The organism is Kitasatospora sp. NPDC056327 (assembly GCF_042261735.1).
GTDB lineage: Bacteria > Actinomycetota > Actinomycetes > Streptomycetales > Streptomycetaceae > Kitasatospora.
The window spans coordinates 1-57671 of the sequence record NZ_JBHJRC010000006.1; the positions used below are offsets into that span (position 1 = coordinate 1).

General features: G+C 74.9%; 46 protein-coding genes, 1 tRNA gene and 1 other RNA gene (1 of these 48 running past the window's edge). 34 read left to right on the plus strand and 14 right to left on the minus strand.

Annotation, left to right across the window (positions count from 1 at the left end; genetic code table 11):
* Window positions 1–41: 41 nt before the first annotated feature.
* Complete coding sequence (locus ACFCX4_RS01740) at window positions 42–254, plus strand: KTSC domain-containing protein (RefSeq protein ID WP_376137995.1); 213 nt, start codon at window positions 42–44, stop codon at window positions 252–254.
* Window positions 255–345: 91 nt separating this feature from the next.
* On the opposite strand, the gene ACFCX4_RS01745 is transcribed toward ACFCX4_RS01740, so the two are convergent.
* The gene (locus ACFCX4_RS01745) at window positions 346–642 is read right to left on the minus strand and encodes a DUF2087 domain-containing protein (RefSeq protein WP_376137997.1); all 297 of its coding nucleotides are present in this window, start codon (window positions 640–642) and stop codon (window positions 346–348) included.
* 234 nt (window positions 643–876) lie between these two features.
* Here ACFCX4_RS01745 and ACFCX4_RS01750 point away from each other — a divergent pair, with 234 nt between their 5' ends.
* Complete coding sequence (locus ACFCX4_RS01750) at window positions 877–1215, plus strand: DoxX family protein (protein WP_376137999.1); 339 nt, start codon at window positions 877–879, stop codon at window positions 1213–1215.
* A 23-nt stretch (window positions 1216–1238) separates the two neighbouring features.
* Here ACFCX4_RS01750 and ACFCX4_RS01755 read toward each other — a convergent pair whose 3' ends face one another.
* Both ACFCX4_RS01755 and ACFCX4_RS01760 read right to left on the minus strand, forming a co-directional pair.
* Complete coding sequence (locus ACFCX4_RS01755) at window positions 1239–1859, minus strand: HhH-GPD-type base excision DNA repair protein (RefSeq protein WP_376138001.1); 621 nt, start codon at window positions 1857–1859, stop codon at window positions 1239–1241.
* A 270-nt stretch (window positions 1860–2129) separates the two neighbouring features.
* Entirely contained in the window at window positions 2130–2684 is a 555-nt protein-coding gene (locus ACFCX4_RS01760; RefSeq protein WP_376138003.1) for a class IV adenylate cyclase, read from the minus strand.
* Window positions 2685–3375: 691 nt separating this feature from the next.
* Here ACFCX4_RS01760 and ACFCX4_RS01765 point away from each other — a divergent pair.
* The 7 genes from ACFCX4_RS01765 to ACFCX4_RS01795 all read left to right on the plus strand — a co-directional run bounded on the left by ACFCX4_RS01765 (window position 3376) and on the right by ACFCX4_RS01795 (window position 13348).
* The gene (locus ACFCX4_RS01765; RefSeq protein WP_376138005.1) at window positions 3376–4728 is read left to right on the plus strand and encodes a helix-turn-helix domain-containing protein; all 1353 of its coding nucleotides are present in this window, start codon (window positions 3376–3378) and stop codon (window positions 4726–4728) included.
* 104 nt (window positions 4729–4832) lie between these two features.
* Complete coding sequence (locus ACFCX4_RS01770) at window positions 4833–5636, plus strand: TIR domain-containing protein (protein ID WP_376138007.1); 804 nt, start codon at window positions 4833–4835, stop codon at window positions 5634–5636.
* Window positions 5633–7570: a hypothetical protein gene (locus ACFCX4_RS01775; protein ID WP_376138009.1), complete on the plus strand. Its 1938-nt coding sequence runs from the start codon at window positions 5633–5635 to the stop codon at window positions 7568–7570. The genes ACFCX4_RS01770 and ACFCX4_RS01775 overlap by 4 nt, the downstream gene beginning before the upstream one ends.
* Window positions 7571–7575: 5 nt before the next feature.
* The gene (locus ACFCX4_RS01780) at window positions 7576–9048 is read left to right on the plus strand and encodes a hypothetical protein (protein WP_376138011.1); all 1473 of its coding nucleotides are present in this window, start codon (window positions 7576–7578) and stop codon (window positions 9046–9048) included.
* A 143-nt stretch (window positions 9049–9191) separates the two neighbouring features.
* Window positions 9192–11726: a germacradienol/geosmin synthase gene (locus ACFCX4_RS01785; protein WP_376138012.1), complete on the plus strand. Its 2535-nt coding sequence runs from the start codon at window positions 9192–9194 to the stop codon at window positions 11724–11726.
* 261 nt (window positions 11727–11987) lie between these two features.
* The gene (locus ACFCX4_RS01790) at window positions 11988–12797 is read left to right on the plus strand and encodes a VOC family protein (RefSeq protein ID WP_376138014.1); all 810 of its coding nucleotides are present in this window, start codon (window positions 11988–11990) and stop codon (window positions 12795–12797) included.
* On the plus strand, window positions 12794–13348 hold the full coding sequence (locus ACFCX4_RS01795; protein WP_376138016.1) for a DinB family protein: 555 nt from the start codon (window positions 12794–12796) through the stop codon (window positions 13346–13348). The genes ACFCX4_RS01790 and ACFCX4_RS01795 overlap by 4 nt, the downstream gene beginning before the upstream one ends.
* Before the next feature lie 27 nt (window positions 13349–13375).
* On the opposite strand, the gene ACFCX4_RS01800 is transcribed toward ACFCX4_RS01795, so the two are convergent.
* On the minus strand, window positions 13376–14083 hold the full coding sequence (locus tag ACFCX4_RS01800) for an ArsR/SmtB family transcription factor (protein ID WP_376138018.1): 708 nt from the start codon (window positions 14081–14083) through the stop codon (window positions 13376–13378).
* Window positions 14084–14253: 170 nt separating this feature from the next.
* On the opposite strand from ACFCX4_RS01800, the gene ACFCX4_RS01805 reads away from it, so the two are divergent.
* Entirely contained in the window at window positions 14254–15873 is a 1620-nt protein-coding gene (locus ACFCX4_RS01805; protein WP_376138020.1) for a hypothetical protein, read from the plus strand.
* Window positions 15870–16739 (plus strand): isocitrate lyase/phosphoenolpyruvate mutase family protein, encoded by an 870-nt coding sequence (locus ACFCX4_RS01810; RefSeq protein WP_376138022.1) that lies wholly within the window; start codon window positions 15870–15872, stop codon window positions 16737–16739. The genes ACFCX4_RS01805 and ACFCX4_RS01810 overlap by 4 nt, the downstream gene beginning before the upstream one ends.
* Before the next feature lie 235 nt (window positions 16740–16974).
* Here ACFCX4_RS01810 and ACFCX4_RS01815 read toward each other — a convergent pair whose 3' ends face one another.
* Window positions 16975–17892 (minus strand): alpha/beta fold hydrolase, encoded by a 918-nt coding sequence (locus ACFCX4_RS01815; protein WP_376138024.1) that lies wholly within the window; start codon window positions 17890–17892, stop codon window positions 16975–16977.
* A gap of 282 nt (window positions 17893–18174) precedes the next feature.
* Here ACFCX4_RS01815 and ACFCX4_RS01820 point away from each other — a divergent pair, with 282 nt between their 5' ends.
* Window positions 18175–20559: a BTAD domain-containing putative transcriptional regulator gene (locus tag ACFCX4_RS01820; RefSeq protein ID WP_376138026.1), complete on the plus strand. Its 2385-nt coding sequence runs from the start codon at window positions 18175–18177 to the stop codon at window positions 20557–20559.
* 32 nt (window positions 20560–20591) lie between these two features.
* Here ACFCX4_RS01820 and ACFCX4_RS01825 read toward each other — a convergent pair whose 3' ends face one another.
* Window positions 20592–21080 (minus strand): Lrp/AsnC family transcriptional regulator, encoded by a 489-nt coding sequence (locus tag ACFCX4_RS01825; protein ID WP_376138028.1) that lies wholly within the window; start codon window positions 21078–21080, stop codon window positions 20592–20594.
* Window positions 21081–21343: 263 nt separating this feature from the next.
* Between ACFCX4_RS01825 and ACFCX4_RS01830 the strand changes: the two genes are divergently transcribed.
* The 4 genes from ACFCX4_RS01830 (at window position 21344) to ACFCX4_RS01845 (ending at window position 25934) form a co-directional block, all read left to right on the plus strand.
* Entirely contained in the window at window positions 21344–23023 is a 1680-nt protein-coding gene (locus ACFCX4_RS01830; RefSeq protein ID WP_376138030.1) for a histidine decarboxylase, read from the plus strand.
* A 409-nt stretch (window positions 23024–23432) separates the two neighbouring features.
* Window positions 23433–23864 (plus strand): RNHCP domain-containing protein, encoded by a 432-nt coding sequence (locus tag ACFCX4_RS01835; protein ID WP_376138032.1) that lies wholly within the window; start codon window positions 23433–23435, stop codon window positions 23862–23864.
* Window positions 23865–23891: 27 nt separating this feature from the next.
* Complete coding sequence (locus ACFCX4_RS01840; RefSeq protein ID WP_376138034.1) at window positions 23892–24308, plus strand: RNHCP domain-containing protein; 417 nt, start codon at window positions 23892–23894, stop codon at window positions 24306–24308.
* Between the two features lie 501 nt (window positions 24309–24809).
* Window positions 24810–25934: a serine hydrolase domain-containing protein gene (locus tag ACFCX4_RS01845; protein ID WP_376138036.1), complete on the plus strand. Its 1125-nt coding sequence runs from the start codon at window positions 24810–24812 to the stop codon at window positions 25932–25934.
* 165 nt (window positions 25935–26099) lie between these two features.
* Here ACFCX4_RS01845 and ACFCX4_RS01850 read toward each other — a convergent pair whose 3' ends face one another.
* Complete coding sequence (locus ACFCX4_RS01850) at window positions 26100–26807, minus strand: response regulator (RefSeq protein ID WP_376138038.1); 708 nt, start codon at window positions 26805–26807, stop codon at window positions 26100–26102.
* Window positions 26804–28441: a sensor histidine kinase gene (locus tag ACFCX4_RS01855; RefSeq protein WP_376138040.1), complete on the minus strand. Its 1638-nt coding sequence runs from the start codon at window positions 28439–28441 to the stop codon at window positions 26804–26806. Before ACFCX4_RS01855 ends, ACFCX4_RS01850 begins: the two co-directional genes overlap by 4 nt.
* A gap of 261 nt (window positions 28442–28702) precedes the next feature.
* Here ACFCX4_RS01855 and ACFCX4_RS01860 point away from each other — a divergent pair, with 261 nt between their 5' ends.
* From ACFCX4_RS01860 to ACFCX4_RS01880, 5 genes are all read left to right on the plus strand, one after another.
* Window positions 28703–31108, plus strand: a complete 2406-nt coding sequence (locus tag ACFCX4_RS01860; protein WP_376138042.1) for an MMPL family transporter — start codon at window positions 28703–28705, stop codon at window positions 31106–31108.
* Between the two features lie 347 nt (window positions 31109–31455).
* Window positions 31456–34032: a CHAT domain-containing protein gene (locus ACFCX4_RS01865; RefSeq protein ID WP_376138044.1), complete on the plus strand. Its 2577-nt coding sequence runs from the start codon at window positions 31456–31458 to the stop codon at window positions 34030–34032.
* 8 nt (window positions 34033–34040) lie between these two features.
* The gene (locus tag ACFCX4_RS01870; RefSeq protein ID WP_376138045.1) at window positions 34041–34421 is read left to right on the plus strand and encodes a hypothetical protein; all 381 of its coding nucleotides are present in this window, start codon (window positions 34041–34043) and stop codon (window positions 34419–34421) included.
* A 128-nt stretch (window positions 34422–34549) separates the two neighbouring features.
* Window positions 34550–35245 carry a hypothetical protein gene (locus tag ACFCX4_RS01875; RefSeq protein WP_376138047.1) on the plus strand — a complete coding sequence of 232 codons (696 nt, stop codon included), beginning with the start codon at window positions 34550–34552 and terminating at the stop codon, window positions 35243–35245.
* Between the two features lie 212 nt (window positions 35246–35457).
* Window positions 35458–36906, plus strand: coding sequence for an amidase (locus ACFCX4_RS01880; protein ID WP_376138049.1), 1449 nt, complete (start codon window positions 35458–35460; stop codon window positions 36904–36906).
* A gap of 129 nt (window positions 36907–37035) precedes the next feature.
* Here the strand turns inward: ACFCX4_RS01880 and ACFCX4_RS01885 are convergent.
* A tRNA-Ser gene (locus ACFCX4_RS01885) sits at window positions 37036–37120 on the minus strand.
* 134 nt (window positions 37121–37254) lie between these two features.
* On the opposite strand from ACFCX4_RS01885, the gene ffs reads away from it, so the two are divergent.
* The 10 genes from ffs to ACFCX4_RS01935 all read left to right on the plus strand — a co-directional run bounded on the left by ffs (window position 37255) and on the right by ACFCX4_RS01935 (window position 47851).
* Window positions 37255–37345: signal recognition particle sRNA small type (gene ffs / locus ACFCX4_RS01890), an RNA gene on the plus strand.
* A gap of 69 nt (window positions 37346–37414) precedes the next feature.
* Window positions 37415–39625 carry a DNA polymerase III subunit gamma and tau gene (locus ACFCX4_RS01895; RefSeq protein ID WP_376138051.1) on the plus strand — a complete coding sequence of 737 codons (2211 nt, stop codon included), beginning with the start codon at window positions 37415–37417 and terminating at the stop codon, window positions 39623–39625.
* A gap of 119 nt (window positions 39626–39744) precedes the next feature.
* Window positions 39745–40086, plus strand: a complete 342-nt coding sequence (locus tag ACFCX4_RS01900; RefSeq protein WP_376138053.1) for a YbaB/EbfC family nucleoid-associated protein — start codon at window positions 39745–39747, stop codon at window positions 40084–40086.
* A 273-nt stretch (window positions 40087–40359) separates the two neighbouring features.
* On the plus strand, window positions 40360–40959 hold the full coding sequence (gene recR / locus ACFCX4_RS01905) for a recombination mediator RecR (RefSeq protein ID WP_030392621.1): 600 nt from the start codon (window positions 40360–40362) through the stop codon (window positions 40957–40959).
* The gene (locus ACFCX4_RS01910) at window positions 40952–41689 is read left to right on the plus strand and encodes a DUF5063 domain-containing protein (RefSeq protein ID WP_376138055.1); all 738 of its coding nucleotides are present in this window, start codon (window positions 40952–40954) and stop codon (window positions 41687–41689) included. Before recR ends, ACFCX4_RS01910 begins: the two co-directional genes overlap by 8 nt.
* Before the next feature lie 316 nt (window positions 41690–42005).
* A complete protein-coding gene (locus ACFCX4_RS01915; RefSeq protein WP_376138057.1) occupies window positions 42006–43286 on the plus strand; it encodes an aspartate kinase in 1281 nt (426 codons plus the stop codon).
* Entirely contained in the window at window positions 43283–44353 is a 1071-nt protein-coding gene (locus tag ACFCX4_RS01920) for an aspartate-semialdehyde dehydrogenase (RefSeq protein WP_376138058.1), read from the plus strand. The genes ACFCX4_RS01915 and ACFCX4_RS01920 overlap by 4 nt, the downstream gene beginning before the upstream one ends.
* A 375-nt stretch (window positions 44354–44728) precedes the next feature.
* Complete coding sequence (locus ACFCX4_RS01925) at window positions 44729–45283, plus strand: SigE family RNA polymerase sigma factor (RefSeq protein WP_376138060.1); 555 nt, start codon at window positions 44729–44731, stop codon at window positions 45281–45283.
* Window positions 45276–46838: a hypothetical protein gene (locus ACFCX4_RS01930; RefSeq protein ID WP_376138061.1), complete on the plus strand. Its 1563-nt coding sequence runs from the start codon at window positions 45276–45278 to the stop codon at window positions 46836–46838. Before ACFCX4_RS01925 ends, ACFCX4_RS01930 begins: the two co-directional genes overlap by 8 nt.
* A 224-nt stretch (window positions 46839–47062) precedes the next feature.
* Complete coding sequence (locus ACFCX4_RS01935; protein ID WP_376138063.1) at window positions 47063–47851, plus strand: SURF1 family protein; 789 nt, start codon at window positions 47063–47065, stop codon at window positions 47849–47851.
* Between the two features lie 25 nt (window positions 47852–47876).
* Here the strand turns inward: ACFCX4_RS01935 and ACFCX4_RS01940 are convergent, their stop codons facing one another.
* The 3 genes from ACFCX4_RS01940 to ACFCX4_RS01950 all read right to left on the minus strand — a co-directional run bounded on the left by ACFCX4_RS01940 (window position 47877) and on the right by ACFCX4_RS01950 (window position 51106).
* Complete coding sequence (locus ACFCX4_RS01940) at window positions 47877–48488, minus strand: hypothetical protein (protein ID WP_376138065.1); 612 nt, start codon at window positions 48486–48488, stop codon at window positions 47877–47879.
* A 25-nt stretch (window positions 48489–48513) separates the two neighbouring features.
* Complete coding sequence (locus ACFCX4_RS01945) at window positions 48514–50418, minus strand: prolyl oligopeptidase family serine peptidase (RefSeq protein WP_376138067.1); 1905 nt, start codon at window positions 50416–50418, stop codon at window positions 48514–48516.
* Between the two features lie 310 nt (window positions 50419–50728).
* Window positions 50729–51106 carry a nuclear transport factor 2 family protein gene (locus ACFCX4_RS01950; protein ID WP_376138069.1) on the minus strand — a complete coding sequence of 126 codons (378 nt, stop codon included), beginning with the start codon at window positions 51104–51106 and terminating at the stop codon, window positions 50729–50731.
* Between the two features lie 153 nt (window positions 51107–51259).
* Here ACFCX4_RS01950 and ACFCX4_RS01955 point away from each other — a divergent pair, with 153 nt between their 5' ends.
* Both ACFCX4_RS01955 and ACFCX4_RS01960 read left to right on the plus strand, forming a co-directional pair.
* A complete protein-coding gene (locus tag ACFCX4_RS01955) occupies window positions 51260–53992 on the plus strand; it encodes an AAA family ATPase (RefSeq protein WP_376138071.1) in 2733 nt (910 codons plus the stop codon).
* Between the two features lie 145 nt (window positions 53993–54137).
* Entirely contained in the window at window positions 54138–54464 is a 327-nt protein-coding gene (locus ACFCX4_RS01960) for a putative quinol monooxygenase (RefSeq protein WP_376138073.1), read from the plus strand.
* A gap of 54 nt (window positions 54465–54518) precedes the next feature.
* Here ACFCX4_RS01960 and ACFCX4_RS01965 read toward each other — a convergent pair whose 3' ends face one another.
* Window positions 54519–55301: a MarR family transcriptional regulator gene (locus ACFCX4_RS01965; protein WP_376138075.1), complete on the minus strand. Its 783-nt coding sequence runs from the start codon at window positions 55299–55301 to the stop codon at window positions 54519–54521.
* A 251-nt stretch (window positions 55302–55552) separates the two neighbouring features.
* Between ACFCX4_RS01965 and ACFCX4_RS01970 the strand changes: the two genes are divergently transcribed.
* Window positions 55553–56782, plus strand: a complete 1230-nt coding sequence (locus ACFCX4_RS01970; protein ID WP_376138077.1) for a serine hydrolase domain-containing protein — start codon at window positions 55553–55555, stop codon at window positions 56780–56782.
* A 73-nt stretch (window positions 56783–56855) separates the two neighbouring features.
* On the opposite strand, the gene ACFCX4_RS01975 is transcribed toward ACFCX4_RS01970, so the two are convergent.
* On the minus strand, window positions 56856–57671 hold the 3' portion of the coding sequence (locus ACFCX4_RS01975; protein ID WP_376138079.1) for an MFS transporter. Its footprint extends 486 nt past the window's final position; only the last 816 of its 1302 coding nucleotides appear in the window; its start codon lies beyond the right edge, outside the window; its stop codon occupies window positions 56856–56858.

The window sequence follows — 57671 nt, forward strand, 5'->3', positions numbered from 1 at the left end:
CGCGTGCGCGGCCGGGGCCCCGTGCGCACACTGGGAGGGCCATGAACCGTACGCCGGTGGACTCCTCGGCGCTGCGCTCCGTCGGGTACGACGCGGTGCGGCGGGTGCTGGAGCTGGAGTTCACCCGGGGCGGGGTGTACGTCTACCGGGCGGTGCCGGGGCGGGTGCACCGCGCGCTGATGGCGGCCGACAGCCACGGACGGTACTTCGTCCGGGAGATCCGTGACCGGTACGACTGCCGGCGGGTGCGGTGACCCGCGCCGGGGCGTTCGGGGCTTCCGGGGCGTTGGGGGCGTTCGGGAGCCTGCGGTTCCGGGGCCGACGTCACCCCGCCGGCGGGGACGCTCAGGCCGCCGTCGTACGCCGGTAGCAGCTGCCGTCCCCGGCACGGGTGAGGCGTCGCCCTTCGACCAGGTAGCGGCGCAGGGCGGGGAAGTCGTCGTGGACCGTCCGCAGAGCGTCGTTCACCTCGCGCTCGGTGTAGGAGCGGTCCGGGGCGAAGAGGGTGCGGGCGAGGTGGTCGAGCAGTTGCTCACGGCGGGCGGCCCGGCGGGGGACGGCGATCAGCCGGCCGTCGGGCGAGAAGAGCGCGGAGACGGAGCCGGAGGAGGCGGGTGTGGGGGTGGCGGTGTGGGCGGTCATCGCCCGAGCGTCGCGCGCGGGGTGGTGGCCGGGCAACGGGTTTTCGGGAGGCGCGGGCGCTTGCGAGGGCGTGGTGGCGGCGGGGCGCGGGGGAGGAGCGCGGGCGGCCGGGGGCCCGGGAAGGGCACCGCGGGAGCGCCGGGAGAATTCCTCCGGCCGGCTGTCACACCCGGGGGAAGCGGCGGGTCAGAGGAGCGAGAACGTCGTTGAAGCCCGCTGACCGAGGAGCCCCGGATGTCCACCAGCTACGTCGTCGTCACCGTTGTCGCCGCCGCCATGGCGGGTTTCTCGGGCGGGGCCGTCTTCGCCCGTGCCGCCTTCGTGGTGGAGCCGCTGGCCGCCTACGGCGTGCCGCGTCCGTGGTGGAACGCGCTCGGCGCGGTGAAGGCCGCCGGTGCGCTGGGACTGCTCGCGGGCCTGTTCCTGCCGGTGGTCGGGGTCCTGGCGGCGATCGGCCTGGTGCTCTACTTCACCGGTGCGGTGATCACCGTGCTGCGCGCCCGCGCGTACACCCACGCGCCCTTCCCGCTGATCTACCTGGCGCCGGCGGCCGCCTCGCTGATGCTGCTCTGAGCGGCCGCCGGGGGAGCGGACGCTCAGGCGCGGACCTTGGTCCGTGCCTGGGCGTCCTTCGCGGCCTTCTCCTCCTTGGCGACGCGCTTCGCCTCCTGCTTGTTGGCGCGCACCTGCTCCAGCGACTCCGGCCCGGTGATGTCCGCGACCGAACGGAAGGACTCCTCCTCGCCGTACAGACCGGCCGCCTCGCGCCAGCCCGCCGGCCGCACGCCGTACTGCTTGCCGAGCAGGGCGAGGAAGATCTGCGACTTCTGCTTCCCGAAGCCCGGAAGGGCGTTGAGCCGGCTGAGCAGTTCCCGCCCGGTCGCCACGTCCTTCCAGAGCGCGGCGGCGTCCCCGTCGTACTGCGCCACCAGGAACTGGCACAGCTGCTGCACCCGCTTGGCCATCGCCGCCGGGTAGCGGTGCACGGCGGGCTTCTCGCAGAGCAGCGCGACGAATTCGTCCGGGTTGTAGGTGGCGATCTCGTGCGCGTCCAGGTCGTCCTGCTCCAGCCGCTGGGCGATGGTGAGCGGCCCGGTGAACGCCCACTCCATGGGCACCTGCTGGTCCAGCAGCATCCCGACGAGCGCGGCGAGCGGGCTCCGCCCGAGCAGCGCGTCGGCCTCGGGCTGCTGCGCGAGCCGCACGGTGACGTTCATGGGGCGGACCTCCTCGGAGCACGGACTCGGGTCGCCGCCCAGTCTGCTGGACGGGGGAGGAGGGGACCACGTCAACACGCCATGACCAGGGCATTCCTTGGAACGAAAGGGTGGTTCGTCGGCGGATCTGTTACCGGTGCGGGCTCCGGCCCCGGTGCCTGCGGCAGTTCCGGGCATATGAACTGAACTCGATTGCCCTCGCGGTGCGATGGCGGTCGCCGAGCGGACGCGCGGAGCCGGGGGCGGCCGGCGAGTGACCGGCGCGGCACCTCAGTGGAGGCCGAGGGTCATGTGGGGGTAGCCGAGGTGGATCCGGTCGCCGAGTTCGACGGTGAGGGCGGCGATGAACGCCTCCAGGCGGGCGGTGGCCAGTTCGACCGTCCCGGCGTCGCCCTTGAACTCGAACTCGACGAAGTCGCCGAGGCCGGCGACGGTGTCGAAGGCGATCGCGACCCCGTCGGCGTGCCACTCCTCGCGGGTCTTGTCGACGACGGTCAGCTCGGCGAAGTCCAGCGAGGCGAGCAGGCGCCGCACGGCCTCGGGATCGGCGACGGTGCTCTCGTACTCGTCGCAGTGGGTCTTGACCGGCGCGGCGAGCGGGTGGAAGCGCTTGAAGTTGAGCGACGCCGCCCCGTCCTCGACGCGGACGCGCAGCCACTCGGACACGACCTCGTCGTCGAGGAAGTCCCGGTGCGGGGCGTTGTAGTAGGTGTCGACCTGGCGGACCGGACGGCCCGGCGCCACGCCGAGGGCCACGAGCTGCTCCTTCAACTCGGCGGGCGGGCTGAGGAGTCGGAACTTCTGTTCGACCTCGGTGTACTTCACGGTCGGGTTCTCCCGGATTACGGCGTGCTGGGCGGGTCGGGGCGGCGGGTGGGGTGACGGGAACGCGGCCGGGTCGCCACCCGCACCGGCGAGGGCGCGTACCGACATCCCTACACGGTCTTGACGCACTGTCACAACTGCTGTCGATGAGGAGCGGTGGAGCTCCGGGGCCCCCTTTTCGTGGCCGGTCCCGCGAAGCCCGTTCGCTCCCGTATTCGAATGCGGCTTCGATCGTCATCGAATGGTGGGAGGCATTTGCGGGGGTCGGTGCCGAAGTGCCGGCCTCCCGCCCGCCACCCTCCCGCCCGCCGCCCTCCCGGTCGGCGCGGACCGCGGATGCCCTGTTCATCGGCCTCGGCGCCTGCCGGGCCGGGGGCGTCGGGCGGCTGGCGGGTCTCCTCGGCAAGGGCGTCGCGGATGGTGCGGCGGGAGGCGCTTCCGTCGACTCGACGAGGGCTTCCCAGCCCGGAAAGGCGGCGCGGGAGAGGGATGGTCACGCGTTCGAACTCGGTTTGTCAGCAAGGCGAGTAGCCAATTTGTCGGCATGCGGAGAAGAGGAAACGGGAAACGCCCGCAATCCCCGTTCGGCCCCCCGGTCCGCGTGTCACCATTCTCGGCGGAGGCAGGGGAGAGCCCGCTTCCGGTCCCGGGGCAGACCGCGCGACCGGACGGTTCCGATGAGGGGGTTGGCATGCGCACGTTCACTGAGTCGGGTGGCGGGTTCGGTCCGGAGCTGCGCAGGCGGCGGCTTGAGGCCGGGCTGACGCTCACCCGGCTCGCCGAGCAGCTCAACTACAGCAAGGGCCACCTCAGCAAGATCGAACGCGGCCAGAAGGCTCCGCCCCACGAACTCGCCCGCCGTTGCGACGCCCGGCTCGGTGCCGGCGGTGAGCTGGAGAGGCTGGCGCTGCCCGAAGGGACCGGCGGGCGCGGAACGGCGGTGGCCGGCCCCGCGGCCGACGAGGAGTCCGTGCTCCTGCGGGTGGACCGTGACGGCGTCCGCTGGCCCGGCGGCCTCGGACGGCGCCGGCTGCTGGCCGCGGGCGCGACCTCCGTGCTGGGGCTCGGGGTCGCGGGCATGGCGGGAGCGGCGGGAACCGGCCGGGCAGAGGCCCGGGAGGCGTCCCGGGCGGCAACCGGGTCGGAGGCCTCGCCGGTGGAGATCTTCCGCACCCAGTTCGATCACATGCGCCTGCTCGGCCAGAGCACCGACCCCGCCCTCCTGCTGCCCATGCTCACCGTGCAGACCCACACCCTGCGCGAACTCGCCCTCCAGGCCGACGCCGTGGCCCGCGTCCGGTTGCTCGGCCTGGCGGCGCGGTACGCGGAGTTCGCCGGCTGGATGGCCCAGGAGGCGGGAGACGACCCGTCCGCGCTCTGGTGGACCGCCCGCGCCGTCGAACTGGCCGAGGCCGGCGGCGACGGGCACCTCGCCTCGTACACCCTCGTCCGCCGGGCGCTGATCACCTTCTACGCGGGCGACGCCGCGGCCACCGTCGGCCTGGCCGGTCCCGTGGCCGAGGACGGCCGTCTGCCTCCGCGCATCCGCGGCCTCGCCGCCCAGCGGGCGGCCCGGGGGCACGCCCTGGCCGGTGACCACACCGCGAGTCTGCGGGGCCTCGACCGGGCACGCGAGCTGTTCGCCCGGGCCGCCGCCGACGGGGGGTCGGGCGAGCCGGTGATCGGCACCGGCAACCTCGCCGACCCGGCCGCCATGGTCACCGGCTGGTGCCTGTACGACCTCGGGCGTCCCGCCCCGGCCGCAGAGGTCCTCGATCGCGAGTACGCCACGATCCCCGCGCACGCCGTGCGCACCCGCGCCCGGTACGGGCTGAGGCGGGCTCTCGCCCACGCGGCGGCGGGCGAGGTCGAGCACGCCTGTGCGCTGGCCGCCGGGCTGCTGCCGCTGGTGCCGTCGTTGCGGTCCGCCACGATCGGTGCCGATGTCGTCCGGCTGGACCGCGAACTCTCGCGGTCCCGGGCCGGTGCGGCGGTGCGCGACCTGCAGCCCGCCCTCGCCGCCGCGCTCCACCGCAGGTCCTGAGGGACCCCGCCGTCGCGCTTCCCCGGCGCCGAACCGTTCCCGTTCTTTTCCCCCGTGGCCGTGCCCGTCCGACGGCACCCACGCACCGGAGAGGTGATTCCGCCATGCCCGACATCTTCGTGAACTACCGCAGCAGCGACGAGGACACCGGCGCCGCCCTGATCGAACACGAGCTCTCCCGGAGGTTCGGCAGCGAGCGGGTGTTCCGCGCCGGCAAGTCGATCAAGATCGGCCGCCGCTTCCCGCAGGAGCTCATCACCGCCGTGCGCCGGAGCAGCGTGCTGATCGCCGTCATCGGCACCCGCTGGGTCGACGCCCGCACCGCCGAGGGGCTCCGGGCCCTGGACGACCCGGACGACTGGACCCGGAGGGAGATCGTCGAGGCGTTCGAGAGCGGCGCCCTGGTCGTTCCGGTGCTGGTCGGCAGCGTCGGCCGGCTCAGCCGGCACGACCTGCCGCCCGCGCTGGCGGAGCTGGCCGACTGCCAGTACCGCCGGCTGAACCCCCGCGAGTCGGCGGGCGACCTCGCCCGTCTCGGCGACAGCCTCGCGGAGGAGGTTCCGGCCCTCGCCCGGGCGGAACGGGAGGTCGCCCGCAACGCGGGGGCGGCCGGGGAGAGCAGCGAGGTGAACAACCGGGTCGGGCGGGTGGACGGCAGCGTCGTCCAGGCCCGGGACCACACGCACCGGCAGAGCGGAGGCATCGGGAACGCGGGCGGGGACGTGGGGACGTTCATCAACAACGCGAGCGGCCCGGTGAACACCGGAGACGGCGCCCAGCACAACGACCTGCGCAGTGGCGGGGTGCACTTCAACGGCGACGGCGGCAACTACGTCGAGCGGGGGACCGCGCAGCAGTGGTTCGGCGGCCGCCGGGCCGGCCGCGAGGACCGGGACCAGGACCGGTGACGGACGGCGGAACCCGGATCGAGGAGGCCCGCGGGCCGACCCACACCGGACCCGGCCCGCAGTTCAACCTCTTCGGGGGCGGGTTCCGGCCGCCCCGCCCCAGGGTGGCCCCGTCCAGGGTGGCCCTCGAACACCGTCTCTGGCTCCGGGCGAGGTTCGTCCCGCCGCCCGGCTTCGGCGAGGCCCGGAACAGGCTCGCGAACCCCGGTACCACCGTCCTGCTCGCAGGACCGCCCGGTAGCGGACGGCGGACGGCGGCGGTGATGCTGCTGCACGATCCGGACGGACCGGCGACTTCCTTCGTGGAGCTGTCCTTCTCCCGGGAGAACGAGGACATCACCCCGCCGGAGGCCGGCGACCGGCTCCTCCTGGACCTCTCCGGCACCGCGGAGGAGGACTACCAGGCGGCGCAGCAGCAGTTGTACGGCTACTGGGGCAGGGTGGAGGAGGCCGGTGCCCGGATGGTCGCCGTCCTTCCCTCCGTCGATCAGGAACTGCTGCTCCCCGCGCTCCGGCAACTGGTGGTCGCGACCGGCCGCCCGAGGGAGCTGGCGGTGCTGCGCCGACACCTGGAGGGAAGGCTGGTCCGGCCGGCGTCGGACGACCTCCGGGGCGAGGAACTCGGCTCGGCACTGCGCCGGTTCGCGATGCGCGACGTGCAACGGTTCGCCGATGTGGTGGCCCGGGCTAGGACGGACGACCCGGCCGGGCCGTCCGCCGAGTGGATCCGGCAGGCGCTGGGTGCGCTGAGCGACCGGTCCGGGGAGGTGGCCCAGAAGGTCGCGGGCCTGTCCTCCGGTCCGCAACGCGCACTGTTGCTGGCGGCGGCCATGCTCGCCGGGTCACCCGCGGACGCCGTCTTCCACCACACGGACCGGCTGCTCGGCATGGTCGAGCACACCGCGGACGAGCGGCCGCCGCTGGAGCGGGCCGATCTGGCGGAGCGGCTCAAGACACTGCCGTTGGAGATCGATGCACGCGGCCGGCTGCGGTTCGCCTCGCCGGCTTATGCCGGGGCCGTGCGCACGCACTTCTGGACCTATCTGCCCTGGCTGAGGGAGCGGTTCGGGCGGTGGGTCGCGGACCTCGTGGACGAGCCGCACCCCGCGCTCGTGGCACAGGACCGGCAACGGCTGGTCGAACGCTTCACCGAGCAGAGTCTGCGGGCGGCCGAATGGAGGACGCTGAACCGGCTGGTCCCGGAGTGGGCGGCCGTGCCCCGGCGTTCGGAGGAGGCGCTGGCCGTGCTCCGCCTCGGCCTCGAACACGACCGGTACGGCGCGGAGTTCCGGTCCAAGATCTACGAGTGGGCGACCGGCCAGCCCACGGCGGACTTCGCCCGGGTGCTGGCCCGGGCCTGTGGCGAGGTCATGGCCCGCACCCATCCGGACCAGGCACTCGTCCGGCTGCACCACCTCGCGCGCCGGACCCGCGCGAACGGTCCGGCGGAGGTGCGGGAGACGCTGTTCGAACTCGTCCGGCAGGACCGGCGGTTGTACGTGAAGCTGCTCGCCCGGTTCTGGGACGGGTTGGCGGCCCGAGGGGAGTCCTCGGTGGACGTACGGCTCTTCCTGGACCTGGTCGGCGAGCCGCCGTCCCGGCGCTCGGTCCCGGACCCGGTGCTGATCGACACCTGGGCCAGGATCCTGGCGCTGCCGGGGCGGGAGCAGTGGGTGCCCACGGTGCACCGGTGGCTGTCGGTCGCCCGGATGCAGCCCCGGACGGGGGACCGGCTGATGGACGTACTGGTGTCGGCCGCCCGGCAGCAGCCGGCCCGGTTGACCGCGTTGTACCTGGCCGGCCGCGAATGGGTCGCCGACGGCCCCCGCGAGGAGCGGTCCGCGCGGGCCGGGACGGCGGCGCGGTTCTGGCAGAAGATCGACAGCGCTCAGGGCATCGGGCCGGCGGCGCGGACCGACGAGAGGATGAGGTGAGCCCCATGGAGAAGACCCTTACGGCGGCACTTGCCGTCGCTGCCGGGGCGTTGCCCGCGGTCCTGGGCGTGGGTCTGGAGTGGCCCGTCTGGCTGTGGGCGGCGGCTTCCGCCGCCGCGGTGGTGCTGGTGCTGCTGATCCCGACGGCGCGGGCCCGGCCGGAGGTGCGGCCGGATCCGCAGCGACCGCCGGCTCCCGAGCCCGGTGTCTACGGGATGCCGTCCTTCGTCCCCGGTCCCGTCCCGGCTCCCGCGCCCGACCCGGTGGCTCACCGGGCCCCGGAGCCGCCGGTCGAGCAGCCCCTCAGGACGACCTCGGTGACGGGGATCCCCCTGCCGAGCGCGGTGCCGGACTACGACTTCCTCTTCTCCGCCACGGTGTGGTGGCGGCAGACGCCCGACCCGGGAGGGGCCGTCCACGCCGCGCCGGACACCCTGGCCGTCGAGGCGGTGCTGGAGCGCGCCAGGGCGATCACCGAGCGGGAACAGCCCGGCAGGTCGGAGCTGCTCCGCCACCGGCTGGACGGGCTGCTCGGCACGCTGAGCCCGGATTCCTCCGGCACGGTTGTGGCGATGGGCGGGCAGGTCGGTCTGGCGCTGCCCGAGGCGGACCGTGCACGGCTGGACAAACTGGCGGAGGTCCGCAAGGCGGAGGAGATCTGGGAGTACGAGCGGAGGTACGAGCGGAACAGGCGGGCCTATCTCGGTGAGGACGTGCTCAGGTCCCCGGGCAGCGCGGTGGTGTGGTGGCTGGCGCGCAACGACGAGGAGGTGCAGGGCGCGGTCGAGATGATCGGGCCGCTGGCACAGCTGGCGGCGGCCGCCAACGACCAGGCGGTGGACGTGCTGTACCGGCACCTGGCGGCGATGGAGGGGACGGAGGGGGCGGGCGGCGTCCCGTTCCTGGACGTCGTCGCGCCGGTGCCGGCGGGTGACACCGCTGAGGAGGAGCGGGGAGCGCCCGGCACCGCTGCGGGCGCGGCGCCGGACACGGGGTTCGGACCGGCGGCACCGGCCGGGCGCGGGCCGTCGGTGGTCGGGCCGCTGAACGCACTGATGGACGACATCGAGCTGAAGGAGGACGGAGACCGGACCGTCTACGCCCACCGGGTGGCCCGTTTCACCGACGCGGCCGGCAGGCCCGATGCGGCGGCGCGGATCCTGCGGAGCCTCGGGGAGGACGGGGGCGGGGACGTCCCCGGCGGTGGAGGGGTTCCCGGCGGAGACGGCGAGGGTCCGGCGGGGCCCTCCTACGGCGGTGCGGTCGAACCTCCGCCGGCGCAGCGGGTGTTCGTGGTGGGCCCCGTACGGCCGGCCGGAGAGTCGGGGGGCTCCGGGGAGCCGGAGGCCACGGTGGAGGAGGCCGCCACGCCGGTCACGTCGGCGTGGGAGGTGCTGCGCGGGTCCGTCAACGGGGAGCCGCGGGGCCCCGGGACGGTGGGCGAGGATGGGTGGGGTGGGGCCGATCAGTCGTACTGATGAGCTAGTCGGGTGCGGTGAGTTGGGCAGGTGTTCGAGAGAACGGGTCGAACTCATATGACTGTTCCGGTTCTCCGGCTGAGATCGTTGAAGTCGGGTAATGCTGAGTCGGCCTCGTCGACGCGTCAAGAAAGGCTCGCCCGGTGTCCCAGCCGTTCGAACTGCCGTCCTTCTACGTGCCGCACCCGGCACGGCTCAGCCCGCATCTCGACGAGGCCCGGGCCCATTCGGCGCTATGGGCCCAGGAGATGGGGATGCTGGAGGGTTCGGGCGTCTGGACCCGGGCGGACCTGGACGCCCACGACTACGGACTGCTCTGCGCCTACACCCACCCCGACGCGTCCGCCGAGGCGTTGTCGCTGGTCACCGACTGGTACGTGTGGGTGTTCTTCTTCGACGACCACTTCCTGGAGATCTTCAAGCGGACCAACGACCGGGTGGGCGGCAAGGCGTACCTGGACCGGCTGCCGCTGTTCATGCCCGCCGACCCGGACGCGCCGCTGCCGGAGCCGACCAACCCGGTCGAGGCCGGGCTGGCCGACCTGTGGCGGCGGACGGTGCCGGCGATGGGCGAGGACTGGCGGGTGCGGTTCGCGGAGAGCACCCGGAACCTGCTCAACGAGTCGCTGTGGGAGCTCGCCAACATCAACGCCGGCCGGGTCTCCAACCCCGTCGAGTACATCGAGATGCGCCGCAAGGTGGGCGGTGCGCCGTGGTCCGCCGGGCTGGTGGAGTACGCCGCGAACGCGGAGGTGCCGGCGTCGGTGTCGGGCTCGCGGCCGTTGCGGGTGCTGATGGACGCCTTCTCGGACGGCGTCCACCTGCGCAACGACCTGTTCTCGTACCAGCGCGAGGTCGAGGACGAGGGCGAACTCAGCAACGGCGTCCTGGTGCTGGAGAAGTTCCTGGAGTGCTCGACGCAGGAGGCCGCGGACGCCGTCAACGACCTGCTCACCTCGCGCCTCCAGCAGTTCGAGAACACCGTGTTCACCGAGCTGCCGCAGCTGTTCGCCGATACCGGGCTCGACGCCGACGGCTGCGCCAAGGTGCTGGCCTACGTCAAGGGCATGCAGGACTGGCAGGCCGGCGGGCACGAGTGGCACATGCGGTCCAGCCGGTACATGAACGGCGGCGGGGCGGCGGCTTCGGCGACCACCTGGTGGGACCCGTTCGCGATCGGCGGGGTGGGGACGTCGGCGCTGGACGTGCTCAGGGACGGCGGGGCGCTGGACGACCTGGCCGGCGAGCTGGGCTCGCTGAGCCGGTCGGGGCCGGTGACCAGGGCCTGGGCGCCCACGGTCGGGGAGTCGCCGGTGGCCGCGCTGCTCGCCGCGCTGGGCGGGGGCGTGTCGGGGGGCGGCGCACCGGGGATCCGGCCCGGGGTGCCGGGTGCTGGGGTGCCGGGTGCTGGGGCTGGGGCGTCGCTGGAGTCGCCCGGCACCGGGCCGGTCGGGGGCTCGCGCGGGGACGTCGACCCCGGGGTGCGGCGGGCGCGGTCGCACGCGCACGTGCCGTTCCAGGCCGTCGGGCCCTCCCGGCTCCCGGAGTTCCGGCTGCCGTTCACGGTCGAGCTGAGCCCCTACCTGGAGGCCTCGCGGCTGCACACCCTCGAATGGGCCGACCGGATCGGGCTGCTGGAGCCGAACGTCGGGGACCCGTCCGCGGGTGTCTGGACGGTCGAGCGGATGGCCGACTACGACCTCGCGCTCTGCGCGGCCGGCATCCACCCGGACGCCAGCGCCGATCAACTCGACCTCACCACCGACTGGTTGGCTTGGGGAACGTACGCGGACGACTACTTCCCCGTAGCGTTCGGCCGGACCGGGGACCTGGCGGGCGCCAAGGCGGTGCACGAGCGGTTCCGGCAGCTCATGCCGGTCGACGGCGAGCCGGGCGCGGACCCGCTCACGGCGCTGGAGCGCGGGCTGGCCGACCTCTGGGAGCGGACCGCCGGGCCGCTGGCCGCCGAGGCGCGCCGGACGTTCCGCGAGGCCGTCGAGAAGATGACGCTGAGCTGGATCTGGGAGCTCAACAACCAGGTGCAGAACCGGATCCCGGACCCGGTCGACTACCTGGAGATGCGCCGGGCCACCTTCGGCTCCGACCTCACCATGGGCCTCGCGCGGCTGGCGCACGGGAGCGTCGTGCCGCCCGAGGTCTACGCGAGCGGGCCGATGCGCTCGCTGGAGAACGCGGCCGCCGACTACGCCTGCATGATGAACGACCTTCATTCGTACCAGAAGGAGGTCGAGTTCGAGGGCGAGGTGCACAACGCCGTCCTGGTGGTGCAGAACTTCTTCAACTGCGACTACCCGGCGGCGGTGCGGATCGTCGACGACCTCATGCACGCGCGGCTGGGGCAGTTCCAGCACGTGGTGGCGGAGGAGTTCCCGGTGCTCTTCGACGACCACGCGCTGGACGGGCCGGCCCGGGCGGTGCTCGCCGGGTACGTCAAGGAGCTGGAGAACTGGCTCGCCGGGATCCTGATCTGGCACCGGGACTGCCGGCGGTACCGCGAGGAGGACCTGGTGCGGCACTTCGGGCGGGAGGCCGTCGGGGTGCCGGGCGCGGTCGCGGAGGAGGTCGTCGAGCCCGGCGGCGGGGTGGTGGGTGCGCTGCTGGTGCGTCCGACCGGGCTGGGGACGTCGGCGGCTTCGGTGGTGGGCGCGCTCGGGTAGCGGCCGGATGCGGGACGGGCCCGCCGGGGAGGGGGATGGGCTTCCCGGCGGGCCCGGGGGTGGTGGGGGCGTGTGATGGGCGCGTGGTGGGGGCACTGCGGGGGCGGGGTCGTGGGGTACGGCGGGCGCTGCGGGCCACGGCCCGGTGCGGGGCGGGCGGGTCGGTGGGGCGGCCGGGCCGTGGGCGCTGGGCGAGCGGAGCGGTGGGGGACTGGCTAGGGTGGCGAATCGGGGCAAACCGTCACACGAGAGGGCTTCGTCATGGCTGTGCTACCCGAGGGAACGCCCTGTTGGGCCGACGCGATGTTCGGCGACCCGGAGGGCGCGAAGGCCTTCTACGGCCAGGTGCTCGGCTGGACCTTCGGCGAGTCCTCCACCGAGTACGGCAACTACACCCAGGCCTACTCCGACGGCAAGGCGGTCGCCGCGATCGTCCCGCCGATGCCCGGCCAGAGCGAGGACGAGCCGGTCGGGTCCGCCTGGTGCCTCTACCTCGCCTCCCCGGACGCCGCCACCACCGCGGAGAAGATCCGCGGCCACGGCGGCGAGGTGCTGATGGGCCCGATGGCGGTCGGCGAGTTCGGCTCGATGGTGATCGCCAAGGACCCGGCCGGCGTCGTCTTCGGCGTCTGGCAGGCCGGCACCCACGAGGGCTTCGAGAAGCAGGCCGCGCCCGGCGCGTACACCTGGGCCGAGATCGTCACCCGCGACGGCGCCGCGGCGGACGGCTTCTTCCCCGCCGTCTTCCCCTACGCGGTGCAGCGGATGGTCGCCGAGCAGGCCGACTACAAGATCTTCAACGTCGATGAGCAGCCGGTTCTCGGCCGCATGCAGGCCGGTCCGGACGACCTGCCGCCCCGGGCGCCGAACTACGTCAGCGTGTACTTCGCGGTGGAGGACTGCGACGCGGCGGTCGCCAGGGTCACCGAACTGGGCGGGAAACTGCACTTCGGCCCGATGGACAGCCCGTTCGGCCGGTTCGCGGCCGTCGGGGATCCCCAGGGCGCGGCGTTCGGGGTGATCGATCTCGGGAAGACGTCCGGGGAGACGCCGGTCATGGTGGCGGAATGACGGCGGACGGGGCGACGGCGGACGGGGCGACGGCGGGAGGAGCGGCGGCCGGCGGCGGAGCGCTCACCGGGGAGCGGGCGGACCTGGTGCGCACGCTCGACAGGCACCGGGGGTTCCTGCGCCACACCGTCCGCGGTCTCGACGACGAGCAGGCCGCGCGCCGCACCACGGCCAGCGAGCTGTGCCTGGGCGGGCTGATCAAGCACGTCAGCGGGACGGAGGCGCTCTGGATGCGGTTCGCGACCGGTGGCGCGGCCGCGATGGAGGCCCAACCGGTCGACTGGGAGGGGCAGTTCCGGATGACCGAGGGCGAGACCCTGGCCGGGCTGCTCACCGCGTACGACCGGGTTGCCGCCGAGACGGACGCGCTGGTGGCGAGCCTGCCGGACCTCGACCTGGCCCACGCGCTGCCGTCGGCGCCGTGGTTCGAGCCGGGGGCCGCCTGGTCGGTGCGGCGGGTGCTGCTGCACGTCATCGCGGAGACGGCGCAGCACGCCGGGCACGCCGACATCATCCGGGAGGCGTTGGACGGGGCGAAGACGATGGGGTGAGCGGAGCGGGGGTGCGGGCGGTGACGGTCAGAGTTCCACGCCGAGCAGTTCGCGCAGGGCCCGGTCGCCGTCCGGCGTCACCCGCAGGGCGCGACCGGAGCCGATCCGTTGGACCCAGGTGCGGTCCAGCGCCGTCCGGCAGAGGGCCGCGCCGAAGGCGCCGCCAAGGTGGCTGCGCCGTTCCGTCCAGTCCAGGCAGGTGCGGACCACCGGGCGCCCGCCGGGGCGTCCGGCCCGGGCCGGGAGTTCGACGTTCAGCTCGGTCAGCCAGGTCCGGCCGCGGTCGGTGAGCGCAGTGCCGTCCTCGTCGGACACCAGGCCGCGGGCGAGGACGGCGTCGCTGACGGCCACGCCCAGGCGGCCGGCCAGGTGGTCGTAGCAGGTACGGGCGTGGGCTTCGGCGCTCCTCCGGGTCGCCTCGCGCAGCGAACCCGGGGTGGCGGAGGGCCGACCGGCGGTGGGGGCGGCGGTCGGGACGTGGAAGGACGCGAGGTCCTCGATCAGGGCGGCGACCTCCGGTCCGGCCAGCCGGACGTACCGGTGCCGGCCCTGGCGCTCCTCGGCCAGCAGGCCGCCGGCGATCAGCCGGGAGAGGTGCTCGCTCGCCGTGGACGGTGCCACCCCGGCGTGCCGGGCCAGCTCGCCGGCGGTCCAGGCGCGGCCGTCGAGCAGGGTCGTGCAGAACGTGGCGCGGGTCGGGTCGGCCAGCAGACCGGCGAGGTGGGCGAGTGACATGCCTCCATGGTGCCGCGAGCACGTTTCGGCGGGGGCCGAAGCGTTCCGGTCCTAGCTTGGGGCGCATGGTCGATCCTGTTGCTCCTGGTGTTGTTCGCGGTGTTGCCCGTGGTGTTGCTCGTGTCCCCTCCGGCTCGTCCGTCGGCTCTGTGGTGGGTGGTGCGTCCGGTGTGCCCGGTGGTTCGGTGCGGGCGGCGGGTTCGGTGCGGGTGCGGGGCTCGGGGGCGGTGGCCCTGCCGGGGCCGGGGCCGGTGTTCGCGCGGTACGGGGACGTCGTCGCCGCGCTCGCCGATCCGGCGCTGGTGCCGGTGCCGGTGCCGGTGCCTACCGGGACCGGGGCGGTCGGGAGCATGGCGTGGTTGAGGGCCACGGTGGCCCGGTTCAGTGCGGGCGGACCCCATGCCGTCCGGCGGGCGTTCGTCGAGGCGGACCTGGCCGGGCTCGACCCGGCTGCCCTCCGGGTGGCCGCGGCCGCCGGGTTCGAGGCGGACACGCGGGTGCGGACGGTCCGCGTCCTCGCGCAGGCGCTCGGGCTCGCGGAGCCGGAGGCGGTCGCCCGGGCGGTGGTCGTGGTCGCGGGGGCGTACTTCGTGGAGCGGCCCGAGGGCGCGGACGCCGACGGGGCGGAGGCCGACGGGGCGGCCGACGCGGCGGTGGCCTGGCTGCTGCCCCGGATGCTTCCGGAGAGCGGCGGACGGGGCACCGGGGGCAGGGGCGATGCGGGTGCGGGTGGCGGGCTCACGGGTGGCGGCCTCGCGGGTGGTGCGGGTGACGGGGGTGCTGAGGGCGGGGGTGCTGAGGGCGGGGGGTCGCCGGAATGGGCGGCCAATCGGATCGGTCTGCTCGTCCAGGCCTGCGACGCCACCGCCACGCTGGTGGAGCACACCCGCCGGGCCTTCGGGGAGGGGGCGCTCGGTGGGTGTGCGCTCGGCGGGGGCGGGGTGGGTGAGGGTGTGGCCGGCGGCAGCGCGTCCGTCGGGCGCGACCAGCTCCTCGCCGTGCTGCGGCAGGACCCGCCCGTGCGGACGATGCGTCGCCGGGCTGTCCGGGCGACCGGGGTCGGCGGGGTGGCCGTCCCCGCCGGGGCGGACGTGCTGCTCGACGTCGCCGCCGCCCAGGCGGACCGCCCCGACCTGCCGCCGCTGACCTTCGGCGCGCCGCCCAGGCTCTGTCCCGGGCGGACGCACGCGCTCGCCATCGCCGCGGGCATCCTGTACGGGGCCTCGGGCACCGTGCCGGCGGTGCCGGGCATGTCGGTCGGGGAGGCGGCGCCGGCCATGCCCGCCGGGGAGGCGGCGCCGGGCCACGTCCCGGACACCGACGGCCGCGATCCGGCCGGGCTCGTCCCCGCCATGGTCGAGCACGTTCTCGCGCTCGCCGACACGTGGACCGAGTGGGACGGCCGCCCGCTCACCGTCGACGGCCGGACCTTTGCGCCGCACAAGGCGATCCGGCGCGTCGCCGACCATCTCGTTGACCACCTCGCCGAGTTGGAGGCCCGGCTGGCCGGTGAGCCGACCCGGCCCGACCACTGGCACGCCTCCGCCTGCACCACCCCCGCCGACCTCGCGCCGTTCACCCGGGCCGACCTGGACGAGGCGCGCAGCCGGCTCACCCGGCTGGCCCGGATCTGGGCCGTCCGCCTCGGTGCGCTCACCGCCGAGCAGCTCGACCGTTCGCCCGGCCCGGGGTGGTCGTTCCGCCAGATCGCCTTCCACGTCGCCGAATCCGTGTACTACGCGGACGCCGTCGGCGACCTCCGCCCGCACGAGAGGACCACCGACCGATGAGCCGGACTCCGTCCGAGACCCAGTCCGAGACCCCGTTCGAGAACCCGTCCGAGACCCTGGCCGGGGCGCCGTCCGGGACGCCGTTCGCCGCGCTCCACCGTCGGCCGGGCGAGCCGCTGCTGCTCCCGAACTGCTGGGACCACGCCTCCGCCGCCCTCCTGGCCGAGCAGGGCTTCCCCGCCATCGGGACCACCAGTCTCGGTGTCGCGGCGGCGGCCGGACTGCCCGACGGCACGGCCGCGACCCGCGAGGAGACGCTGCGGCTGGCCCGCCGCCTCGGCCGGGCCGGGCACTACCTGCTCTCCGTGGACGTGGAGAACGGCTTCAGCGACGATCCGTCCGAGGTCGCGGCGCTGGCCGTCGAGTTGGCCGGAGCGGGTGTCGTCGGCATCAACCTGGAGGACGGGCGGCCGGACGGCGCGCTCACCCCGGTCGAGGTGCACGCCGCCAAGATCGCGGCGGTCAAGGCCGCCGTACCGGACCTGTTCGTCAACGCCCGTACCGACACCCACTGGCTCGGCCTGTCCGGGGCCGCCGAGGAGACCGACCGCCGGCTCGCCGTCTACCAGCAGGCGGGCGCAGACGGCCTGTTCGTGCCCGGCCTCACCGATCCGGCCGCCATCGCCAGGCTCTGCGGGAGCCTCGTCCGTCCGCTGAACATCCTCTGGACCCCGGCGGGGCCGGGTCTCCCCGAACTCGCGGCCCTCGGCGTCGCCCGCGTCAGCCTCGGCTCGTACCTGTACCGGACCGCTCTCGGTGCGGCCGTCTCCGCCGCCCTCGCGATCCGTACGGGCACCCCGGGAGCCGTCTCCGTGGACACCCCCGCCTACGCCGCTGTCCAGGCCCTGTACGCCGACGGGCGGTGAGCGGGTGAGCGGGTGAGCGGCGGGGGCGGGGGCGAATTATGCAGACCGGTCTACTGAAATCAGTAGACCGGTCTGCATAATCCTGGGCTTGGATTGGCGAATATACCGACCGGTCTACAGAGAAAGGTGAATTATGTAGACCGATCGGTATATTTATTCTCTTCTATGTAGACCAGGCGACATATTTCTCGCGGATGGCCCGCCGGAGCAGCACACCTTCAGAACGAGCGGGCGTTCAGCGGGTGAGGAGCTCACGGAGAGCGGCGGCCACCTCGGCCGGAGCCTCCTCGGCCATGAAGTGACCGTAGGGGACGGTGCTGTGGTGGAGGTCCGGGGCCCAGGCACGCCAGCGGGCGGCGGCGTCGAACCCGAGGGCGGCGCCCCAGTCCTGCTGGAGGACGGCAACGGGCATGCGGAGCTGTCGGCCGGCCGCGCGGTCGGCGCGGTCGTGATCGAGGTCGGGCCCGGCGGTGGCGCGGAAGTCGGCGACGATCGACGGGACCGCGGCGCGGCAGGCGGACAGGTAGGCGGCGCGGACGTCGTCCGGGATCGCGCCACGGTCGCGCGCCCAGAGATCGAGGAAGTGGCCGAAGAAGTCGTCGGCGCTCGCCGTGATCATGCGCTCCGGCAGCCCGGGCGGCTGGGCCATCAGATAGAGGTGGAAACCGACGGCGGCGGTGGCGCCGTGCAGCACGTCCCACGTGTCGAAGGTCGGCAGGACGTCCAGCGACGCGAGGTGGGTGACGGCGTCGGGGTGGTCGAGCCCGGCTCGGATCGCGACCAGCGCACCACGGTCGTGCCCGGCCAGCGCGAACCGCTCGTGGCCCAGGGCCCGGGCGAGGGCCACGACGTCGGCGGCCATCGTGCGCTTGGAGTACGCGGTGCCGTCCGGATCGGCAGGCTTGTCACTGGCGCCGTAGCCGCGCAGGTCGGGGCAGATGACGGTGTGGTCGGCGGCGAGGTCGGCGGCGACGTGGCGCCACATGAGGTGGGTCTGCGGGAAGCCGTGCAGGAGGACGACCGGGCTTCCGCTGCCCATGACGGCGGCGTGCAGGGCCACCCCGTCGGCGACGGGGACGCGGACGTACTCGGAACCGGGGACGGCGGGGGACGGCACGGGAGCGGGGGCAGGGGCGGGGAACGGCCTGGACATGGGCGGGGCCTCTCTTCGGCGGTCGGGCTGGTAGTCGGGCGGGCGTGCAGGCGGCCGGGCGGGCGGGCGTGCGGGCGGCCGGGCGGGCGGGCGTGCACGTGCTCACGCGTGTGCGTCCGGCGTTCGGAGCCCGGCGTGCGGAGCGGTGCGGTTGCGTACGACGAGCCTCGCCGACGCCGATCAGCGTTCGATCAGCGCGACACGGGGCGGGTCGCCGGTACGGTGGCGAGAGTGGGGCAGGAACGAGCAGAGACGGACCGGACGACGCGAGTGGCGTTCGGCGTGCTCGGGCCTGTGGTGGCCGAGCGGTCGGGTGAGGGCCCGCTCGCGCTGAAGGGTCCCCGGCACCGGGCCGTGCTGGCCCGGCTGATCGTCGCCCGCCGACGCGTCGTCCCGGTCTCCCGCCTGGTGGAGGACCTTTGGGTCGAGCCGCCGCGGGGCGCGGTGGGGTCGGTGCAGACCTTCGTCGGTGCGCTGCGCCGCGTCCTGGAGCCGGACCGTGCGCCCCGGACGCCCGCGCGTCTGCTGGTCACCGAGGGCCCGGGGTACGCGCTGCGGGCGGCGCCGGACGCGGTCGACGCGTGGCGGTTCGAGGCGGCCGTCGGGGAAGCCGCCCCGGAAGCGGCGGCGTGGGAGCCGGCGGTGCCGGCAGAGGCGGGGCGAGCCGAGCGGACCGGGCGGGAGAGCAGCGCGGCGGCGCTGCGCCGGCTCGACGAGGCCCTCGCACTCTGGCGCGGCCCCGCTTACGCCGAGTACGCCGAGGAGGCCTGGGCACGTGCCGAACGGGCCCGGCTCGCGGAGCTGCGGCTGCTGGCGGTGGAGCGCCGCGCCGTGGCCCTGCTCGGGCTGGGCCGGTCCGCGGACGCCGTGCCGGACCTCGACGCCCACCTCACCGAGCACCCCTGGCGCGAGGACGCCTGGCGGTTGCTGGCCCTCGCGCTCTACCGGCAGGGCCGCCAAGGGGAGGCGCTCGCCGTGCTCCGCCGGGCCCGGGCCACGCTGGTCGAGCAGCTGGGCCTGGACCCGACGCACCGGCTGCGCGCGCTGGAGGCGGACATCCTCGCGCAGTCGCCCGCGCTGGAGCCGGACGCCGTCGGCCCACAGCGGTCCCGGCCCGGCACCACGGCCGTCCCCGGCACGACGGCCGTCCCCGGCACGACGGCCGGGGACGGCCCGACGTCGCCGGACGAAGGGACCGACCGCCCGGGTCCGACCGACCGCCCCGATCCGACCGAACGGCTGTGGACGGCCGCGGCGGCGGCGTACGACCGCAGCGTCGCGGCCGGTGCGCGCGTCCGGCTGGAGTCCACGGTCGGCCTGCTCCGCAGCCTCGCGGTGACCGGCCCGGACGGTCTGACGGCCGCCCGGCAGCACCGGTGGGCCGCAGTGGAGGCGGCGGAGGAGTTCGGCGACCCCGAGCTCACCGCGCGGGTGCTCGGCGCCTTCGACGTCCCCGCGATCTGGCCGCGCAGCGACGACCCGGCGCTCGCGCACCGGCTGGTCGCCGCCGCCGAACGCACCCTGGCCGCCCTGCCGGACGGTCCCGCCCGGGACACGGCGCGCTGCCGACTGCTGGCGACGGTCGCGGTCGAGACCCGGGAGACCGGTGCGACCGGTGAGGCCGGTGCGACCGGTGAGGCCGGGGACCGCGGTACGGCGAACCACAGCGCCGGAGCCGGTGCCGGTGCCGGGGCCGGGGCCGGTGCCGCGGCCGGAGCCGTCCGATCGGACCGCGCCCGGCGCGCGGCGCACGAGGCGGAGGCGATCGCCCGTCGGCTCGACGATCCGGCGTTGCTGGCGTTCGCGCTCAACGGTGTCTTCCTGCAGTCCTTCGACCGGGCCGGCCGCGCGGCCGACCGGGACGCGATCGGTGCGGAACTCGTGGCGCTGGCGGCCCGTCACGGCCTGACGACGTACGAGGTCCTGGGACACCTGATCCGGTTGCAGTCGCGCAGCGCCCTCGCCGACTGGGCTGCCGCCGACGGGCACGCGGAGGCCGCCGACCGGCTCGCCGAGCGGCACGAGCTGCCGCTGGTGGGCGTGTTCACGGACGGGTACCGCGCGCTCCGGTCGGCCGTCGGCGGACGCCGCGCCCCGGCGAATCAGGCACCCGAAGCACCTGAAGCACCCGAGACATCCGAGGCGTCTGGAGCGTACGAGGCCTACGAGGCGTACGGGGCGTTCGCCGACCGCCTGGAGGCCGCCGGCATGCCGGGCATGGCACCGGGCCTGCGGGCGCTCGCCCTGCTGTCACTCCACGCCGCCCCGACGGCCACCCATCCGACGGCCACCGCCCCGACGGCCACCGCCCCGACGGCCACCGGCCTGCCGGCCGCCGTCGACCCGGGACAGGACTGGGGCCCGTACCGACCGTGGATCGAACCGCTCGCCCTGCTCCGTGCGGGCCGCCGGGCCGAGGCCCGTGCCGCCCTCCGTACCCTCCCCGAGCCTCCCGCCGACCCGCTCCTCGAAGTCTGCTGCTGCCTGGAGGCGGTCGCGGCCCGCCACCTCGGTGACCACCGCACGCTCCGCCGGGCGCGGGACCGCCTGCTTCCCGCTGCCGGCGAACTGGCGGGCGCTGCCACGGGGTTCCTGTCGTTCGGACCGGTGGCGGCCCATCTGTCGGTGATCACGGAGGCGCTCGGGGACCCGCCGTCCCCCCGTTGATCGGACTGCCTACGGACGGACCCGGGGCGGCGTCAGTCGTTGGTGAGGTAGCGACGGCCCGGGATCTGTTCGAAGATCAGGTTGGTCCGGGTCTGGGCCACCGCGGGGTGGGTGGTGAGGTGGTCGACCACGAAGTCGCGCAGTTCCTCCGGCCCGGCCACGCCGACGTGCAGCAGGTAGTCGTCGGACCCGGCCATGTGGAACACCGCCAGCACTCCCGGCAGGTCGGGCGCGGTGCCGCGGAAGCTCTCGTTCTGCTCGCGGGTGTGCGCCCGCAGCCTGACCGAGATCATCGCCTGCAGCGGAAGCCCGATGGCGGCCGGGTCTATCTCGGTCCGGAAGGCGCGGATGGTGCCGCGGTCGCGCAGCGCGCGTACCCGGGCCAGGCAGGTCGACGGGGCGATGCCCACGGCCTCGGCGAGCGCGTTGTTCGGGGTGCGGGCGTTCTCGGCGAGGACGCGCAGGATCGCGCGGTCGGTGTCGTCGATGGGCACCCGGTGGGCCTGCGGATAATTCGGCACGCCGGTCAGCGTCCCCGACCCGGGCGAAGATGTGCAAGGCGAACCGGGGCCTGCACCGAATCTTCTGCGGAGACCCTTCACCTGGGTGGCTGAAAGTTCCATCCTTGCGGGCGGGCCGCTCCTGCGGGCCAGCCGCCGCAAGCCGCCCAGCGAACCCGGAGCGCCCAGCCATGAGCACCGCCACGAGCCCTTCGACGAGCCCCTCGACGAGCGCCGGGACGAGCGTTGCCACGGGCTCTCCGGCGAACCGGGCAGCGGATCGGGTGCCGACCCCCGCGCCCGCCCGCACCACCTTCCTCGGCGCCGACGCCGGCACCGGCACCGGTACAGGCATCTACACCGGCCTCAACAGCGACAGCGACACCGCCCTCGACACCGACACCGACGCGGAGCCGGAGAAGGCGGACTTCGCGATACCCGCCGAGGGGCTCACCGAGGGCGAGCGGCTGCGTGCCCTCGACCGGATGGACGGCTACCTGACCCGCAAGCGCCGCCACCTCGTCGGCTACCAGGCCACCCAGGAACTCGCGGGCAGCGCCCTCGACCTGGCCCGCTTCATGCTGAGCAACATCAACAACCTCGGCGACCCGTTCCAGAGCGGCGGCTACAAGCCGAACACCAAGGTCGTCGAGCGCGCGGTGCTGGACTACTACGCGCGGCTCTGGCACGCCGGGCGGCCGTACGACCCGTCGGACCCGGAGTCGTACTGGGGCTACATGCTGTCGATGGGCTCGACCGAGGGCAACATGTACGCCCTCTGGAACGCGCGCGACTACCTGACCCGGCCCGGTGCGCCCCGGCCGGTCGCGTTCTACTCCGAGGACACCCACTACTCCTTCGCCAAGGCCGTCCGGGTGCTGGGCGTCGACACCTTCCACGCGGTGGGCACGGCGGACTACCCGGGCGAGTGCCCGCTCGGCGGGGACTGGCCCGCGGAGGTCCCCTCCCAGGCCGGGCCGTCCGGCCGCTCCTGGGACGGGCCCGGCAGTGTCGACGTGGACGCGCTCGCGGTGCTGGTGGAGTTCTTCGCGGCGAAGGGGCACCCCGTCTTCGTCAACTTCAACCTCGGGAGCACCTTCAAGGGTGCCCACGACGACGTCCGGGGTGCGTGCGAGCGGCTGCTGCCCGTCTTCGAGAGGCACGGGCTGCTGCCGGACGCGAACGGCCCGGGCGAGGGGCGCCGTGGCTTCTGGATCCACGTGGACGGGGCGCTCGGCGCCGGGTACGCGCCCTTCGCGCGGATGGCCGCCGCCGACCCGGGGGCGTACGGCTGGGCGCCGGAGGCCGTCCTGCCGGAGTTCGACTTCGGCCTCACCCTGCCGCGCGGAGCCGTCGGTGGGGCCGGGACGTCCGGTGGGGCCGGGACGTCCGGAGGAACCGGCGCGGACCGGGAGGCCGGCACGGCCGGGGACGTCGACATGGTGGCCTCGATCGCGATGAGCGGCCACAAGTGGGCCGGTGTGCCCTGGCCGTGCGGGGTCTTCATGACGAAGACCAAGTACCAGCTCGAACCGCCGACCCAGCCGGAGTACATCGGCGCGCCGGACAGCACCTTCGCCGGGTCCCGCAACGGCTTCTCGCCGTTGGTGCTCTGGGACCACCTCTCCCGGCACTCCTACCGGGACCAGGTCGACCGGATCCGGCGCGCCCAGGAGCTGGCCGCCTACCTGGAGGCCGGTCTGCGCCGGCTGGAGGCGGAGACCGGCGCCGAGCTGTGGCCGGCCCGGACGCCGGGCGCCATCACCGTGCGGTTCCGCAAGCCCGGTGCCGCGCTGGTGGCCAAGTGGTCGCTGTCCTCCGAGAACGTGCTGACCAGCCCGGACGATCCGGCGAGCCGGCGGGGGTACGTGCACGTGTTCCTGATGCCGTCGGTGGACCGGGCGAAGCTGGACGCCCTGCTGGACGACCTCTCCCGGGACCAGGTGATCCTCGGCGCGGTCTGACCCGTCGACGTTCGCGCCGCCGACCCGGTCGGGGCCGCGCGCCGACCGGGGCCGCGCTCCGACCGGGTCCGCGCGGCCCGCCCGCCCCCGCCGGGTCCGCGCAGTCCGTCGGCCCCCGTCAGGTCCGCGCAGCCCCCGCCGGGTCCGCGCCGTCCGCGGCGCAGTGGCGCCCGTACCGCGCGGGCTCCCGCCGCTACCGCGGAAATTCGGTGGTGCCACCGGGAACCGGGTTGTTACGCTCGCCGCTCCGTACGTCCGTTCTGTCTGCCTATGGCCCCGTGCCACCGAGAGGGTGTCTTGATGTCCCGGTCCGCGCCGAGTGCGCCTCGTCCGACTGCCTGACCGACCGTCGAGGCCGCTCGGCCTGCTCTTGCTGTCGTCATCGATCTCCCAGCAAGGAGCACCCCGGGTGTCCAGCACCTCCAACAGCACCTCCAACAGCGCCAACAGCGCCAACAACCCATCCCGCCACACCCCCGGCACCACCGCACGCAGCCACACCCAGCGGACGGCCACCTTCGGCTGCGCGTGGTGCGGTCTGACCGTCTCCTCGTTCGCCGCCGACGGCGCGCGGCGCAACCACTGCCCGTCCTGTCTGCACTCGCAGCACGTCCTCGACCACGTCGAGGGCGGCCCGAGCGCGTGCCACGGCCGGATGTCGCCGATCGCCATCGCCGTGCTGCGCACCGGCGACTGGAGGGTCGTCCACCGCTGCGTGCGCTGCGACGAGTTGACGTCCAACCCGGTCTGCCCGGACGACAACCAGCTCATCCTGATGCGCATCGCGGTGCGGCCGCTGGCCGAACCCCCCTTCCCGCTCGAAGCGTTCGGATCCCTCTGAACCGCCCGTGCGAGAGGGGAGACGACCGTGCCACGACGCAGGAACAGCACCGCCCACCGCCGCGCCCAGCGCCACAAGGACGTCCTGCACGGCCAGGGCGGTCACCGGGCGCGCGACTTCCGGTGCGTCGGCTGCCGGCTGGACGTCCCGCTGGACGCCCCCGGTACCGCCCACCGCAACCACTGCCCGAACTGTCTGGCCAGCCTCCACGTCGACGGCCGTGTCCCCGGGGACCGGGCCGCCGACTGCCGGGGCCGGATGGAACCACTGGGGGTGTCCGTGCGCGCCGACGGCGAGTGGATGATCGTCCACCAGTGCCTGTCCTGCGATGAACTGAGCACCAATCGGATCGCGGGTGACGACAACCCGTTGCCGCTGCTGCGACTGGTCCTCGGTCCTCTGCGGGACGCGGCGTTCGCGCACCGCGTCCTGCTCGCCCTGTAGTTCCGCCCACCGGGGTGCCCGGGGCCGCAAGGTCCCGGGCACTTCGTGCTGCCGGAGAGCAACAGGACGTGGGAGGAGGGGAACTCGGGACCGGGGTACCGGGCACGGGCCGTGCCGGGAGCCGGCTCCTGGTGCTGTGGGCCGACGCTCCGGCGGGCGTCCGGTTCCTAGTCTCAAGGGGCGTGATCACGCGGCCCGGCCGCCGGGCGGGCCGTCGTCGTCGCAGCCTCCTCCTTCCAGCGCGCCCTCGCGGCACCGTACCCAGGGAGCTTCCGCATGTCCGTGCGTCGCACCACGTCAGATCCTTCGGCTCCTTCGCACCTGTCATCCCCGTCATCCCCGTCATCCCTGCCGTCCCTGCCGTCCCTGCTGCCCCTGCCGTCCCCGTCGCGCTCCGCACGCCCCCCACGCGCTTCGCGCTCCTCGCTCCCGGCACGTTCGTCACGTCCGTCGCGCCCGGTCCTCCGCGACGCGGTCCGGTCGCCCCGGCGTGCCCTCGCGGTGCTGCTCGCCGCGAGTGCCGCCCTCGGCGTGGCCGGAGCCCTGCCCGCCGCGGCGGTGCCGTCCGGCGGCCCCAAGGACACGGTGCGGGCCGGACTGGAGAAGCTGGTCAAGGACGACCGGTACCCCGCCGCGCTGGCCTCGGTCACCACCCCCGACGGGCGTGACCGCAACTACGCCGCGGGCGTCGCCGACCTGCGGACCGGGGCGAAGGCGCCGGTGGACGGACGGCTGCGCGCGGGCAGCACCACCAAGACCTTCGTCGCCACGGTCGTCCTGCAGCTGGTCGGCGAGGGCAAGGCGGAACTCGACGCGCCCATCGACCGCTACCTGCCCGGCCTGGTGCGCGGCGAGGGCATCGACGGCCGGGCCATCACCGTCCGCCAGCTGCTCCAGCACACCAGCGGCCTGCCCAACTTCACCGACGACCTCCGCGAAGGCGTCTTCACCGAGGACCGCCACCGCTACTACCAGCCGCGCGAGCTGCTCGACATCGCGTTCGCGCACAAGGCGGTCTTCGCCCCGGGCACGAGCTGGGCGTACAGCAACACCAACTACGTCCTCGCCGGCCTGCTGATCGAGAAGGTCACCGGCCGTCCGCTCGCCGAACAGCTCGTCAAGCGGGTGATCGAGCCCCTCGGGCTGCGGCACACCTACTCCCCGGGCGTGGGCGACGAGAGCATCCGGGGTCCGCACCCGCACGGCTACCACGCCGCCGGGCCGGACGGTCGGCTGAGCGACGTCACCGACCTCGACCCCTCCTGGGGCTGGGCCGCCGGTCAGCTGATCTCCACGCCGAGCGACCTGAACCGCTTCTTCTCCGGCCTGCTGGGCGGCAAGCTGCTCAAGCCCGCCCAGCTCGCCGAGATGCGGACCACGGTCAAGATCCCCCGGATCGGCTCGCTGCCCGACCAGGAGTACGGGCTCGGAATCTTCCGCACGCCGCTGAGCTGCGGAAAGGTCGTCTGGGGGCACGGCGGTGCCATGCCCGGCTACCACACCTTTCCCGGGGTGACCGAGGACGGCCGCGCCGCCACCATCGCCCTGACCGCGAACATCGCCCCCAGCCCGCAGGGCGTCGAACACGCCGAGGCGCTGTTCGCCGCGACGCTGTGCGGCAGGTGACCGATCCGGACGAGTGCCCCCGCAGGACACGTGACCGTACGCGGCACGTGGCCTGCGGGCACGTGCCCCCATGCGGCTCGACCCGCGCCGGGTCCGTGCCGCAGCCGCCCAGCCGCCCGTCCGCCGGCCCGTCTGCCCGTCCGCCGACCCGCCGCCGATCGCCCGCTAGCCCTCCTCGCCCGCCTGGTCACCGCCCCCCGAGCGGGCGGTGACCAGGCCGGACTCGTACGCCGCGATGACCGCCTGGGCCCGGTCGCGCACGTCGAGCTTCCCGAAGACGCTGGTGATGTGGTTCTTCACGGTGGAGCTGCTGATGTCCATGGACCGGGCGATCGCGGCGTTGTCGAGGCCGGTGGCCATCAGCCGCCACACCTCCACCTCGCGCGGCGTGAGGTCGCCCGGCGCGACGGCCGGCTGCGGCGGAGCACCGAGCGGCACCCGCACGTAGGCGGAGATCAGTCGGGTGAGCAGGCGCGGTGCGACCACCGCCTCGCCGGCGTGGACGGTGCGGATCGCCGCGCCCAGGTCCTCCGGCGAGACGTCCTTGGGGAGGAACCCGTACGCGCCGGCGCGCAGCGCGGCCACCACGTACTCGTCCATGTCGAAGGTGCTGAGCGCGAGGACCCGGCAGTCCGGCAGGGTGCGGGCCAGTTCCTCGGTGGCGCCGACCCCGTCCAGGACCGGCATCCGGATGTCCATCACCACGACGTCGGGGCGCAGCCGGTGGGCGAGTTCGACGGCCTGCCGCCCGTCCTCGGCCTCGCCGACCACCTCGAAGCCGGGGTCGGGGGCGAGGATCAGTGTCAGACCGCGCCGGACCAGCGGCTGGTCGTCCACGACGAGGAGCCTGATCCGCGGTTCCGGGGTGGTCATCGCGGTACCTCCGCGCGCCGGCCGATCATGCCGGGTCGCCTGCTCATCCCAAGTCTCCTGCTCTTCGCCGACCGACTGCTCGTCCCCGGCCGGTCGTCCGCTCCCGGCCGGTCGTCCGCTCCCGGCCGGTCGTCCGCTCCCGGCCCGTTGTCCGTCCCCGGGCGGTGGCCCGTCTCCGGGCGACCGCGCGTCCCGTGCGGGTCGCCCGCCTCCGGCCGCCCCTCCACCCGGCTGCCCTCCACCCGGCTGCCGTCCTCGCGGCTGCCGTCCTCGCGGCGCCCGTCCTCCCGCTCCCGTTCCCCGCGCTGGACGGCCGCCTCGGCGCTCTCGTCCGGGGCCAGCGGAAGCTCGGCCAGCACCGCGAAGCCGCCCTCCGGCCGCGGGCCGGCCTCCAGGGTGCCGCCGTGCAGGGCGACCCGCTCCCGCATGCCGATCAGGCCGTAGCCGCCCCGGTCGCCGGCCGGCACGGCGTCCTGCGCGGGGACGCCCACGCCGTCGTCCCGCACCTCGACGGTGACCCCGTCCGGGCGGTAGGTCAGCCGCACGGTCGCGCGGGCGGGGCCGGCGTACTTGCGGGCGTTGGTGAGGCCCTCCTGGACGATCCGGAAGACCGTCAGGCCGACCGTCGGCGGCAGCGGGCGCCGGGGCCCGTGCACGCCGAGTTCGGTGGGCAGTCCGGCCCGGCAGGACTCCTCCACCAGCCGGCCGAGGTCGTCCGCCCCGGGCTGGGGCGACGGCGGTACGGCGTCCGGTTCGTCGCCGGCCCGCAGGACGTTCAGCAGCTGGCGCATCTCGCGCAGCGCCAGCCGCCCGGAGGACTCCAGGGTGACCAGGGCGTCCCGGACCACCTCGGGGTCGGCGAGGTTGGCGCGGGCGCCGCCGGCCATCAGCTGCATGGTGGTGATGTGGTGGGCCACGATGTCGTGCAGCTCCCGGGCGATGCGGCGACGCTCCTCGGCGACCGCGCGGTCGGCCAGCAGCCGCCGGTTGGCGGTCACCTCGCGCTGCCAGCGGGCCACCGCGAGGCCGCCGCCGGCCACGAGGGCGGCGGACGCCGGGGCGGCGATGATCCCTTCCCAGGACGGGAACCGGAAGTGGCTCTGGCACAGCGCCGTCGCCACCGCGGTGACCAGGGCGCAGACCGCCGTCACCGCGTAGCCGCGGTACCGGCCGACCGAGTACATCGCGACCGTCAGGACGGCGCCGAAGCGGATGCCCGTCGACATCAGCAGGTCGGCCGAGCCACCGAGCACCAGGACGGCGGCGAGTGCCTGGACCGGGTACCGGCGGCGGGCGAGCAGGGGCACGCCCGACAGCGCCGCGAGGAGGAAGCCCGGCACGCTCACGGTGCCGGTGCCGCTCACCCCGCTGATGAGCAGGTAGGCGAGCGTGTCGAGCACGCTGGCGCAGGCGGCCACCATCGAGTCGGCCTGCGTCCACGGCAGTCCGTCGGAACGGTCCGGCACCCGGCCGTCCGAGCGGCCCGCCGGCCCGTCGTCCGCCGGCCCGCCGCCGATGAGGCCCGCGGACCAGCCGCCCGTGCGACTGCCCGTGCGACTTCCCGCCCGACTCGCCGTGCGGCCGTCCTCACGGCCGTCCGCCGCCGTCGCGCCGGGACGCTGACGCTCGTCCATGTCGGTCCTCCCCGGCTGGTCAGCGCTGATGCACCCATTCTGGCATCGCCCCGCGGGGCCCGTAATGGTCCCCGCGGCCGAGGTCCGGAGCACGGAACCAGGAGCACGGTCCCGGGTCCGGCCGGGCCGGGGGAGCGGGGGCCCCGACCCGGATCGTCCGCTGCTCGGACGCCCGGGACCCCTTTCACCTGATGGTCTGGTATCAGGCCGGGAACCCCCGGCGACGAGGCCGACGTTCGCGTCCATCAGCCGGAGGACATCGTGATCCGCGCACTGACCGGATTCTCCACGAGACACGCGTGGAAGATCATCGCCGTCTGGGCGGTGCTGGGGCTCGGGATGACCGCGCTGGCACCGATGCTCCTCGGCCGCGTGACCCAGTCCCAGAGCGGGGACTTCCTGCCCCGCAGCTACGACTCGGCCGCCGCCCTGCGGATCGCCGAGGAGAACTTCGGGGTGAAGCCCGACGCCACCACCATCACGGTGCTGGTCGCCCGCAGCGACGGCAAGGCGCTCGGCGCGGCCGACCAGCAGCGGATCGAGGCCGAGGCGGCGGAGCTCGGCCGGCACCGGGTCGAGATGCCCAGGAAGAAGGACGAGCCGTCCTTCCTCCTCCCCGACCACTCCCAGACGCCCCGGGTCGCCCCGGCGATGACCGCGCCCGACCGGAGCTTCGAACTGCTCTCCGTCGAGCTGACCGGGAACATCGGCGAGGAGGGCGTCCAGGACGTCTACCGGACCTTCCGGGACGACGCCCGCGAGCGGTTCGCCGGAGCCGGGATGCGCACCGGGTTCACCGGTGGCCTGGCCGAGGCCGCCGACTTCGCCGACGACAACCGGACCGCCGCGATCGTCGGCAGCGCGCTCGTCACCGGTCTGATCGTGCTGCTCAACGTGCTGGTGTTCCGCAGCGTGCTCGCCGCCGTGCTGCCGCTGCTCGCGGTCGCCATGATCGGTGGCGCGGCCGGCGGCGCGGTGGCCGGCGCGGCGATGCTCACCGGGCTCAAGCTGGACGCCTCCACCCCGGGCCTGATCTCCGTCGTCCTGCTCGGCATCGGCGTCGACTACCTGCTGTTCCTGCTCTTCCGGTTCCGCGAGCACCTGCGGACCCGTCCCGACCAGCCGGCCCGTGAGGCCGCCGCCGAGGTCTCCGGCCGGGTCGGCACCGCGATCACCTCGGCCGCGCTGACCATCGTGGCCGCCTTCGCCACCCTCGGTGTGGCGAGCTTCGGGCAGTTCCGCTCGCTCGGCCCGGCGATCGCCGTCGCGGTCCTCGTCATGCTGCTGGGCAGCCTCACCCTGATGCCCGCCCTGCTCGCCGCCTGCGGCCGCAAGATGTTCTGGCCTTCCCGCAGCCTGCGGCGGGAGCCCCGCGAGGGCGTCGCCGCCCGCTTCGGCACCCTCGTCGCCCGGCGCCCGGTGGCGCTGCTGTTCGCCTCCGTCGCCCTGCTCGGTGCGCTGGCCGCCGGGATGGCCGGGATCCGGATGGACTACGGCCAGGGCAGCAACGACTCCAAGACCGCCGCGGCGGCCACCGCCGCGGAGATCTCGCGGGCGCTGCCGGCCGGTGTCTCCGACCCGACGAGCGTCTACGTCGTCGCCAAGGACGGCGGCACCCTCGACACCGCCCGGCTCGACGGCCTCTCCCACGCCCTGTCGCAGGTCGACGGCGTCGGCCAGGTCGGCGGGACGGCCCTGAACGAGGACCGCCGAGCCGCCCGGATCGACCTCTTCCTGAACGTCGACACCCAGAGCGCCCGGGCCCGTGAGCTGGCCTCCGGCCCGGTCCGCGCCGCGGTCGCCGCGAACACGCCCGCCGGACTGAGCGCCCACGTCGGCGGCACGGCGGCGATCTTCGCCGACATCTCCACCGCCGTCGACCACGACCTGACCGTCGTCTTCCCGGTCGCCGCCGCGCTCATCGCCCTGATCCTGCTGCTGCTCCTGCGCAGCCTGCTCGCCCCGGTGGTGCTGATGCTGGCCGTCGGCCTCGGCTTCGCGGCCACCCTCGGCGCCGCCACCCTGCTCTTCCAGCACGGCCTGGGCGAACCGGGCGTCAGCTTCACCCTCCCCCTGGTGCTGTTCCTGTTCGTGGTGGCGCTCGGCACCGACTACAACATCCTCATCACCGACCGCATCCGCGAGGAGATGCATCACCCCGGTTCGCCCCGCGACGCCGTCGCCCGCGCCGTCCGCCACACCACCCCCACCATCGCCACCGCCGGGCTGGTCCTGGCCGGCTCCTTCGCCACCCTCGCCACCAACCCGGGCAGCGAGCAGGTCGCCTTCGCGCTGACCCTGGGCATCTTCCTCTCCGCCTTCGTCCTCTCGCTCGTCCTGGTCCCCGCCGTCGCGGTCCTCCTCGGGCGCTCCCTCTGGTGGCCGCTGCGCCCGGCCCCCGCGGCCCGCCCCACCGCCGGCCACGCGCCCGCGGCGCACCCGACGCCCTACCCGCACCAGTACCGGCCCCAGGCGTCGGACCCGCACCAGCCCCAGCCCCAGCCCCAGCACCAGTACCCGAACCCGGCCCCGCAGCAGTACGCGAACCCCCAGCAGTACCCGGCCCCGCACCAGGGTTCGGACCCGAACCCGCAGCAGTACCCGCACCAGGGTTCGGACCAGCACCCCTACCCGGGCACGGACCCCACCCGCATCCACACCCTCTGACCCACCGCCCCACCCCCTGAACGGCGCCCGCTGCCCCGGGCGCCCGGAGGCCCGCTCCCACCCCGAGGAGCGGGCCTCCACCCGTGCGGGGGCTCAGCGTTCACCGCGAAGCGCATCACCCGGGCCGTGCGCGTTCACGGCGCAGAGACCGTCGACGATGTCGGGGTACCCGGCCCGGTGCGGCGGGTGCTGCCCGAAGGCGGCGGCGCCGCGCGACCCGCTGTGCGGGGCCGTCCGTCCGAGGGGGATTCGAACGACAACTCGTGGGCGTGACAAGGGACACGGCGGCCCGGGGAGGCGTTACCCTCCGGTGAGGGCGGCGATCGGTGCGCAGCAGGGAGGCGGCATTGGCCGGAGACTCGTACGCCGGGGACATCGCCGACCATCCGGCCTGCCGGCCGCTGTTCGAGGCCTGGGTCGGTACGGACCCCGCCCACCGCCGCCGACTGGCGGCGGCGCCGGCCGTGCCGGGGCCCATCGCGCTGCGCAGCCGCTACCGGCACCTGCTCGATCCCGCGACGGATCCCGGGCCGCTGGACCCGGACCTGTCGTTCGAGGACTGGGTGCTCGTGCTGAGGCTGGAGACGGCGGGCGACGACGCGCTGCGCAGCGGTGCCTACGCCGAGGCCGCGGCCGCCTTCGACGAGTTGCTGGCGCACGGGGCGAACGGCGCCATGTGGCCGGCCGCCGTGCACGCCCACATCGGCCTGGGGGACCTCCACCGGGAGCAGGACCGGGTGGAGACCGCCCTGCGGGAGTACGAGTCCGCCGTCCGGGCCGCCGACGGCTACCGGTTCGGGCGGATGCGCGCCCTGGTCGGCTCGGCGTACCTCGCGCTGCGCGGGCACTCCGCCGAGCTCGCGTTCGAGCAGTTCGAGGAGGCGGCGGCGCTCGCCGGGACGCTCGGCGACCCCGTCTACTCGGGCAACGCCCTGCTGGGGGCGGCCGAGTGCGCCGAACGTCTGGGGAGGTTCGAAGCGGCCGAGCGGCACGCCCGCGCGGCGTTCGAGGCGGCCACCGCGGTGAGGTCCTCGCTGGGCCAGGGCAATGCGGCGCAGCGCCTGGGTGCGCTGCTGCACCGGTTGGGACGGCGCGACGAGGCGTGGGAGTGGTTCGACAGGGGTCTCGCGGCGGCCCAGCAGGACATGGATCCCAACAGCCTGGTCAACCTCCGGTCGCTGCGCGGTGATCTGCTGCTCGAAGCGAGGGACCTCGACGCGGCGGAGCGGGAGTACAGCGCCGCGCTCCTCACCGCCGCCGCGGCGGGCCTCGTCCGCGGCCAGGTGCACGCGCGGCACGACCTGGCACGGGTGGTCCGCGGGCGCGGTCAGTGGGACCGTGCCGCCGAGATGTTCGCCGCCTCCACCGCCGCGTACAAGCGCATCGACGATCTCCTGGGCATGTGCAACGCCATGGCCAAGCACGCCGAGGCCCACGAGCGGCGCGGGCGGGCCGGCGAGTCGCTCGGCGTGCGCTACGACGCGGTCGTGGAGGTGGAGTCCTACCGGGCGGGTCACAAGGAGGAGCGGTTCCAGGCGGAGTACCGCGCGCGCTTCCGGAAGGTGTACTCCGACGCCCTGGCCGCGGCGACGGAGCACGAGTCCGCCGAGGGCTTCGCCTGGGTCGCCGACTTCCTGGCCGGGCGCCGCCTGGCGGGCCTGCTGGAGGCGAACCGGGCGGCGGCGGCCTCCGACGAGCGGCACCTGCTGCAGGAACTCCTCACCCGGGCCGACCACGGTCTCCTCACCGGGGGGAACCAGGACGCCCCCGCGCGGCGGGAGCGGGAGGAGCGCCTGCGGAAGCTGCGCGCGCTCGTCGTCCGGCACGGCGGCACGGAGCGGGCGGTCGGGAGCCTGGACGACCTCCTGGCCGCCGTGTACCTGCCTCCGGCCGACGAGCGCACCGCGCTGACGGCCGCGCTCCCCGACGGTTGCCACGTCCTCCAGGTGCTGCTCGACCCGGTGCGGGAGGACGTCCTCCGCTGGGCCTGGAGGGACCCGGACGGCGTGAGCGTGCTCGGCGAGGCCGCGGTGCCGGACGGCGCGCGCCGGCTGCTGACCGTGCTGCGCACGGGCGGGGACGGGCACGCCGACGAGCGGCGCTCGCTCACGGCCGGGAGCCTGCTGCCCCTGGCCGGGCTGCTGCCACCGGGGCTGCGCCGGGCCCTGGCCGAACCCGGGGACCACGACCTGCTGATCATCCCGCTGGGGGAGCTCTGGTCGGTGCCGTGGGGCGCCCTGCCCCTGACGGGAACGGCGGACGGACGGCTCCTCGGGGAGTCCGCACGGTTCGTGGTCTGCCCCTCGCTCACCATCCAGCAGCAGCTCTCGGCCCGGCACGCCACCGCTCCCGTGGCGGACGCGCCCTGCCCGGTGGACGTCTGGCGCAGCCCGCTGGTCCGGTGGCACCCCCTGGACCTGTTCGAACGCGACCGCAGGTGGGCGCCCCGTCGGCTGGCGTCGGCGGCCGAGGCCCGTGCCAGGCTCCTCGACGACGCGGATCTCGTGGTGGTGGCGGGCCACGGCCGTCCGGCGCCCGGCATCGGCCACTACCTCGAACTCGCCGAGGACGAGTGGCTCCTGCCGGTCGACCTGATCGGGGCGGGCCCTCCGCGGCGGCTCGTGATGATCACCTGCTGGGGGAGCGTCTACCCGGGAGGCGTCCCCAGCGACCCCGTCAGCCTGGCCACCCTCGCCCTCGCCGGCGGCACCACGGAGATCCTGGCCACGGTCGGGGAGCTCGGCGACTCGGCCCTGGCCACTCGCTACGTCGAGATGGTGCTGGGTCAACTGCCCTCCTGCTCGGCCGCCGAGGCGGTGCGCAGGGCCACCCGGCGGCTGCTCGCCGGTCCGCGCATCCGCGAGCAGCCCGTCCACCACTGGGCCCCGCTCGTCCCCATCGGCACGCTCACCCCGACCCCGTGAGGACCGTGATGACAGTCGGCAGCCACCAGGAGCTCCCGTACGAGACCTCCGACCCGCTCGCGTACGAGTGGACGGACAAGGCGTTCGACATGTGCAACGGGGCGAACCCGACGCTCTTCGGGAGTGTCCGCAGGGCCGACGGCGTCAGCCGTGCCGTCGTGCACGGAGCGTGCCCCCGCTGTTCCGGCGACATCCAGTGGGACGAGCAGCTCTCGGCCTCCGGGGAGTCGGGAGTGCTGGGCGCCGAGGGTGGCGGGGGGCCGGATCCGTACGCGCGGGTCAACGTGGTCTGCGACTGCGTCCTGCCGCATCCCCGGCGTCCGGAGGGCGTCACCCGGGGATGCGGCATCGGGTTCACCCTTGAGATCTTCCGGGGTGAGGAGGGATGACCTCGAATCCGGCCTCCCCGGCCCCGCGCCCGCGCCCGCGCCCGCGCCCGGGTCCGGGTCCGGGTCCGATTCCGCCTCCGCCCCCGTTCCCGCCGCTGCCCCCGGTTCCGCCCACGGCGCCGGACCCTGTGCCGCCCCCGCCCCTGCCCCCGCCCCGGTACCGGCGTCCGAGTGCCGCCCCGACCCCGCGGGAACTGGCCGAGGACGAGGCCTGGCGGGAGTACAGCGAGCAGTCGCTCGACCGGGCGCGCAGCAGTGCCGAGGAGTGGCGGACCGGGCTGGGGGTCCTGGTGACGGTCATCGCCGGCGGACTGATCCTCAAAGGCCCGTCGAGCACCGCGGATCTGACCACCGTCTGGCGCGCCGCTCTCACCGCCGCGCTGGCCACGGGCTTCGCCGGTGCTCTGTACGGTCTCTGGCGGGCCGTACGCGCTGCCGCCGCCGGAGGCACCGAACAGGTGGACCGCGACGCGGTCCGCGCCAAGTACGGGTCGCTCGGCCGCTACAAGGCCGCCGCGGCCGCTCGCGTCACCGCCGACCTCCGGGTGGCCAGGGTGGCCCTGCTGATCAGCCTGCCGCTGGTGGTCGCCGCCACCCTTGCTTCCTGGTGGGCACCGCGCCACACCGCCACCGCCCCCGCCGCGCCGCCCGGACAACTCTTCGTCGTCGTGGTGTCGTCGGGGGAGCCCCTCTGCGGGGAAGTGCTGCTGTCGGTGGGCCGGTTGACCGTCAGGTCCGCGCTGTCCCGGCAGGTGCAGCACATCCCGTTCGACCGGGTCGGATCCATGACACCCACGTCGTCGTGCGCCGGCGCCCACCGCTAGACCCCGCGCGCTCCCTCCCTCCCTCCCTCTCCCTCTCCCTCTCCCGCCGGCTTCCGTGCCACGAGAACCGCACCGCCGGACGTGACGAAGGCCACACGCCGCTGCGGCCCCCCGGGTCCGCTAGGGTCGGCTCAGACCCGCCCTGAACTGGGATTCTGCGTCGACCGGCAGTGATGCGGCCGACGCGGGTCTGACCTCCCCTGGAGAACTGCATGACCGATCTTGCATTCCGCTCCGCAGGTCAGCTCGCCGCCGCCGTCGCGGCGAAGGAGGTGTCGAGCGTCGAACTGCTCGACCACTACCTCGCCCGCGTGGAGCGGCTCGATCCGAAGGTGAACGCCGTCGTCGCCCGGGACGAGGAGGGCGCGAGGGCCGCGGCGCTGGCCGCCGACCGCGCGGTCTCCCGCGGCGAACCGCTCGGCCCGCTGCACGGCGTCCCCGTGACGATCAAGGACAGTCTTGAGGTCGCCGGCATGCGGACCACCGGCGGGTCGAACCGCTGGGGACACCACGTCTCGACGGTCGACGCCGAGGCGGTCGCCCGGCTGAGGAACGCGGGTGCGGTCGTCTTCGGCAAGACCAACATGCCGCCCGACGCCCGCGACTGGCAGACCCACAACGAGGTCTACGGGACCACCAACAACCCGTGGGACCCGACCCGCGGACCGGGCGGTTCGTCCGGCGGGTCCGCCGCGGCACTCGCCGCGGGGCTGACCGGCCTGGAGCTCGGCGGCGACACGGCGGGCTCGATCAGGGTGCCCGCCCACTTCTGCGGCGTCTACGGGCTGCGCCCCTCCTTCGGGATCGTGCCGAGGTACGGGAGCGTCTCGGGCCACGCCCCCGGGACGCTGGCGGACTTCGACATGGCGGTGCTCGGCCCCCTCGGCCGGCACGCCGACGACCTCGACCTGGGCCTGGACGTCCTCGCGGGCGCGGACCACGACCGCGCCCCGGGGTGGCGGCTGGAACTGCCGCCCGCCAGGCCGGGCACCCTGCGGGGCTTCCGGGTCGCGGCCTGGCTCGACGACCCGTTCTGCCCCGTCGACGGCGAACCGGCCGCGATCCTGCGGGCCGCGCTGGAGGCGGTGCGGGCCGAGGGCGCGGTCGTGGTCGAGGGCGAGGGGCCGGTCGGGCTCGAAGAGACGATGGCCCTCTACCAGCCGCTGCTGATGGCCCAGAGCGGGCTGGTCGAACCGGACGAGTCGTACGCCGGACTCGTGGAGGCCGCCGCGGCGGAGGGTGCCGCCGGCGGGTTCGCGTCCGACCTGACGCTCAGCTTCCGCGACTGGCACGACCTCGACGAACGCCGGCAGCACTCCCGCCGCCGCTGGGCCGGGTTCTTCCGCGACGTCGACGTCCTCCTCTGCCCGGTCAGCCCTACGGCGGCCTTCCCGCACGACCACCGGCCCGACCCCGGCTGGTCCGTCCGGACCCTCCGCGTCGACGGCGCCGACCGCCCGTACCGCGAGATGCTCACCTGGATGGCACCGTCGTCGCTCAACCACCTCCCCGCGGCGGTGGCCCCCGTCGGCACGACCCGCGACGGCCTGCCCGTCGGCATCCAGGTCATCGCGCCCTACCTCCACGACCGCACCGCCGTCCGCTTCGTCCAGCACCTCGCGAACGTCATCGGCGGCTTCCACCGCCCCCCGGGCTTCTGACCCCCACCCCCGCCCGACCAGCACCCCCGACCCCCCGGAACCCCCGCGTCCCCACCCCTGAACACCGGAGCCGGGCCCACGGAACGACGAAGGCCCGGACCGTGTGACACGGTCCGGGCCTTCTGTCGGCGGAGGATACGAGATTCGAACTCGTGAGGGGTTGCCCCCAACACGCTTTCCAAGCGTGCGCCCTAGGCCTCTAGGCGAATCCTCCGAGGGAGAGCTTAGTACATGTTCAGGGGTGGTCGCGACCACGTATCTCGCAGGTGAGGGGAAGGGGTGGCCTGCGGATGCGGGGGAGGGGGTGGTGGTGGAGGGGTGGGGCCGGGATCCGGTACTGTGGGGGTCAGCCCCTCGTGTGGCGTTATCTCTCTGAACCCCCCCAGGGCCGGAAGGCAGCAAGGGTAGGAGGGCTCTGGCGGGTGCACGGGGGGTCTTTGCGTTCCCGGGGGGAGGGCGGGGCCGAGGGGCGACGCGTTTGTCGGTCCGTCCCGATATCGTCGGGGGTGTGTCCCTAGCCCTGTACCGCCGCTACCGCCCCGAGACCTTCGCGGAGGTCATCGGGCAGGAGCACGTGACCGCTCCGCTCCAGCAGGCCCTGCGCAACAACAGGGTCAACCACGCCTACCTGTTCAGCGGCCCGCGCGGCTGCGGCAAGACGACGAGCGCGCGCATCCTGGCCCGCTGTCTGAACTGTGAGCAGGGGCCGACGCCCACGCCGTGCGGGGAGTGCCAGTCCTGCCGGGACCTCGCCACGGGCGGGCCCGGGTCGATCGACGTGATCGAGATCGACGCGGCCTCCCACGGTGGTGTGGACGACGCGCGCGAGCTGCGCGAGCGGGCGTTCTTCGCGCCGGTGCACAGCCGGTACAAGATCTTCATCCTGGACGAGGCGCACATGGTGACCTCGGCCGGCTTCAACGCGCTGCTGAAGGTGGTGGAGGAGCCGCCGGAGCACCTCAAGTTCATCTTCGCGACCACGGAGCCGGAGAAGGTCATCGGGACGATCCGGTCCCGGACCCACCACTACCCGTTCCGGCTGGTGCCGCCCGGCACGCTGCGCGACTACCTGACGGAGGTGTGCGGCCGGGAGGGGATCCAGGTCGAGGACTCCGTGTTCCCGCTGGTGGTGCGCGCGGGGGCCGGGTCGGTGCGTGACTCGATGTCGGTGATGGACCAGCTGCTGGCGGGCGCCACCGAGGGCGGCGTGACGTACCAGATGGCGACGGCGCTGCTCGGGTACACGGACTCGGCGCTGCTGGACGAGGTGGTGGACGCGTTCGCCGCTCACGACGGGGCGACGGTCTTCCAGGTGATCGACCGGGTGGTGGAGGGCGGGCACGATCCGCGCCGGTTCGTGACGGACCTGCTGGAGCGGCTGCGCGACCTGGTGATCCTCGCGACGGTGCCGGACGCGGGGGAGAAGGGCCTGATCGACGCCCCGGCGGACCGGGTCGCGGTGATGCAGGCGCAGGCGGACGCCTTCGGGGCGGCCGAGCTGAGCCGGGCCGCGGACCTGGTCAACACCGGGCTGACGGAGATGCGCGGCAACGCCGCGCCCAGGCTCCAGCTGGAGCTGATCTGCGCCCGGGTGATGCTTCCGGGGGCGTACAGCGACGAGCTGTCCCTCCAGGCGCGGCTGGACAAGCTGGAGCGGCGGGCCGCGGCGGGCGGCCTGACGGCGGTCGGCGGCATGGCCGGCGGGGTCGGTGCGGTCGGCGGCCCGGTCGGTGTGCCCGTCGGGGTGCCGGTCGCCCCGGCGGCGGTGATGCCGGAGGCGCCGCAGCCCGTGCCGCAGTCGGTGGCTCCGGTGCAGTCGGCGCCCGCCCCCGTCCAGCAGCAGCCCGCCCCCGCGCAGGCGGCCGGCCCGGCGCCCGGGGCCTGGCCGATCAAGCGGAGCTTCCCGCCGGCCGGGGAGGCGGCCCCGGCGGCGCAGCCGCCCGCGCCCGCCCCCGTGGCGGCTCCGGCTCCGGCACCCGTGCCCGCGGCTCCGGCGCCCGGCGGGCAGCCGTCGGCGGCGGCGCAGCAGGGCGCCGGTCAGGTGCGGCAGCTGTGGCCGCAGATCCTGGAGGCGGTGAAGAACCGGCGGCGGTTCACCTGGATCCTGCTCAGCCAGAACGGCCAGGTGGCCGGGTTCGACGGCAGTGTGCTCCAGGTCTCGTTCATCAACGCGGGTGCCCGCGACAGCTTCGTCAGCAGCAACAGCGACGACGTGCTCCGCTCGGCGCTGGCGGACGCGCTCGGCGTGGACTGGCGGATCGAGTGCATCGTGGATCCGTCCGGGGGCTCCGTCGGCCCGTCCGGCGGCGGTTCCACGGGTGGTTTCGGCCCGTCCGGCGGCGGCTCCGGTGGTGGCGGCGGCTTCGGCGGCCCGGCCGCCGGCGGGGGCGGGTGGGGTGCCCAGCCGGCGCGTCCGGCGGCGTCCGCGCCCCCGGTGCAGCCTGCCGCTCCGGCGCCCGCGCAGGTGTCCGCGCCGGCGCCCGGGCCGGTCGCCGCGCCGCAGCCGGCGCCGTCCGCGCCGGTCGCCCCGCCCGTCCAGGTCCCGCCCCCGGCGGCCCCGAGGCCTCCGGCGCCGCAGGTTCGCGCGGTGGCGCCGGAGGACGACATTCCGGAGGAGGACGACCCCGATCTCAACGAGGACGCCTTCTCCGGACAGGAGCTGATCATCCGCGAGCTGGGTGCCACGGTGCTGGAGGAGATCCGGCACGGCGGGAACTGAGCGGCACGTACGCTCGTCGTGGACGTACCAGGAGGACGTGTTCGGGACGTCTCAGGACGTCCGGGCACGGTGACCGACAGCGCGGACCAAGCGCGCAGACCGAACGCAAGGAGTGAGCCGTGTTTCCCGGTGGTGGCCAGCCCAACATGCAGGCGCTGCTCAAGCAGGCGCAGAAGATGCAGCAGGATCTCGCCCAGGCCCAGCAGGAGCTGGCCGAGGCGAAGGTGACCGGTACGGCGGGCGGCGGCCTGGTCGAGGTGACGGTGACCGGCTCCGGTGAGCTGGTGGCACTGACCATCGCCCCGGCGGCCGTGGACCCGGAGGACACCGAGACGCTGGCCGACCTGGTGCTGGCCGCGGTCCGGGACGCCAACCAGGCCGCGCAGAAGATGCAGGCCGAGCGGATGGGCCCGCTGACTCAGGGGCTCGGCGGCGGCGGGATCCCCGGCCTGCCCTTCTGAGGCCGGGCGGGCGGCGGCACCGGGCCCCCGGTGCCGGGCCCGCACACCCGGCCTGCATACCCGGGCCCGCACACCCGGCCCGCCTGCCCGGGTCCTCCGGGTTCCGGGTCCGGGCTCCGGGGGCGATGATGGTCTGAAGTTCAGACAACGGACCTGTGTGATTTATGCGGGGGTCGGGCGTCGGGCGGTGTGCCCGGCGTCCGATTCGTTGGATGATGGCACCGGAGCACCCCGCGCGGGTGCCACCGGTCCAACCCGAGGGAAGGCGCGACGTTGTACGAGGGCGTGGTTCAGGACCTGATCGACGAACTGGGCAGGCTGCCCGGCGTCGGGCCCAAGAGCGCGCAGCGGATCGCCTTCCACGTCCTGCAGGCCGACCCCGTCGACGTCCGCCGGCTGGCGCACGCGCTGCTGGAGGTCAAGGACAAGGTCCGGTTCTGCGCCGTCTGCGGCAACGTCGCGGAGGCCGAGCAGTGCCGGGTCTGTCTCGACCCGCGCCGCGACCTCGCCGTCATCTGCGTGGTCGAGGAGCCCAAGGACGTCGTCGCCATCGAGCGCACCCGGGAGTTCCGCGGCCGCTACCACGTGCTGGGCGGCGCGATCAGCCCGATCGAGGGTGTCGGCCCGGACGACCTGCGGATCCGGGAGCTGCTGGCGCGGCTCGCGGACGGCACGGTCACCGAGCTGATCCTGGCCACCGACCCCAATCTGGAGGGGGAGGCGACCGCCACCTACCTGGCCCGGCTCTGCAAGCCGATGGGCCTGAAGGTGACCCGCCTGGCGAGCGGCCTGCCCGTCGGCGGGGATCTGGAGTACGCGGACGAGGTCACGCTCGGTCGCGCCTTCGAAGGGAGACGACTGCTCGATGTCTGACCGGACGATCAACCAGCAGCCCCACGCGCCCCACCAGGCCGGGCCGGAGGAGGCCCGGCACGCCGCACCGGCGGCCGACGCCCCGCACACCCCGCACACGCACGCGCACGGCTCGGAGCCGGACGACTTCGCGGTGCAGATCGCGGACTCGGTGGAGAGCTTCGTGCTCTCGGTGACCGAGGTCGCCAAGGGCGACGAGCCCGGCAGCGCCGTCTCGCTCCTCCTGCTGGAGGTCTCGCAGCTCCTGCTGGCGGGCGGCCGGCTGGGCGCCATCGAGGACGTCGTGCCCGAGGACCGCTTCGAGCCCGACGCCGGACCGGAGCCGGACGGCGAGCAGCTGCGCGAGCGGCTGGCCGACCTGCTCGCGCCGATCGACGTCTACCACGAGGTCTTCGACCCGTACGGGCTGCCGGAGAAGCCGAGCGCCTTCCGGATCTCGGACGACCTGGCCGGGGTGGTCGGCGAGCTGCAGCACGGGCTCACCCACTACCGCGAGGGGCGGGTCAGCGAGGCGCTCTGGTGGTGGCAGTTCTCGTACCTGTCGAACTGGGGCACGACCTGCACCGCCGTGCTCCGGGCGCTGCAGTCGCTGATCGCGCACGTCCGGCTGGACAGCCCGATCGGGGCGGCGCCGGACGGTGCCGACACCGACAACGACGGGCTCACCGACGAGCAGCTGGAGCAGCAGGCCGGTGACCTGATGGCGGCGGAGCTCGGTCTGGGGCGCTGAGCCCCCGCGGAGGGGCGGGCTCCGGGCGCGGACCGCGGAACTGTGACGGAAGACTCACCCGGGCCCCGCGGAGGGAAAACCCCGGGGCGTCCGTCCGTCCGCCCGCCGATTCTTCGGAACGACGGCGGCCCGCCCGCAGACCTGCCGGTGGCGGACTCCCGCACCCCCGCTCACCTGCCGAAACGTGTGTCTCATCATATGGAAAGCGGCGGTCGGCGCACCCCCGCTCGGTAGACTGGCGCGGACCGCAAACCCCCGCCACCCGGGGGTGCGGGGGCCGATCGCCCCCGAAGACGACACAAGCCGAGGAGCGCACGTGGGCCTTGTCGTGCAGAAGTACGGCGGCTCATCCGTTGCGGATGCCGAGGGCATCAAGCGCGTGGCCCGTCGAATCGTTGACGCCAAGAAGGCCGGCCATGAGGTCGTCGTCGTGGTGTCCGCGATGGGCGACACGACGGACGAGCTCATCGAACTCGCGGAGCAGGTGTCACCGCTGCCCGCCGGCCGCGAGTTCGACATGCTGCTGACCGCTGGAGAGCGCATCTCCATGGCGCTGCTGGCCATGGCGATCAAATCCCTGGGCCACGAGGCGCAGTCGTTCACAGGCAGCCAGGCCGGTGTGATCACCGACTCCGTCCACAACAAGGCGCGCATCATCGACGTGACGCCGGGCCGCATCCGCACCGCCCTCGACGAGGGCAACATCGCGATCGTGGCCGGCTTCCAGGGCGTCTCGCAGTCGAGCAAGGACATCACCACGCTCGGCCGCGGCGGTTCGGACACCACCGCCGTCGCCCTCGCCGCCGCCCTCAAGGCGGAGGTCTGCGAGATCTACACCGACGTGGACGGCGTGTTCACCGCCGACCCGCGCGTGGTGAAGAAGGCCCGCAAGATCGACTGGATCGCCTACGAGGACATGCTGGAGCTGGCCTCGTCCGGTTCCAAGGTGCTGCTCGACCGGTGCGTCGAGTACGCGCGCCGCTACAACATCCCGATTCACGTACGCTCGTCCTTCTCGGGCCTCCCCGGGACGATCGTCAGCAACGACAACCCGCACAAGCCCGAAGGGGGCGAGATGGAGCAGGCCATCATCTCCGGAGTCGCCCACGACACGTCCGAGGCGAAGGTCACGGTCGTCGGCGTGCCCGACAAGCCCGGCGAGGCGGCGCGCATCTTCCGTGCCATCGCCGACGCCGAGATCAACATCGACATGGTCGTGCAGAACGTCTCGGCGGCGTCGACCGGTCTGACCGACATCTCCTTCACCCTGCCGAAGACCGAGGGCCAGAAGGCCATCGACGCGCTCGACCGGGTCCGGGAGGGCATCGGCTACGAGTCGCTCCGCTACGACGACGCGATCGGCAAGATCTCGCTGGTCGGCGCGGGCATGCGCTCCAACCCGGGAGTCACCGCGGCCTTCTTCGAGGCGCTCTCCGCGGCGGGCGTCAACATCGAGCTGATCTCCACCTCGGAGATCCGCATCTCGGTGGTCACCCGCGCCGAGGACGTCAGCGCGGCCGTCCAGGCCGTGCACAGCGCCTTCGGTCTGGACAGCGAGACGGACGAGGCCGTCGTCTACGGGGGCACCGGGCGATGACCCGGCGGCCGAACCTCGCCGTCGTCGGCGCCACCGGCGCGGTCGGCGAGGTGCTCCTCGGCCTGCTCTCCCTCCGCCAGGACATCTGGGGCGAGATCCGTCTCGTCGCCTCCCCGCGCTCGGCCGGCCGCAAGGCGGTCGTGCGCGGGGAGACCGTCGAGGTGCTCCCGCTCGGCGAGGAGGCCTTCGACGGGATCGACGTCGCGCTCTTCGAGGTCCCCGGTGAGATCGCCGCCCGCTGGGCGCCGATCGCGGCCGCCAAGGGCGTCGTGGTGGTCGACGGCTCCGGCGTCTTCCGGCTGGACGACGCGGTGCCGCTGGTGGTGCCCGAGGTCAACGCGGCGGCCGTCCGGCTGCGCCCGCGCGGCATCGTCGCGAGCCCCGACTCCACCACGCTGACCATGCTCGCGGCGATCGGCGCGCTGCACGCCGAGTACGGGCTGGAGTCGCTGGTGGTCGCCTCCTACCAGGCCGCCTCCGGACTGGGCCGGGACGGCGCCCGGACGCTGCGCACGCAGCTCGCCCAGGTGGCCGGCACCGAGGTCGGCGAGCAGACCGGCGACCTGCGCGCGGTGATCGACGACAACGGCCCGTTCGCCGCCCCGCTCGCGCTCAACGCGGTCCCCTGGGCCGGCGTCCTGACGGACGGCGGCTGGTCGTCCGAGGAGCGCACGGTGCGCGACGAGTCCCGCAAGATCCTCGGTTTGCCCGGGCTCAGGGTCTCCGCCACCTGTGTGCGGATCCCGGTGGTGCGCACCCACGCGCTCGCCGTGCACGCCGTGTTCGAGCGCGAGGTCACCCAGGAGCACGCCCGGGAGATCCTCGCCGAGGCGCCCGGGGTACTGCTGTACGACGATCCGGCGGCGGGCGAGTTCCCCACGCCGAACGACGCGGTGGGGACGGACCCGGTGTGGGCGGGCCGGCTGCGGAGGGCGCTGGACGACCCGAACGCGCTGGACCTCTTCCTCTGCGGGGACAACCTGCGCCGTGGGGCCGCGCTGAACGCGCTGCGGATCGCCGAGCTGGTGGCTGCCGAGTCGGCGACCGGCGGGCCGGCGGCGGGTTAGCCGAAGGCCTCCCGAAGGCCTCCCGAGGGCCGCCCAGGAGCTGGTCGAGAGCTGGTCGAGAGCTGGTCAGGAACCGGCCGGGGGTCGGTGCAGGGCCGTCCGCGCCCGGCCGGACGCACCGCCGACGGGCGCCGTTCCCCGGGTCTGCGCGGTTTGTTCGCCGACCGCTTGAGGAATCCTCGCCGAATCCCCTGGAGGGGTCTTCGGCCCATGCGGGAGAATATCCGCCGGGCCGGGCAACCATGACAGGGGATCGAGTGTCCAACGTGCGTGGCGAACGTGATGGTGGGGGCAGGAACGGGCATCTCGGCGGCAGTCGCGGTGACGTTCCCGTCGCGTGTCCAGTGGCCTTCGGATAGGCCGGAAGATAGCCAGATGACGGCAGTCGCACCCGGTGCCGCGGATCCCGGCGCCGGTACCGCCGGTACCGCTGCCGGTACCAGTGAGGACCTGCTCACCGAGACCTACCAGGCCCATTACCGCTCCTTGCTGCGGCTGGCCGCGTTGCTCCTCGACGACCTGTCGAGCTGTGAGGACGTGGTCCAGGAGGCCTTCATCCGGGTGCACGCGGCCCGCCGGCGGGTGCGCGAACCGGAGAAGACCCTGGCGTACCTGCGGCAGACCGTGGTCAACCTCTCCCGCTCGACCCTGCGCCGCAGGATCCTCGGGCTGCGGTTGCTGCAGAAGCCGATGCCTGACATGGCCAGTGCAGAGGAAGGCGCCTACGATGCGCTGGAGCGCGACCAGTTGAAGGTCGCGCTGCGCGGTCTGCAGCGCCGTCAGCGGGAGGTCCTGGTGCTGCGCTACTTCGTGGACATGACGGAGGCGCAGGTGGCGGAGACGCTGGGGATCTCGCTCGGTTCGGTGAAGGCGTACGGCTCGCGAGGGCTAGCCGCGCTGCGGGTCCAGATGGAGGCCGGGCATGGCTGAGGACGAGCGCACGGGCGACGGCGGGACCGCTTCGCCGGGCGGCGGTGCCGCACCGGGAGGACGCGTTCCGTCCGGCGGCGGACCACTGGGCGGGGGCGTCCCGTCCGGCGGCGGCGGGCAGCTCGACCGGGAGGATCCGGCCGAGCACGAGGAGCGGCTGGTCCGGGAGCTGATGCAGCGGGCCGTGGCCGAGGTCCAGCCGGTGCCCGGCAGCCTGCAGCACATCCGGCGGGCCGTGCCGCGCCGGCGGGCCGCCCGGCGGGGAGCGTGGACGGGGGCCGCCGCGGTGGCCGCCGCCGCCTCCTTCCTGCTGCCGGCCCTGCACACCGGTGAGCACCTGGGCCTGTCCGGCGGTCCCGGCTCGCCCGGCACCGCGAGCGGCAGCGCCTCCGCGACCGTGGCCGGCACCCTGCCCGGGGAGGGCCCGGGGGCGACCGACCGGCCGCCGGCCACCGGCACCGGGACGCCGACCGTCGCGGGCAGTCCGTCCGGCACCACCGGCAGCTCGCCGAGCCCCGGCGCGAGCACCACCCGGCCGGCGCCGGGCACCGTTCCCCCGAGCACCGCCGCGACCACCGGTGGGGGCGGCGGCTGGGGCGGACTGACGCTCTGCACGCGCGCCGACCTCGGGCAGGGCACCGCGAAGCTCGGCGCCCCGGACGCCGACGGGCGGATCTACGGCTCCTTCACCGTGACCAACGTCTCCGCGCGCAGCTGCGAGCTGGGCGGGCCCGGTTCGGTCACCGTCACGGGCGTCACGGGGACCGAGAGCAGCCGGATCCGGATCGCCTTCCACACCGTGAGCGGCCCGGCGACGGGCCTGCCCGCCCCCGACCCCTCGGCCGACCCGGCGAAGGGGACCGACGCGACGGGCGAGCCCCTGGTCCTCGCCCCCCGGACCGGGTACCGGGTGGACTTCGCCTGGATCCCGGACGCGGCGGGCTGCGCCGTCCCCGGCGGGACGGCCTCGCCCAGCGCGTCCGTCGGCACCGGTCAGCCGGGCACGTCCGGCGGCGGCACCACGGGCGGCAGCGGTGGCGGCACGGCGGGCGGCGGCACCGCCGGCGGGCCGGGGACCGGAACGGGCTCGGTGCCCGGCTCCGGCGGCGGCGGTACGGCGGGCGGCGAGGCCGGCGGCACCGGGACCGGTCCGGCCTCCAACGGGGGCTCGGCCGTCGGCCCGGCCGGCCCCGGCGGCGGCACGGCGACCGGGCCCCAGACGGGCGGGCCGGGAACGGCGGGCGGCGGCAGCGCCGGCGGGACCGGGGCCGTCCCGATGGCCGGCTCCACCGGGGAGCCGACCGGCACGCCGCGGCCGACCACGACGACGGCCGCGCCCACCGCGGTGCCCAGCCCGTCGGCCACCCCGACGACCGGGCCGAGCAGGCCCTCGGCGAGCGTCACGCTGGCGTACACCCCGGCGCCGGGCAACCCGGCCACGGCGAGCACCGTCCTGTCCGGCGCCTGCGCGGGCACGGTCTACCGGACGGCGCCCCGGCTCCTGCCGGGCGGCACCACGGCCCCGGCTCCCGGCACCTCGCCCTCGGCGGGCTGACGGGGGCGGTCACCGGTCGGGGGCGGTCGCCGTGCGGGCCGCCCGGGGCGCCCCGTAAAGGAGGCACCCGGGGCCGGTCACCGCTGCCGGGACGCGCCGGCCCCCCGGGCGGCCCGGGACGAGGGCCGCGCGGGCGGTCCCGGCGCGTCCGGACGGCGGCGCAGCCGGGGCGCTGCGGGGGACCTGGGGACGGGCGGGGTGTGAGGAGTGGTTACCGTGGGGGTGTGTACCGGTTTCTCCTCACCCCGCGCTGGCTGAGCGGCACCGCGCTGGCCGTGGCGGCCGTGGCGGTCTGCGTCTGGCTCGGTTCCTGGCAGCTCGGCCGGTTCGAGGACAAGGTCTCCTCGCACCAGGAGATCAGCCGGGCGGCGACCGACGGCGGCACGCCCCGGCCGATCGGCGACCTGCTCGGCGCCGACCGGCCGCAGGTCACCACCGAGACCCTCGGCCGCGCCGTGACGGTCACCGGCACCTTCGAGCCGGACCACCAACTGCTCGTCCCCAACCGCGTCCTGGACGGCCGGCAGGGCTACTACGTGCTGACCCCGCTGCGCACCGCCGACGGCCGGGCCGTCGCGGTGGTCCGCGGCTGGGCGGCCGGCGAGCCGCCGGCGGGCAGGTCCACCGCGGCCGTGCCGGACGGCGAGGTGACCGTCACCGGCCGTCTGCAGGCCGGCGAGACCAGCGGCCGGGGCGGCGCCGTGGCCGGTGGTCTGCCGGACGGCCGGCTGGGCACCATCAACCGCGCCGCGCTCCTCAACAAGCTGGAGCTGGAGGACTGGTACGACGGCTGGGTGTCCGTGGACACCGCCGCCGAGGGGCTCACCCCGGTGCCGACCGTGCAGCCGCAGGGCGGCGACGGCCTCTCGCTGCGCGCCTTCCAGAACCTCGGCTACACGCTGGAGTGGTTCGTCTTCGGCGGCTTCGTGGTCTTCATGTGGTTCCGCCTGGTGCGCCGCGAGGCGGAGGCCGAGCAGGACCGAGCCCTCGGACTCGACCCGGTCCTGGACTGACGGCGCGCGCCGGCCCGGGCGCGGGTCAGCGCGTCGGCTTCGCCGGCGGCACCACGGGTCTGGACGGGACGGCCGGTGCGGGCGGGACGGTCGCCGCGGGCGCGGACGGTGTCGGCGCGCCGGGGAGCGGGGCCGTCGGGCTGCCGGACGGCGAGGCGGTCGGCGGCGGGCCGCACCGGCTGTTGTTGTTGCCGCTGCTGCTGCCGCTGTTGTCGTCGTCCGAGTTGTACTTGTCGGCGTGGTGCTGCGGCTTGCGGCCGCTCTTGGAGCTTTTGGACCCGCTGGAGCCCTTCGAGCCGCTCGACCCCTTCGAGCCGCCCGAACCCGACTTGGCGAGCACCACCACGCCGCCGTCCCCGTCGTCCCCGTCCTCCCCGACGGCTCCCGACGCGTTCCGCACCCCGCCCGGCGCGGTGCGGAAAGCGGCCTTCACCGTGCTCGGGACACCGCTCGGCGCGGTCGTCGGGAAGGACGACGACGGCGGGGAGGACGGCGAGGCGGAGGCCGGCGGACAGGCCGCACTCCCTCCGCCCCCGGCCCAGCTGCCGCCGTCGCCGTCGTCGTCCTGACCCGAGCAGCCGGTGAGCAGCAGCACCCCGGCCACCCCCGTCCCCACGATCGTCAACAGGCGTCGCACCCGTTCCCCCCGTTCCTCGCTGCTCCTACTTCCCCGTGTCGGCCCGATTGTCGCCGACGCCCGCCCCGCCGAGGTGCCGACGGACGAAGTCGATCTCCAGCCGCAGCTGCTTGATCCGCTCGTCGACGACCAGCGACCCGTGCCCGGCGTCGTACCGGTACACCTCGTGCGGCTTGCCGAGCCGCTCCAGCCGCTCGACGTAGTTGTCGATCTGCCGGATCGGGCAGCGCGGGTCGTTCACCCCGGCGCTGATGTACACCGGCACCCGCACCTGATCGACGTACGTCAGCGGCGAGGACGCCGTCCAGCGCTCGGGCACCTCCTCCGGCGTGCCGCCGAAGAGCGTGCGGTCGATCGCCTTCAGCGCCTCCATCTCGTCGTCGTACGCCGTCAGGTAGTCCGCGACCGGCACGGCGGCGACGCCGAGGCTCCACAGCTCGGGCTGCGCGCCCAGCCCGAGCAGCGTGAGGTAGCCGCCCCAGGAGCCGCCGGACAGCACCAGCCGCTCCGGGTCGGCCAGCCCGCTCTCCACCGCCCACGCGCGCACGGCGGCGATGTCCTCCAGCTCGATCAGCCCGACCCGCTCGCGCAGGGCGTCCGTCCAGGCCCGGCCGTAGCCGGTGGAGCCGCGGTAGTTGACCCGGACCACCGCGAAGCCGTGGTCCAGCCAGGCGGCCGGTCCGGCGGCGAAGGAGTCGCTGTCGTGGTGGGTCGGGCCGCCGTGGATCTCGAACACGGTGGGGAGCGGACCCCCGCCCGCCCCGGCCGGCCGCTGGACCAGTGCGTGCACCCGCCCGCCGGGCCCCTCCACCCACACGTCCTCCACCGGCACCGAGCCGGGCGGGACGACGCCGGGCGCGCGCAGCACCACGGTGCCCGCGGTGGAGCGCACCGCGGACGGCTCGGCGGCGGAGGACCAGAGGAACTCCACGGTGCCGTCCGGCCGCGGGGTGGCGCCGCCGACGGTGCCGCGCGGGGTGTCCAGACGGGTCAGCACGGCGTCGTCCAGGGAGTACGAGAACAGCTCGCTGCGTGCCTCGTACTCGTGCTCGATCAGCAGCGTGCGGGCGTCCGGCCGCCACTGGGCGGAGAGGTCGCCGGGCAGCTCGCGGCCCTGCTCGTCGCGGAGCGCGAGCGCGGTCTCGGCACCGGTCGCGACGTCCCAGATCATCGGCTCCCAGCGGCCGGTGCGCTGGTGGGCGACCAGCAGCCGGGTGTCGCCGTCGACCGGTGCGAAGCCCAGGCAGGAGACCCCGCGCGGCTCGTCGTGGCCGGTGACCTCGTCCAGTTCGGCGACGGTGACCACGGCGGCGGTCCCGTCGGCGGCCCCGTCCGTGGTTCCGGGGAGGCGCACGACCCGGATCGCGCCGTGCATGGCGTCGCCGTGCTCGGTGTGGTCGATGGCCAGCAGGGTGGCGTCGTGGCTGAGGTCGCCGACGCCGCCGTACTCGGCGTGCCGGTAGATCTCGACGGCCTCCGCGGCGCCGGGGCGGCGCAGGTGCAGGGTGGTGCCCTCGCCGTCGGTGGAGCGGCCGACCACCACGGTGCCGTCGCGGCCCAGCGCGAGGCCCGCCTCGTAGGACGGGGCGAGGCCGGGAACGGCCTCCTCGTCGGGACCCTCCCCGCCCCCGGGGCGGCCCGCGAAGGGCTGGCGGCGCCAGACGCCGAGCTCGTCGCCGTCGTTGTCGTCGAACCACCAGATCCACGCGCCGTCGGGGGACAGCTCGGCGTCGGTGGTGCCGTTCGGACGGTCGGTGGCCCGCCGGTGGGTGTCGGCGGCGCGGTCCCAGGCGTAGACCTCGTAGGTGCCGCTGGCGTTGGACACGTACAGCGCCCGGTCGGGGGCGTCCTCGGCCCAGTCCGGCAGGGAGACCCGTGCCGCCCTGAACCGCTGCTCCCACGCCGGTACGGCGCTCTTCTCCTCGCTCATCCACCCATCCAACCCGATCGGGGGGAGGAAACGGAACGGAAGAGGGGAAACGGAAGGGGGGAGCGCCGCCGTGCTCCCCCCTTCCGCCCTTCCGCCCGGTGCGGCCGGGCCGCACCGGGCCGTTCCCCCGGGCCGCCTGCGCCGCAGCGGCCGGCCCGGGCCCGCCGGCGCCGCGGTCCGGGGTCCGATCGGCGCGCCCCGGGCGCCCCGCCGCGCGCGGCGGGGCGTGGACCGTGGTGGACCGGGGAGGGCGGTGGGGCGCCCGCCCTGGTCCGTCGGCGGTGCCGCGGCCGTCGCCGGCACCGCCGGCTCAGGCGCCCGGGACGCGGTCGAGGAAGCCGTACACCGAGGCGATCCGGCCCTGGGCGTCGGTGACCAGCACGTCGAAGCCGATGACCAGCGGCTCCTCGCCGGCCGGGCCGAGGTTCCACGTGAAACGTGCGATGCCGTGGTGGGCGTCCACCGGCCCGAGGGTGAACACCAGCCCCGGGAACTGCGCCTGGGCCTCGCCGAGCAGCGCGGCGACGGCCTCGCGGCCGGTGACGTCGGCCAGCGGGTCGGTGTAGCGGCCGTCCTCCGCCCACACCTCGTCGACCAGCCTGCGGCGGGCGGCCGGGTCGGTCTCGTTCCAGGCGGCGAGGTAACGGGCGGCGAGCTCGCGGAGGTCGGTCGGCAGGCTGGTGGTCATCGTCTTCTCCCTTGTCCCGTGCGGTGGTCGGCGGTCCGTTCCCGCTGGTCGAAAAGGTACGGGCGGCGGGCGGCGGGCGAATCGGTCACGGATGGGCAGGGGGTACGTGCACCGGCGCCAGTAGGGTCGGGGCACCGGGGGAAGGGGCGCGGGGTGCTGTACGGACGGGAACGGGAGCAGGCGGCCGTCGAGGCACTGCTCGGCTCGGCGCGGGAGGGCCGCAGCGGGGCACTGGTGCTGCGCGGCGAGCCGGGGATCGGCAAGACGGCTCTGCTGGAGTACGCGGTGGCCGCGGCGGGGGACGCCTTCCGGGTGGTCCGGGCGGCCGGCGTCGAGTACGAGGCGGAGCTGCCCTTCGCGGGGCTGAGCCTGCTGCTGGCGTCCGGACGGGACCGGCTGGACGCGCTGCCCGGGCCGCAGCGGCGTTCGCTGGAGGGTGTGTTCGGCCTCGGCGGGACGGCCGCCGGCGGGCCCGCCGACCGGCTGCTCACCGGGCTCGCCACCCTCGGCCTGCTGGCCGAACTCGCCGTCGACCGGCCGCTGCTGTGCGTCGTCGACGACGTGCAGTGGCTGGACGGCGCCTCGCTGGACGCGCTGCTGATCGCGGCCCGCCGATTGCGGGCGGAGGGAGTCGCCCTGCTGCTCGCCGCCCGGGACGCGGGGGCGGACGCGCTGCCGCTCGCCGGCCTCCCCGAGCTGCGCCCGGCCGGGCTCTCCGACGAGGACGCCGCGCGCCTGCTGGACGGCCGCGCGGGCGGGGCACCGGCCGGACCGGCGCGCCGCCGCCTGCTCGCCGAGGCCGCCGGCAATCCGCTGGCGCTCGTCGAACTCCCGGTGTCCACGGGGGAGTTCGGGTCGAGTGTGCTGGAAATCGGCAGCCGGCTGCAGATCGCCTTCCACGGTCAGGTCACCGGGCTGCCGCCCGCCACCCAGACCCTGCTGCTGGTCGCCGCCGCCGAGGAGAGCGGCGAACTCGACGTCGTCCTCGCCGCCGCCGCGGCCCTCGGGGCGGACGCCGGGGCGCTGGCCCCCGCCGAACGGTCCGCCCTGGTCGGCGTCGGCGCCGACCGCAGGATCGCCTTCCGGCACCCGCTGCTGCGCGCCGCAGTCCTGCAGCGGGCGCCGCTTCAGCAGCGGCTGGCCGTCCACCGGGCGATCGGCGAGGCCCTGGAGGACGGCGACCGGCGCACCTGGCACCTCGCCCTCGCCGCCACCGCGCCCGACGCGGGCCTCGCCGACGCACTGGAACGGACCGCCCGGCGGGCCGAGGCGCGCGGTGCCCACGGCGGCGCGGCCGCCGCGTACGAGCGCGCCGCCGGCCTCACCCCGGACCGCGACGGAGCCACCCGCCGGCTCGTCCTCGCCGCCGAGGCCGCCACCGAGGAGGGCCGGCTGGTGCAGGCCGAGGCGCTCGCCGAGCGGGCCGGGGCCCGCACCGACAGCGTCCTGGTGCACGCCGTGCTCGACCAGGTCCGGGCGGTCGCCCAGTTCTGGCGGGGCGGCTACCCGGCCGCCTACCGGCTGCTGCTGGACGCCGCCGCCACCGACATCGAACCCGCGTACGCCGTGCGGATGCTGCTGCTCGCCTTCCACGCCGCCTGGTACGCGGGCGAGGAGCCGGTGGTCACCGTGCTCGACCGGCTGGCCGCCCTCCCCCTGGGCGAGGACGAACCGCTCGCCCCGCTGGCCCGGCACCTGCCGGCGGTCGTCCTGCCCGCGCTCGGGCGGCCGGCCGGCGCCGTGCCCGACGTCCGCGAGACGGCCGGTGCGGCGCGGAGGGCGGGTGCCGACAGCCCCGTCGACCTGGTGCAGCTGTGCGGCGCGGCGCTCGTCCTCGGGCGGGACCACGAGACGCTGGAGCTGGCGGCGGAGCTGGTCGCCGAGGCGCGGGCCAAGGGGACGGTCGGGGTGCTGCCCACGCTCCAGTTCTTCCTGGCCGAGGCCGAGCTGTTCCACGGGCGGCACCGCGACGCCGAGGTGACGGCGGCGGAGGGACTGGCCCTCGCCCGGGACACCGGCCAGCGCCAGTGGACCAGCCAGCTCGCCGCGCTGCTGAGCTGCGTCGCCGCGCTCGGCGGCGCGGACGCGCGCTGCACCGGGCTGGCCGCCGAGGCGCTGGCGCCCGGCTCGGCCGCCCCGGCCGCCGGGGAGCCGTGGGCGCAGTGGGGGCTCGCCCTGCTGGACCTCGGCCGGGGCAGGGCGGCGGCCGCCGCCGACCGGCTGCAGCGGCTCACCACGGGGCCGTACCGGCACCACGTCGGCGCCACCCGGGCGGTGCCCGACCTCGTCGAGGCGGCCGTCCGGCTGGGGGCTCCGGAGCGGGCGGCCGGGCCCTTCGAGCGGTTCGCGCGGTGGGCGGACACGGCGGCCACGCCGTGGGCACAGGCGGTGAGCCTGCGCTGCCGGGCGCTGCTGGGCCCGGACGGGTCGGCGGAACCGGTGTACCGGGCGGCGCTGGCGCTCCACGAGGGCACCCACCGCCCGTTCGAGCAGGCGCGGACGGCGCTGCTGTACGGCGAGTGGCTGCGGCGCGAGCGGCGGCGGACGGACGCCCGGCCGCACCTGGCCGCGGCGCTGGAGACCTTCGAACGGCTGGGCGCCGCGCCGTGGGCGGACCGGGCCCGGGCGGAACTGACCGCCACCGGCACCGCGGCCCCGGCCGTCCGGGCGGGCGTGCTCACGGGGCTCACCCCGCAGGAGCTGCAGATCGCCCGGCTCGCCGCGCAGGGGCTGACCAACCGGGACATCGCGGCGCAGCTGTTCCTGAGCCCGAGGACGGTCGGGCACCACCTCTACAAGGCGTATCCGAAGCTGGGGATCGCCTCGCGGACGGAGCTGGCGGCGCTGCTCCGAGGCGGGGGAGGGGAGCGTCCCGCCGTCCGGTGAGCGACCCCCGCCGTCCGGGTGCCGCAGCCACCCGGTGGCACGGACATTCCACCTGACCTGGGACGATTGCGGACGAGTCCATCCGTAGCCGCACCGTCGTGCGCGCCCGCCCGTCGCGCGCGCAGACGGAACGAAAGGAAGTCCGATGATCTTCATCACGGTCAAGTTCGCCGTCCGCCCCGAGCGCGCCGACGACTGGCTCACCGTCGTCGACGAGTTCACCCGGGCCACCCGCGACGAGCCCGGCAACCTCTTCTTCGAGTGGTCCCGCAGCGTGGAGGACCCCAACGAGTTCGTCCTCGTGGAGGCCTTCCGCGACGGCGACGCCGGCAAGGCGCACGTGGAGTCCGCGCACTTCGTCAAGGCCATGGACGACCTGTCGTACGCGGTGGCCGCCAAGCCCCGGATCGTGTCGATCGACATCCCCGGCATGGACGGCTGGGGCGAGATGGGCGAGATCACCCCCCGCTGAGCCCGCGGGGATCGGGCGGCCGGCCGGTCCGGTCGCCCGCTCCCCGGGCCCGGGTCACTCCGCCCGGTCCGGCCGCTCCGCCTGTTCGGGCGGCGCCGTCCGTCGCGGTGGTGCCGCCTGCTCCGCCCTCCGCCCGGCCAGGTGTCGCCGGCACGTCTCCATCAGCTCCCGCATGGACTCGCTGAGCAGCACGAACAGCTCGGCCGACGAGTCGAACCGCGCGCCGGCCGGTGTGTCCGGCCCCAGCACCTCGGCGCCCCGGCGGGCCATGTCCGCCAGCAGCCCGTTCATCTGTGCGGCGCCCAGCAGGGACCGCAGCCAGATGTCGTCGTCCGCGACGTAGCGCTCCCGCCGTTCCCCCGGCTCCCGTTCCCTCCTCAGCAGCCCGTGCTGCTCCAGGAAGGCCACGGCGTTCGAGACCGACGCCGGGCTGACCCGCAGCCGCCGCACCAGGTCGGCGGCGGTGAGCGCGCCGGTCTCGGAGACGTACAGGCTGCCCAGCACCCGGGCCTCCATCCGGGGCAGCCCCGACCGGGCGAGCAGCGCGATGAAGGAGTCCGTGAAGTCCTGCACCGCCCGGGGGTCCCGGCCGTACCCGCCGTCGGGTGCCGGGTGTTCCGCCGGGCGGGGCTGCCGGCGCCGGCGCGCGCGGTCCTGGGTGGCCTCGTCCGCCCGGGCGGCCCCGTAGTCCCCGGGGCCGCCGTTGCGGGCCACCTCCCGCATGATCGTCGAGGCGGGCCGCCCCAGGCGGCGCCCGATCTCGGCGTACCCCAGTCCCTCGGTCAGCCCCTCGGCGATGTTCCGGCGGTCCTCACCGGTGAGCCTGCCTCCCGGCATCGGTCCTCGTCTCCCGTCGGCCGCCGTCTGCGGATCCCGCTGCGCAGTATGCATTCACCTCGACCTCATTGCAAAGGTGCCCCGGAGGTGACCGTTGCATTCAGCTTCACTCCCATTGCAATAATGACTCAGAAGGCTTGCACTGCAAGGCTTTCAGGGCTCTCCTCGAACGTTGACCGATCATTGAACGCAATGTAGCTTCGTCCATGTTCGGAAGTTGCCGAACGAAAACGAGCGGGGGGAGACCCATCATGGGCAAGAACACCGACGGCTTCACCGGGGACGGTCTGCGCAAGGTGCGCGAGGTCCTGACCCGGCACGTCGAGTCCGGCGGCGTCCCCGGCGTGGTCGCCCTCCTCGGCCGGGGCGACGAGACCCACGTCGAGGCGATCGGCACCATGCGCCACGGGGGCGGCGCGCCGGTGGCCCGGGACACGATCTTCCGGATGGCCTCGACCTCCAAGCCGGTCACGGCGGCGGCGACCGTCGTCCTGCTGGACGAGTGCCGGCTCCGGCTGGACGACACCGTCGACCGGTGGCTGCCGGAACTCGCGGACCGGCAGGTGCTCAGGCGGATCGACGGCCCGCTCGACGACACCGTGCCGGCCCGCCGGCCGATCACCGTCCGCGACGTCCTGACCTCCACCTTCGGACTCGGTATGGACATCACCGCGCTGGGCACCCCGATCACGGGCGCGATCGTCGAGAACGGCCTGACGCCCGACCTCCCGCAGCCGATGCCCGGGCCGGACGAGTGGATGCGCCGCCTCGGCACCCTCCCGCTGATGCACCAGCCCGGCGAGCGCTGGCAGTACCACATCGGCAACGACCTGCTCGGGGTGCTCGTCGCCCGGGTCACGGGGCGGTCCTTCGAGGACTTCCTGCGCGAGCGCGTCCTCGGCCCGCTCGGCATGGTGGACACCGGCTTCCACGTGCCCGCCGGGAAGATCGGGCGGCTGCCGGCCCTCTACGCCCCCGACCCGCGGACCGGCGAGTTCCACGTGTGGGACGAGGCGGCGGACGGCCGCTGGAGCCGTCCCCCGGCGTTCGCGGGCGGGGGCGGCGGCCTGGTCTCCACCGTCGACGACTACCACGCCTACTTCCGGATGCTGCTGAACGGCGGCACCCACGGCGGCGAGCGGGTCCTCTCCCGCCCGGCCGTCCGGCTGATGACCACCAACCGCCTCACCCCCGGGCAGACGGCCGCCCGCGAGGCACTGGCCCGGGACGCCGTCCACCTGTCCCACGGGCAGGGCCAGCACGGCGGCTGGGGCTTCGGGATGGCGGTGCGCACCTACCGCGGCGACTACGCGCCGGTCGGGCAGTTCGGCTGGGACGGCGGCTCCGGCACCTCGACGTACGCCGATCCGGAGTACGGGCTCACCGGCGTCCTGCTCACCCAGGTCGGGATGTCCGCCCCGAACGCGGCGCACCTGATCCACGACTTCTGGACCACCGTCTACCAGGCCGTCGACGCCTGACGGCCGGCCGCCGTCCCCGCCCCCCGGAAACCGGGGACCCGGGGCCGGCGGCCGTGGAGCCGGACGGGGGTGGTCACCGGGTGGACAGGGCGTGCTGGATCTCGTCCAGGGACCGGTTCTTGGTCTCGGGGACGCGGCGGGCGACGAAGACGACCGCGCCCAGCGAGACGGCGGCGAAGAACCAGAAGACCCAGCGCTCGCCGATCGCGTCCGCGGTCGGGAGGAAGGCCTGGCCGACGACGAAGTTGGCGGCCCAGTTGACCAGGGCGCACAGGCCGGTGCCGCGGGCGCGGGACTCCGGCGGGAAGATCTCGGCGGCGAGGATCCAGAAGACCGGGCCCAGGCCGATGGCGAACGCGCCGACGTAGGAGGTCATCGCGACCAGGGCGACGGCGTCGCCGACCGGACCGGGGTGGGCGGGGCCGAGGACGCTGCCGAGGGCGGCGAGCGAGACGGCCATGCCGGCCAGGGAGCAGAGCAGCAGCGGGCGGCGGCCGACGCGGTCGATCAGCGGGATCGCGGCGACGGTCAGCAGCACGTTCACCGTGCCGATCGCGACCGAGTAGCCGATCGAACTGCCGGCGGGCAGGCCGGCCCGGGCCATGATGCTCGGGGCGTAGTAGATGATCGAGTTGATGCCGCCGAACTGCTGCACCGCCGCCAGCGTCACGCCGATGAGCAGGGCGGCGCGGGCGCCCGGGGCGCCGAGCAGGGGCGCGGGCCGGGCGGCGCGGGGGCGGGAGGTCCGGCCGTCCAGCCAGGCGGGCGTCTCCGGGACGAGGAACGTGCCGATCAGCATCGCCACCGAGGGGACCAGGCCGACGGCGAACATCGCCCGCCAGTCGCCCTCGTCCGCGAAGGCCAGGTTGACCAGGTACGACACCAGGAT

Bases quoted from the DNA above. Each gene is read 5' to 3' on its own strand.
- ACFCX4_RS01945 (WP_376138067.1), bottom strand. From the start codon at position 50,418: ATGAGCGAGGAGAAGAGCGCCGTACCGGCGTGGGAGCAGCGGTTCAGG.
- ACFCX4_RS01795 (WP_376138016.1), top strand. From the start codon at position 12,794: ATGACGGCGGACGGGGCGACGGCGGACGGGGCGACGGCGGGAGGAGCG.
- ACFCX4_RS01815 (WP_376138024.1), bottom strand. From the start codon at position 17,892: ATGTCCAGGCCGTTCCCCGCCCCTGCCCCCGCTCCCGTGCCGTCCCCC.
- ACFCX4_RS01765 (WP_376138005.1), top strand. From the start codon at position 3,376: ATGCGCACGTTCACTGAGTCGGGTGGCGGGTTCGGTCCGGAGCTGCGC.
- ACFCX4_RS01960 (WP_376138073.1), top strand. From the start codon at position 54,138: ATGATCTTCATCACGGTCAAGTTCGCCGTCCGCCCCGAGCGCGCCGAC.
- ACFCX4_RS01970 (WP_376138077.1), top strand. From the start codon at position 55,553: ATGGGCAAGAACACCGACGGCTTCACCGGGGACGGTCTGCGCAAGGTG.
- ACFCX4_RS01925 (WP_376138060.1), top strand. From the start codon at position 44,729: ATGACGGCAGTCGCACCCGGTGCCGCGGATCCCGGCGCCGGTACCGCC.
- ACFCX4_RS01930 (WP_376138061.1), top strand. From the start codon at position 45,276: ATGGCTGAGGACGAGCGCACGGGCGACGGCGGGACCGCTTCGCCGGGC.
- ACFCX4_RS01855 (WP_376138040.1), bottom strand. From the start codon at position 28,441: ATGGACGAGCGTCAGCGTCCCGGCGCGACGGCGGCGGACGGCCGTGAG.
- ACFCX4_RS01750 (WP_376137999.1), top strand. From the start codon at position 877: ATGTCCACCAGCTACGTCGTCGTCACCGTTGTCGCCGCCGCCATGGCG.
- ACFCX4_RS01880 (WP_376138049.1), top strand. From the start codon at position 35,458: ATGACCGATCTTGCATTCCGCTCCGCAGGTCAGCTCGCCGCCGCCGTC.
- ACFCX4_RS01920 (WP_376138058.1), top strand. From the start codon at position 43,283: ATGACCCGGCGGCCGAACCTCGCCGTCGTCGGCGCCACCGGCGCGGTC.
- ACFCX4_RS01790 (WP_376138014.1), top strand. From the start codon at position 11,988: ATGGCTGTGCTACCCGAGGGAACGCCCTGTTGGGCCGACGCGATGTTC.
- ACFCX4_RS01950 (WP_376138069.1), bottom strand. From the start codon at position 51,106: ATGACCACCAGCCTGCCGACCGACCTCCGCGAGCTCGCCGCCCGTTAC.
- ACFCX4_RS01850 (WP_376138038.1), bottom strand. From the start codon at position 26,807: ATGACCACCCCGGAACCGCGGATCAGGCTCCTCGTCGTGGACGACCAG.
- ACFCX4_RS01745 (WP_376137997.1), bottom strand. From the start codon at position 642: ATGACCGCCCACACCGCCACCCCCACACCCGCCTCCTCCGGCTCCGTC.
- ACFCX4_RS01800 (WP_376138018.1), bottom strand. From the start codon at position 14,083: ATGTCACTCGCCCACCTCGCCGGTCTGCTGGCCGACCCGACCCGCGCC.
- ACFCX4_RS01770 (WP_376138007.1), top strand. From the start codon at position 4,833: ATGCCCGACATCTTCGTGAACTACCGCAGCAGCGACGAGGACACCGGC.
- ACFCX4_RS01965 (WP_376138075.1), bottom strand. From the start codon at position 55,301: ATGCCGGGAGGCAGGCTCACCGGTGAGGACCGCCGGAACATCGCCGAG.
- ACFCX4_RS01810 (WP_376138022.1), top strand. From the start codon at position 15,870: ATGAGCCGGACTCCGTCCGAGACCCAGTCCGAGACCCCGTTCGAGAAC.
- ACFCX4_RS01780 (WP_376138011.1), top strand. From the start codon at position 7,576: ATGGAGAAGACCCTTACGGCGGCACTTGCCGTCGCTGCCGGGGCGTTG.
- ACFCX4_RS01910 (WP_376138055.1), top strand. From the start codon at position 40,952: ATGTCTGACCGGACGATCAACCAGCAGCCCCACGCGCCCCACCAGGCC.
- ACFCX4_RS01870 (WP_376138045.1), top strand. From the start codon at position 34,041: ATGACAGTCGGCAGCCACCAGGAGCTCCCGTACGAGACCTCCGACCCG.
- ACFCX4_RS01740 (WP_376137995.1), top strand. From the start codon at position 42: ATGAACCGTACGCCGGTGGACTCCTCGGCGCTGCGCTCCGTCGGGTAC.
- ACFCX4_RS01755 (WP_376138001.1), bottom strand. From the start codon at position 1,859: ATGAACGTCACCGTGCGGCTCGCGCAGCAGCCCGAGGCCGACGCGCTG.